This window comes from Streptomyces sp. NPDC012510 (assembly GCF_042955065.1).
Classification (GTDB): Bacteria; Actinomycetota; Actinomycetes; order Streptomycetales; family Streptomycetaceae; genus Streptomyces.
This window is the reverse complement of sequence record NZ_JBIBEN010000024.1, coordinates 113423-156423: the sequence shown is the minus strand read 5'-3', so window position 1 is coordinate 156423 and position 43001 is coordinate 113423. Positions and strand designations below refer to the sequence as shown.

The following is a 43001-nucleotide window of genomic DNA, read 5'->3' as shown; positions in this document are numbered from 1 at the left end:
ACTCGTTACGACAAGCTCGCCGTCCGCTTCGAAGCGACCGTGCTGGTCGCAGCCATTAACGAGTGGCTGTGACCAGCACTTCCGCAACAGACCCTAGTGCGTACCGAGTGGTCGAACCCCGGATCGACCAGCTCCAACCCCAGCAGGTACTTCCAGTCCAGCCGCCCTCGTACTGCGTCTGCGGCCTGCCGGTCCGAGAGTCCCTCGGAGAACTGCATAACCGACACCAGTGCCAGCCTGCCCGGCGACCACGCCGGCTTCCCCCTGCTCGGATACAGCCCGGCGAAGTCCGCGTCCGAGAACAGCCCGCCCAACTCGTCACGGATCCGCCTTGCCAAACTGCCCTTCGGGAACGCAGCCCGTGTCACCCGGACCGTCTCCGCTGGAACCCCGTCGATCCTCTTGGCGCGCAACGACACCGACGCCCTCCCCGAACACAACGTCGGCCTTCACGACCACAACGGGTCGTGAAGGCCGACGTTGTGTTGAGCCCCAGGATTCGCCAACCGTGTCAACTCGATGACGGGGGTCTCTCTGCGTGCGGTGGGGAGCGGGTCGTCAGGCGCTGAGTGCCTGCTTCACCTGAGCGAGGCTCGGGTTCGTCATCACGACTTCGGTGCCACCATTGGCGGGAACTACCTGAACCGTCGGAACCGTCTGGTTACCGCCGTTCGCCTTCTCCACGAACGCGGCGGACTCCGGGTCGAGTTCGATGTTGATCTCGTTGTACGCGATGCCCTCGCGATCCATCTGGCTCTTCAGCCGACGGCAGTAGCCGCACCACGTGGTGCTGTACATCGTCACAGTGCCCGGCATGTCTCTGGCGCTCCTTCACGGCGTTACGACTGGGGGTGCGTGCTCGCTGAGGAGGGAACGTACGCGACGGAGCAACCATTCCCCACCCCGGGGACGGAGCGCCTGCCGTATTAGTACGACTGCGGGTGCCTCCCTGTGGACAACCGGCTCAGCCGTCTCTGGCGACCTGGCAGCATGGCCGTGTGACAGCAGCAACGCACTCCACCCTCTTCCCGCAGGTCCCCGATTCGGCCGACGCGGTACTCGAAGGGCTCGACCCCGAGCAGCGCGCGGTGGCGACCGCTCTGCACGGTCCGGTGTGCGTGCTGGCGGGTGCCGGCACGGGCAAGACCAGGGCGATCACCCACCGCATCGCCTACGGAGTGCGCGCGGGCATTCTCCAGCCAGCCAGTGTGCTGGCCGTCACGTTCACCAACCGCGCCGCCGGCGAGATGCGCGGCCGTCTCCGCCAGCTCGGTGCGGCAGGGGTCCAGGCCCGGACGTTCCACTCGGCCGCGCTGCGCCAGCTCCAGTACTTCTGGCCGAAGGCCGTCGGCGGCGGCATGCCACGCATCGTCGACCGCAAGATCCCACTCGTCGCGGACGCGGCCGCCGCCTGCCGCATCCGTCTCGATCGCAACGAACTACGGGACACCGCCGCCGAGATCGAGTGGTCCAAGGTCACCCGGACCGTCCCCGCCGACTATGCCGCCGCAGCCGCCAAGCACGGCCGCGAGGCCCCCCGCGACCCGGCCGAGATCGCCCAGATCTACACGACCTACGAGGATCTCAAACGTGAGCGGGCCGTCATCGACTTCGAGGACGTCCTCCTGCTCACGGTCGGCATCCTCCAGGACCGCCACGACATCGCCGAGCAGGTCCGCTCCCAGTACCAGCACTTCGTGGTCGACGAGTACCAGGACGTCAGCCCCCTCCAGCAGTGCCTGCTGGAGCTGTGGCTCGGCGAGCGGGACGACCTGTGCGTCGTGGGCGACGCCAGCCAGACGATCTATTCGTTCACTGGCGCAACTCCCGACCATCTGCTCGACTTCCGTCACCGTCACCCCGGGGCCACCGTCGTCAAGCTCGTCCGCGACTACCGCTCCACCCCACAGGTCGTCCACCTCGCCAACGGCCTGCTCTCCCAGGCCCGAGGCCGCGCCGCCGACCACCGCCTGGAACTGATCTCCCAGCGCCCCCCCGGCCCCGAGCCCCGCTACACCGAGTACACCGACGAGCCCGCCGAGGCCGAGGGCGCCGCCCGCCGCATCCGCGACATGATCGGCTCCGGAGTCCCGGCGAGTGAGATCGCCATCCTGTTCCGCACGAACGCCCAGTCCGAGACCTACGAGCAGGCCCTGGCGGATGCCGGAGTGCCCTATCAGCTGCGCGGCGCGGAACGATTCTTCGACCGCCCGGAGGTCCGCAAGGCCGGGGCCGCGTTGCGCGCCGCCGCACGCTTCGGCGGCAACGACACCCTCCTGAAGGACACCGTCGACCTTCCCTCACAGGTGAGGGCCGTGCTGTCCGGCGAGGGCTGGACCGGCGAACCACCGGCGGGCTCCGGCGCGGTCAGGGAACGATGGGAGTCACTGGCGGCCCTGGTGAACCTCGCCCAGGACTTCGCCGCGGCCAAGCCCGACGCCACACTCGGCGACCTCGTGGCGGAACTCGACGAGCGGGCGAACGCCCAGCACGCCCCGACCGTCCAGGGCGTCACCCTCGCCTCCCTTCACTCCGCCAAGGGCCTGGAATGGGACGTCGTGTTCCTCGTCGGTGTCGCCGAGGGCATGATGCCGATCACCTACGCGAGGACGGACGAACAGATCGAGGAGGAGAGACGACTCCTCTACGTGGGTGTCACCCGCGCGCGGGAACAGCTCTCCGTCTCCTGGGCCGTGTCGCGAGCGCCCGGCAGCCGTCCCAACCGCCGCCCCAGTCGCTTCCTCAACGGGCTGCGCCCCGGATCCACCGCCACGACCGGCCGGACCGGTGCCGGTGGTTCCGGAGGCGTGGAACTCGGTTCGCCGGGCGGCCGCACCGACTTCGCGGGCGGCGGCACGGAGACCGTCCCGCGCCGCGCCGGCCGGACCCCGGCCCGCTGCCGGCTCTGCGGACGCACCCTGCGCGACGCCGGTGACATGAAGCTGATGCGCTGCGAGGACTGCCCCTCCGACATGGACGAGGGTCTCTACGAGCGACTGCGTGAGTGGCGCTCGGTCCAGGCGCGGCGCAGCGGTCAACCCGACTTCTGTGTCTTCACGGACCGGACCCTGATGGCGATCGCGGAAGCGGGGCCGAGCACTCCGGTTGAACTCGGTCGCATCCCCGGCGTCCGCGCCCGGAAGCTGCAGCGGTACGGCACCGATGTTCTCGACATCTGTGCAGGTCGGGAGCCTGAGGACCAGGGCGAGGGTGACTGATACGAACTCGTCGAAAAAATAGTTTGCGCATGCCCCAGCAATCCCCATAGGTTCTTAGGCACGAGAGCAGCGGCCTTCTCGAAGGCCCTGGTTTCGTGGTGTACTTCATATCCGTCGGATTGGTTCGCGCCGGTCCCCATAGACGCCGAGAGGAGGCGAGTCCAGTGATCAGCATCAACACCAGCTACATCAGCACGGTCAAAATGACCGATCGCCCGACCGTCTCCACGTGCATGCTCGGCGTCTCGAACCTGGGCACCGGTCTGTCCGCCATCAGTGGCGGCCGTCCGGCGTCCTCCGTGTCTCTGGCGGGCCTTCCCGTCCGTGAGCGCAATGAGCGACCGACCAAGGCACTGGAAGCAGCAGTAACGGCACAGGCCCAGGCCTATGCCTTTGCAGCGGCCGGTGCCGGATTCCGGAAGCAGCAGACGACGCAGCACCACCTGATGTGGGCCTTCCGTGGGCCTGAACCCTGGAGTGATCCAGCCTGATCGACGATCAGGCCGGCGCCTTCAGGGCCGCGGAACCCCACCCGGGATCCGCGGCCCTTCTGTTTGTCCCCGACCAGGGGATGCAGAGCGAAGGGGCCTCGGGACAAGAAAAGAACCCGGTACCAGCCGCCCCCGGCCAACAGGCCGGAACGACCAGACGAGGAAGACGAACCGTGCAACTCGAAGCGCACGCCCCGTCCGTACCGCCTTCCGAAACGATCCCCCCGCCCGGCCTCACGGAGGACTCCACCTTGACCCCGCTCACCGCGCTCACCGCGCTCGACGACGCCATCGAGAACCTCGGCGTACCCGTCCCCTGCCGTTCCTACGACCCGGAGGTCTTCTTCGCCGAGTCGCCGGCCGACGTCGAGTACGCCAAGTCGCTCTGCCGCACCTGCCCGCTGATGGAGGCCTGCCTCGCCGGCGCCAAGGAGCGGCGTGAGCCCTGGGGCGTCTGGGGTGGCGAGCTCTTCGTCCAGGGTGTCGTCGTTGCCCGCAAGCGGCCTCGCGGTCGCCCGCGCAAGAACCCGGTCACGGCATGAACATCACCGGAACGATCGATCGCCCCCTCACGCACGACCCCAAGAAGCAGGCCCCGATGAAGCCGTCCACGAGCGACCCCGCCGGCTCCGCGATTCCAGACTTCACCACCAGTGGCGCGAACGCCTCGCGTCAGAACAGGACCCGAGAAATGCATCTCATGCCAGAAGCCCTGGCTCGTGCGCATATGCACGAGCGCCTGCACCAGGCCGAGCAGGAGCGCCGGGCCATGCGCCTGGCGGTCGCCCGCCGGATGCAGCGCCGGGCCGAGCGCGCCTCGATGCGCGCCCGCCGTGCGCTGGCCATGGCGGTCATGCAGTAGCCGCCACGCGGCAACGAACATGAACCGACCTGGACAGGCGCGCCAGAAGAACCCGTAGCAGTGGCTCCCCCGCGGGGGTCGGTCCGAAGGGACCGGCCCCCGCCGTGCGTGGTGACTGCGGATCCACCGACTGCGGCGATATCGTCGCCGAGTGACGAGTCTTTCGGGGAGCAGTGCCAACAGCGGCCCCGCCGCGGAACTCCAGACCCTCGTGTGCGCCCGCTGCGGGACGATCACCGACGCCCCCCAGCCCCTGTGGATCTGTTCCATCGAGAACGGCGGACGGTTCTACTTCTGCGAGACCTGCGCCCGGGAGAACCTGCGAGCGATCGAGAGCAGGCTGGACTCGGCTTGGTGGTGAGCCGTCGGCGCATACTGCTGTTGTGCTGCTGACATGGATCGCCGAGATAGCTGACGAGCCGTTGCTGTTGGAGCCGACCCACCAAACCGCGGAGCAGCGGACCAATACCTGGTGCCTGAGCACCGACCCCGAGGACAGGTCCCGTTTGTCGGTGCCCGAGGTGGCGGCGGCCTTCGAGCGCACGGCCACAGCCATTCGGGCCCGCATCCACGACCTCGGATTCCCGGGACCCGCAACGTTCTACGTCTGGTACGACGCACAGGCCGGCCAGCTGCGGTGCTCCACCGGTTCGGTGGGGCCGGGCGAGCTGCCGTTCGCCGGCAGCCACCTGCCCGTGCACGACCTTCGCCCCATCGTCGAGGCCTTCCTCGACGGCGGGAACCCGGCCGCCTCCGCGACAGCGCCTTCGCCCTTTCCCGTGTGGGTCCGCGACGTGGGCTGAGCGCTCAGGCCTCCGCGGCGGACTCGCCCTCGTCCTCTTCCACCACGAACCCCGGCAACCATTCCTCCAGTTCGTCGCGCATACGGACCGTCGCGCCGAGCTGACACAGGACACCGATCGTGCTCAGGGTCACCCGGTGGATGAGGAGGTACGACGGGGGAAGGTTCAGCTGTTTGCCCAACTGGTGGGCGGGAGAGCGAGGGTCCGCTATCCGCGCGGCCTGGCTGCGCATCCAGCCCCGGGCGAAAGCGAACTCGTCCGCGCGGGCCGGCTCGATGATGGGGAGCAGATAGTCGAGCACCGCGTCCGGGTCCAGGTCTATCGACTGCTTCACAAAGCCTTCCGTGCGGAGCATCTCGTAGACCGCCTCGGCCTCGCCCTCGATGGTCAGCCGCAGTGCCGCACCGATGTGGGCCGGCAGACCGCCCGGTAGCCGGTCCACCGTGCCGAAGTCGAGGACGCCGAGGCGCCAGCCGCGCTTCTCGTCCGGCAGGAGGCGGAAGTTGCCCGGATGCGGGTCGGCGTGCAGGAGGCCCGTGCGGGCCGGCCCCGAGAAGAGGAAGCGGGTCAGTAGCTGGCCTGCCCGGTCGCGCTGCTCCTGGGAGCCGTCAGTGATCACCTCCGAGAGGGGGGTGCCGTCCATCCACTCCGTCACCAGCACCTGCTCGCACTGATGCACCACGGCCGGGACCACGACGTCCGGGTCGTCCGCGAACTCCTCCGCGTGCGCTTGCTGGGCCTGGGCCTCCAGACCGTAGTCGAGCTCTTCGGAGACGCGGTCCCGCAGCTCCGCGATCAGCGGCTTGATGTCCATCCCAGGGATCAGCGGGCCCAGGAGACGGGCGAACCTGCTGAGCTGACCGAGGTCGGACAGGAGAGCCTCGCCCGCACCCGGGTACTGCACCTTGACGGCGACGGCACGGCCGTCGTGCCACACGGCGCGGTGCACCTGGCCGATCGAGGCCGCGGCGGCCGGCTTGTCGTCGAACTCCAGGAACAGCTCCCGCCAGTCCGGGCCGATGCGCTCCTCCAACACGGAGTGCACCGTGCGGGTGGGCATCGGTGGCGCCGCGTCCTGGAGCTTGGTCAGCGCCGCGCGGTAGGGGCCCGCGACCTCCTCGGGGAGCGCCGACTCGAAGACGGACAGGGCCTGCCCGAACTTCATCGCGCCACCCTTCAGCTCGCCGAGGACCTTGAAAAGCTGCTCGGCCGTGCGCTGCTGGAGTTCGCGACCCACGAGGTCCGCCGACTCACCGACGATTCGCTTGCCGAGTCCCCAGGTGGCCCGGCCTGCGATGCCGAGCGGAAGCGCGGCGAGCTTGGCGGTCCGGGTGACCGCCTTCCGGGGAAGATCAGACATGCGCCCTCCAAGTCCCAGCAGGCCGTGCCGCGTGTGCCTTGCGGGACAACCTCGTTGACCGCTGATGCTCCGCCATTGTCGCGCGCGTCTCCGAGTCCTTTGCGGTGTGTTCCCCGTTACGTTTCCCGGCGCCCTTCTCAGCGGCCGCGCAGGAGCATGCAGGATGCGGCAACACGGGGCGGGAGTGCCAGTCGAACCCCGGCATGGAGACCTCCCAGCGGGCACCCGTGCTGGACGGCATCAGTCCGTCGAGGAAGGCGAGCGCATGCCCTGCGGCCAGTCCGGCCACGGTCGTGGCCAGGGTCACCTCGCAGGCCTCGACCTGGCGTGGTCGACCCGACCGCCACTGGGTGACCATCCGTGGCCAGGTCTCGTCGTGGTCGGTACGGCTCTGGTCGAGGCAGCCCGCACACCCCGTCTCACCGGGCAGGACCAGCGGGCCGACCACACCCGTGCCTTCCACGACACCGGTGTAGAGGTGGGGTGTGCCCGAGAGGATGAGTGGTTCGGCGGCGGCGGGTTTGGGGGTGTGGACATCGACACCGTCGCGCGGGGCGAGAACCACCAGCGAGAAGCCGGGCTCCTCGCGGAGGCGGCTCGTCGACATGGCCTCGGGCGTGCCCTCGGCCGGCCGGGGGCCGCGGCGCCGCCGGGGCGGGCGATCGGGCGCCGCGTGACGAGCCGCTCGACGTGCGGCCATGTCCCGGCGCTCGCCGATCGACTCGGCTGGCAGACCACCCGGAGTCACGTCCCAGGGCTCGACCCGGCCGACATCACGCACATCGACCTCGCCGACGCCGGCCCCCGACAGCAGGGAGGCCAGCACCGCCCCGACCCGTCCCGCGCCCCGTACCTGCACTCGCAGTGACCGGCGAGCGGCCAGACGTTTCATGGCGTCGCCCGGGTCGGGTGCGACCAACGAGAGCGCGGCGGCGTCGGGGCGTAACCGGTTCAGGACCTCGGGTCTGCCCCGGAGGTCGTCCGCGGCCGGGCCCCCGCCCGTCGCGTCGTCCAACAGGCCGGACCGGGCCAGCCGGTCCACCAGCCCGTCCACATGACCGTCCGGCAGCCCCATGCGCCGCCCCTCGTCACGCAGGAGCGGCAGACCGCGTGTGCCGTCGAGCAGCGCGAGGAAGCTGCCGGTCGCCGTGTCCATCGGGCCCAGCACCATGGCGTGCGCCGGCGCCAGGCCGAACTGCACGGTGTTGAGATCCCGCCATCCGCGCCGGAGCGCGGGCTTCACCATCGGATGCATGATCGGCCCCCGTAGCCAGAGATAGGTCCCCTGTGCCGACGGTGCGAGTGCCTGGTCCGCCGACGAGTGCCAGCATGCACGGATCGCGACGACGCCCGTCGAGAGTTATCCACAGGCGACGACATTCGTCGTACAAATCAGGCGCTCGGAGTGCGGATCGGAACCGAACCGTCCCGGAGGCGGGACTTCCCCCGTGTGCAGCGGGTAACGTCGGGGCGTGCCCGCCGACCCACTGCACCGCGCCGGAAAGCCACAGCGCAGCACGACAAGCCCGCCGCCGAGTGGCTCGGGGGCGGGCGCGATCGAGGTCCGCAGGAGCGCGCGACGGCGCAGAACGGTCTCCGCGTACCGCGAGGGTGATCGCACAGTCGTGCTCATCCCCGCCCGGATGTCCGAGGCGGAGGAGCAACGCTGGGTGACCGTCATGCTCGACAAGCTGGCCGCGCAGGAGAGCAAGCGGCTTCTCGGCGACACCGAACTGGCGGAGCGCGCCGCCCGGCTCTCGGACCAGTACTTCGGCGGTCGCGCCCAACCCGCCTCGGTCCGCTGGGTCACCAACCAGAACACCCGCTGGGGCTCGTGCACACCCGCCGAGGGCAGCATCCGCCTCTCGCACCGCCTGCAGGGCATGCCCGAGTACGTCGTCGACTACGTCCTCCTCCATGAACTCGCGCACCTGCTGGTACCGGGACACGGGCCCCGCTTCTGGCGACTGCTGGAGTCCTACCCGCGCACCGAGCGCGCTCGGGGCTACCTCGAAGGGGTGGTCGCGGCCGACCGGCTGCCGCGTCTGCCGGTCGACCACGACGAGTGAGGCCATCGCACGGCCGTCCCTCCGCGAGACAGGTCCAGACCCGCCGCCCGAGGGCGGGAAGCGGACCGGCACCTCACGCGCGCCTGAACGTCGACGGATTCCCACGCGCGCGTGCTCGTTTGCGGAACGGGTGACCGAAGTCGCGCTTTTGTACCGGCTCTGTACCGACCTCGTACGCCTCACGGCTTTGCGGTTAGCCTGGCGCGACGCACTCGAGCAGGCGCACTCACTTTCGGGATGGGGGACGGTCGTTACGCATGGCCAGGGAATTCCAACGCGGCCACAAGGCCAAGATCAGTGACCTCACCGCGGGTACGGATCTGTACGTGGGTGTACAGATCTCCGCCCCCGGGCTGACCTTCGACATCAGCTGCTTCGGTCTGGACGCCGACGAACGGCTCTCGGACGACCGCTATTTCGTCTTCTTCAACCAGCCGAAGACCCCCGAGGAGTCGATCCAGCTCCTGGGGGCCCAGTCGGGTGACACGGAGTCCTTCCGCGTCACGCTCGACAAGATCCCGCCGCAGATCCAGAAGCTGTCCTTCACGGCGACGATCGACGGCAACGGGCAGATGTCGCAGATCGCCCCTGGCTACCTCCGTATCGTCGCGGGCGGCGAGGAAGTGGCCCGGTACCCGTTCGACGGCTCGGAGTTCTCCACCGAGCGCGCCGTGATGCTGGGCGACTTCTACCTGAAGGACGTCTGGCGGTTCGCGGCCGTCGGACAGGGCTTCGACGGCGGGCTGGACGCGCTGCTCAAGAACTTCGGCGGCGAGGTCGCCGAGGAGGAGCCAGCCGCCGCGCCGCAGCAGCCGCAGGCCGTCGCCGCGCCCGGCTTCGCCCCGCCCGCCTTCGGCGCCCCCGCCGCCCCGGCGGCCCCGGTGCCCGCACCCGCTCCGGAGCCCGCGCCCGGGTTCACGCCCCCGGCGCCCTCTCCCTCCGTGCACGCCGCGCCGACCATCGCCGCGCCCCTGCACACGCCGCCCGGCGGCACCGTTCCGCCCCCGGCCGCCCCCGCTCCGCAGGGCGGTCCTTTCACTCCGCCGGGCGCCCCGCCGCAGGGTGGGCCCTTCACGCCCCCCGGCGCCGCACCCCAGGGCGGTCCGTTCACCCCGCCCGGCGCCCCAGCGGCCTTCCCGGGACAGGCCCAGCCCTTCGGCGGCGGTACGCAGCTCGCGCCCGTGCCCCAGGAGGCCGGCCTGCGCGTCGTTCTGACGAAGTACTCCGAGGCACCCGTCGGCGACCGCTGGACCGAGCAGAACCCGCAGATGGTGCGGACGACCCTCACCAAGGGCGCCAACATCCTCGCCAAGCAGGGCAGCATGGTCGCCTACCAGGGCGACATCGACTTCGCCCACAAGGGTTCCGGACTGCTCGGCAAGTTGACGGGCCAGCTCACCGGCCAGGGCATGGCCCTGATGCGCTGCTCCGGGGACGGCGAGGTGTTCCTCGCGGACGAGGGCAGCCGCCTGTTCGTCATCCGCCTGGAGAACGAACAGCTCTACACCAGCGCGCGCGGGGTGCTCGCCTTCGACGAGGCACTGGACACCGACATCCGCCGGATCGAGGGCGCGGGCCTGCCCGGCGGCGGTCTGTTCAGCATGCTCTTCTCCGGTACGGGAGCGGTCGTCGTCAAGACCCGCGGTGTTCCCGTCGTCCTGCCCGTCGGCCCGGCCACCTACGTCGACGGCAACGCCGTCATCGCCTGGTCCGCCGGCGCGCAGGCCGTCACCACGACCTCGCTCAGGCTGCGCCGCTCCGGGTACGCCCGGCAGACCCAGGAGGCCATCAACCTCCAGTTCCGCGGCGCCCCCGGCAACTTCGTCGTCGTCCAGCCCTTCGAGGTGTGAGGCAGAGCATGGACCTCCAGACACTCAACGCGCACCGCTCCGCTTCCACCGGCGTCCGCATGAGCGTGCACAGCTCCAAGACGCTCAAGGTCACCATGGTCACCGGCCAGGACCTCCTGGCCAAGGCCGGCTCGATGATCGCGTACGACGGTTACGTGCAGTTCGACGGCCCGCCCGCCACGCTGCGCCGCAGCGCGGAGGAGATGGTCACCGGCGAGGGCGGCAAGCTGATGCTCTGCCGGGGCGACGGGGACCTGTATCTCGCCGACTACGGTGGGGACGTCCTCATCCTCCACCTGAACAACGAGGCGCTGTCCGTCAACGGCCCCACCCTGCTGGCCTGCGACGCCTCCCTCCAGCTCTCGATCGAACCCGTCAAGGGGCTCGCCAAGCTCTCCGGCTCGGGTCTGACCAACCTCGTGATCCGGGGCACCGGATGGGTCGCCCTGGTCAGCCGGGGCGTGCCGATCTCCCTGGACTGCGCCGAACGGGAGACCTACGTCGACCCGGACGCGCTGATCGCCTGGACCGACGGCCTCGACATGAAGGCCCGCCGCACCATCAAGGCCGGCGCGCTGATCGGCCGGAGCAGCGGGGAGGCCTTCCAGATCGGCTTCAAGGGGCGAGGCTTCGTGGTCGTCCAGCCCAGCGAGGACACCGGCGACCGTTTCAAGATCCGTGGCTGACCGGGGCTGAGAGGAGAACAGCACACCATGCACAGCACACTCTTCGCGCACATCCCGGTGAACCACACCGAGCGCTACACACTGCAGAACCCGCAGTTGCTCAAGGCCGACGTCACCATCGGCAGCAGTCCCGTCCTGGCCCGCCAGGGTGCCATGGTCGCCTTCGAGGGGCAGGTCGAGTTCGACAGCCAGTACCGCAACCGCAGTTGGCGCAACGCCGAGCGGATGACGGGTGAGCGTCTCGAACTCATGCGCTGCAAGGGCAACGGGATCGTGTATCTCGCCAACTTCGCGCAGTACCTGCACATCATGGAGGTCGGCCGCGGCATCACCGTCGACTCCTCCGCCGTCCTCGCCTTCGACGGCTCCCTCAACGTCGGCATCGTCGCCGTGGACAGTGCCGTCGAGGTGGCCTCGGCGGGGGCGTACAACCTGGAGCTGTCCGGTGGCGGCAAGGTCGTCCTGATGACCTCCGGTGAGCCGCTCGCCCTCGAGGTGACACCAGAGAAGAACATCTGTGTGGACTCGGACGCCGTCATCGCCTGGTCCACGTCGCTGCGCACGCAGCTCCAGGCGCCGACCTCCACCTCCGCCGTATGGCGCCGCAGGGGCTCCACCGGTGAGGGCTGGGAGATGCACTTCTCCGGCCAGGGACACGTCCTGGTCCAGCCGAGTGAACTGCTGCCACCGCAGCACCTGCGTACGTCCGGGGTACTCGGCCAGTTCGGCATGGGCGCGGGCGGGCTGAGCGGAAACTCCCTCGGCGGCAGCCGCAACTGACCAGCGGGACACGGGTAAGGGGCGTCCGCCCTTGCGGACGCCCCTTACCCGTGTCTGCCCCCCGGCGGGGGCTTTCCCCCAGGCCGTCGGCTGCACACCGAACGACCGTCGGCCCTACACGAACGAGCGAGGTCAGGGCCGCTCCAACCGAGGTCAGGGCCGGACACGAGCGAGATCAGGGCCGCACCGGAGCGAGATCAGAGCCGGGCCCGGGTGGCCTCCAGCAGACGTACGACCGAGTCGTCGGCCACGGTCGCCACCTCGTCGTACGGGAACCAGCGGAGGTCCAGCGACTCGTCGCTGATGGCCTCGACCGCCCCGTCGGGAGCGAGGGCGGCGTACTGGACGTCCAGGTGCCAGGCACAGGGGGTGTGGTGGCGGTCGAGTCGGACGGGGCCGCCCGGGAGCAGCGTCAGGCCGGCGATGCCGGACTCCTCCGTCGCCTCGCGGAGGGCGGAGCCCGCCAGGGTGGTGTCCCCGGGCTCGCAGTGGCCGCCCATCTGGAGCCACATGCGCATCTTCTTGTGGAGGGTGAGCAGCACCCGGCCGTGCTCGGGGTCGATCACCATGCCGCTCGCCGTGATGTGTCCGGCCTCGCACGCCTTCCACATACCGTCGGGGTGGGCAGCCAGATGGTCGAGGTAGACCTGGCGCAGCTCCGCCTGGTCCTCGTAGCTCTTCAGTACGAGGACCGCGTCGTCGTACAGGCTCACTCGGTGTCGTCGTCCTTCTTCTTCAGGTCCGGCTTCTCGGGGGAACCGCCGGCCGCCTCACCGAGCATCTTGTCCAGCTCGGAGAAGTCCAACTGCTCACGGTGGACGAAGCCGTCCGGGTCGTCCAGGTCGGAAGCGGTGGGCAGCATGTCGGGGTGGGCCCACAGGGCGTCACGGCCGTCGACACCGCGCGCGTCCGTCAGGGACGCCCACAGGCGGGAGGCGTCCCGCAGACGGCGGGGACGCAGCTCCAGCCCGATGAGGGTGGCGAAGGTCTGCTCGGCCGGGCCGCCCGTGGCGCGGCGACGGCGCAGGGTCTCGCGCAGGGCGTCCGCGGACGACAGGCGCGGCTTCGCGGCGGCGTGCACCACCGCGTCCACCCAGCCCTCCACCAGCGCGAGAGCGGTCTCCAGGCGAGCCAGGGCGGCCTTCTGCTCAGGGGTGTCCTCCGGCTGGAACATGCCCTGCTGGAGCGCCTGCTGCAGCTCCTCGGGGTTCTGCGGATCGAACTGGCCGACGACGTCCTCCAGCTTGGCCGTGTCGACCTTGATCCCGCGCGCATAACCCTCGACCGCGCCGAACAGGTGCGAGCGAAGCCACGGGACATGGGCGAAGAGCCGCTGGTGGGCGGCTTCGCGCAGGGCCAGGTAGAGCCGCACCTCGTCCTTGGCGACGCCCAGGTCCTTGCCGAAGGCATCCACGTTGATAGGCAGCAGCGCGGCCTTGCCGGCCGGGCCGAGCGGCAGCCCGACATCGGTGGAGCCGACCACCTCGCCCGCGAGCACGCCCACGGCCTGCCCGATCTGCTGGCCGAACATGGCGCCGCCCATCGACTTCATCATGCCGATCAGCGGGCCCGCCATGGCCTGCATCTCCTCCGGCAGGATGTCGCCCATGGCGCCGCCGACACGCTCGGCCACCGGGTCCACGAGCTCCTTCCAGGCGGGCAGGGTGGCCTCCACCCACTCCGCGCGGGACCAGGCCACGGCGGAGCCCGAGCCGGACGGCAGGGACGTCGCGTCGTCCAGCCACAGATCGGCCAGGCGGACGGCCTCCTCGACCGCGGTGCGCTCGGCGGGGCCGACACTGGCGTCCTTCGTGCCGTCAGAGGTCCCCTGGGCGACCGTCTGGCGGGCGATCTGCTTGGCCATGTCCCAGTTCACCGGGCCGCCCTCGTACGAGAGCATCTGGCCCAGCTGCTGGAACGCGGCGCCCAGATCGGTGGGGTTCATGGAACCGAACATCGCGGCGAACGGATTGTCGGCCCCGGGGCCGCCGGCACCGGGGAACCCGAAGCCGAACGGGTTGGCCGGTCCCTGACCACCACCGCTCTGCTGGTCCTTCTTCTTGCCCTCGTCGCCGTCGTCCGGCTCCTCCGGCGGAAGGCCGAATCCGAATGGGGTGTCACTCACGGGATTCCTCGGCTGATAGGGCCGTCGGATCTACCGACGGCACGGTTGCCCGAACACCACCCAGCGTAGACACCGCGGCGCGTTCGGGCCTCGGTGCTCCGCCGACCGTAGGCCTGCGGCAGGATGGATGCCACCTGGTACGCACGCGTCACCCGCGTTCGTACTGAAGACAACCGCTGGAGACGCCCGGTGAGTTCCCCAGATCCACAGGTTCGCGCAGCGCGAAACCCATCAACCAGTCCCGTGGTGCGCGGGCCCGTCGTCGCGGTCACCGGTGCCGCGTCCGGCGTGGGCGCGCTGCTCACCGAGCGGCTCGCCGAGTCCGACGAGATCCGGCAGGTCGTCGCCATCGACGAGCGGCGCGGCGAGTGCGCGTCCGCCCAGTGGCACATCCTGGACGTGCGGGACCCGGCGATCGCGGAGAAGCTGCGCGGCGCGGACGTCGTGGTGCACCTCGCCGTCGACCTCGACCTGGGCACGGACTCGGCGGCCCGCAGCGCGTACAACGTGCGCGGCACCCAGACCGTGCTCACGGCGGCCGCCGCGGCCGGGGTGCACCGGGTGGTGCTCTGCACCTCGGCGATGGTCTACGGGGCGCTGCCCGACAACGAACTGCCGCTCTCGGAGGACGCCGAGCTGCGGGCGACCGCCGAGGCCACCGGGGTCGGCGATCTGCTGGAGATCGAGCGGCTCGCGCGCCGGGCGCCGCGCGCCCATCCGGGCCTCAATGTCACCGTCGTCCGCCCTGCGATTCTCGTCGGGGGCACGGACACGGCCCTGACCAGGTACTTCGAGTCGCCGCGGCTGCTCGTGGTCGCGGGGTCACGGCCCGCCTGGCAGTTCTGTCATGTCGAGGACCTGTGCGGGGCGCTGGAGTACGCCGTGCTGGAGAAGGTCGACGGGGAGCTTGCCGTCGGGTGCGAGGGGTGGCTGGAGCAGGAGGAGGTCGAGGAGCTCAGCGGGATCCGGCGCATGGAGCTGCCGTCCGCGGTCGCCCTGGGGGCCGCCGCCCGGCTGCACCGGATCGGGCTGACGCCGTCGCCGGCCGGCGACCTGGCCTACACGATGTATCCGTGGGTCGTGAGCGGGAGCCGGTTGCACGATGCCGGGTGGCGGCCGCTGTGGACGAACGAGGAAGTGCTGGCGGAGCTGCTCGAGGAGGTTGCCGGACGGCACACCCTGGCCGGGCGGCGGCTGGGCCGGAAGGACGCGACGGCGGCGGGTGCGGCCGGTGCGACGGTGGCGCTGCTGGGTACGGCGGCGTTGGTGCGGCGGGCGCGGAAGGCCCGCGGGCGGCGATGAGGGACTCGCGCCCGCTGATGCGGGCCGGGTGGGGCAGGATGGAGGCATGGCAGTGAATGACGATCATCCTGGTGAGCATGGGGCCGAGGAGCCCATCAAGCTGATCGGGATCCGCGAGACGGCTCTCTCCGTCGACGAGGTGTTCCGGGCGGTCGGGGACGACGCGGCCGGGGGGACCGCGCTGTTCGTGGGGACCGTACGGAACCACGACGGGGGAGCCGATGTCGATGAGCTCGGCTATTCGTGTCACCCGACGGCCGAGGCCGAGATGCGGCGGATCGCGGAGAAGGTGGTCGCCGAGTACCCGGTGCGGGCGCTCGCGGCCGTGCACCGGGTGGGCAACCTGGCGATCGGGGACCTCGCGGTGGTCGTCGCCGTTTCGTGTCCGCACCGGGGCGAGGCCTTCGAGGCGTGCCGGAAACTGATCGACGACTTGAAGCACGAAGTGCCCATCTGGAAGCATCAGAGATTTTCCGACGGCACCGATGAATGGGTCGGCGCGTAGCGTTGTCGTTGCGGGGCGGTGGTCGTGCGACGGGAGGGCGGATGTGGCCTGCTGAGGCCGTGACCGAATCGGGTCCGCACGCGTTCCGGTTGCGTAATCCGGCCCCTGGCGTAAGCGTTGACGGTGCGGACGGATAATCTGCTGATCAGTCAGTTGCGGTCGCTTGACAGGGGTTGGGAGGTCGGCATGGCGGCGCTCGCCTGGTTGCTGATTCCACTGGTGGCAGCGATCGGTGCCGGACTGTGGGGCGGCTGGGCCAGTCGGAACCGTAGAACCATCGAGGACGGCTCCGAGCTCGCCGGTTACTCACGGTTCCGTGAGGCCATGGAGCGGTCGCACACCGGCAGCTAGCGGCCTCCCTGCGTCGCGCCCCGGACGGACGGCCCCGACAGTGCGCTGACAGGGGTGTCCCGTACTGTCGTTCCATGCCACGCCGCACCGCGACGATGCTCGCCTCCACCCTGATGCTGATCGCGATCCTGTGCGCGGGAGTGCTCCTTCCCGTGCCCTACTCGGAGATGTCGCCGGGGCCGACGGTGAACACGCTCGGGAAGCACGGCGGCGAGCCGGTACTGCACATCTCGGGGCGCAAGACCTATCCGACGACCGGCCATCTGAACATGACCACCGTCCGGGTCACCAGCGCCGACTACCGGATGAATCTGGTGGAGGCCGTCTACGGATGGCTGGCGCACGACAACAAGGTCGTGCCCCACGACACCCTCTACCCGGACGGCAAGACCGAGGAACAGTCGTCCCAGGAGAACGCCGAGGAGTTCAGCCAGTCCCAGGAGAGCGCCAAGGTCGCGGCCCTGAAGCAACTGGACATCCCCGTGAAGTCCTGGGTGATCGTCTCCACCGTCCTCAAGGGCTCCCCGTCCGAGGGCAAACTGCACGCCGGTGACGTGATCAAATCCGTCGACGGTACGGCGATCAAGGCGCCCGAGGACGTGGCGAAGCTGGTCACCAGGCACAAGCCCGGGGAGGACGTCGACTTCGTCATCGTGCCGGCCAAGGCCCAGGCCGCCGCCGAGAAGGCGAACAGGACGGCGACCCAGACCGAGACGATCACGATCACCACGGCCAAGTCGGACGACTCCGGGAAGGAGCGGGCGATCGTCGGGATCTCCGCCGGGACGGACCACACCTTCCCGTTCACCATCGACATCAAGCTCGCCGACGTGGGCGGCCCGAGCGCCGGACTGATGTTCGCCCTCGGGATCTACGACAAGCTGACCCCCGGCAATCTGACGGGCGGCAAGTTCGTGGCGGGCACCGGCACGATCGACGACGCGGGCAAGGTCGGCCCCATCGGCGGCATCGAGATGAAGACGGTCGGCGCGCGGGACAAGGGCGCCGAGTTCTTCCTGACGCCCAAGGACAACTGCGCCGCGGCCGCCAAGGACACCCCCGAGGGACTCACCCTGGTGAAGGTCGACACCATCAAAGACGCCCTGGGCGCCCTGGAGGACATCCGCTCCGGCGACACCGCCGCCCTGCCGAAGTGCGCCACCAAGGGCTGACGGAAGCGCGGGACGGCGTACGCGTGCGAGGGTGCGCCCTCCGGGCCGGAGGGCGCACCCACCGTCGTGGATCCGATCGTCGTAGTTCCGAAGATCAGTCCACGAAGGTCGCGGACAGTGCCTCGGCCAGGCCCGGTACCAGCTCGGGACCGGTGAGGACCTCGGTCGGGGCGTCCTTCTCACGCAGGCGCAGGGCCGAGTCACGGGAGCCGTCGCGCAGGACGGCGACGGTCATCCGGACCTCCTGGCGGTCGGGGTGGGAGGCGACCCACTTGGTGAGACGGGCCCCGTCCAGGCCCTCCGGGACGGACGCCTCGGCGGACGGCGGCAGCATCAGCCGCTCCACGGTCAGCGCGCAGCCGACCACCGCGTCGGGCCAGGCGATGGTGCCGAGGAACTCGTCCAGCGCCTTGCCGGCGGGGATCTCGTCCTGCTCGATCGGGGTGAGACCGGTGGTCTCCGACTCGTCCTCCAGACCGAGCTGGGCCGCGAGCGCGGGCTCCTGGGCCTTGAGGCGCGCGGTGTCTACGAGGGCGAAGAGGCGAGCGGGCTGGTCCCAGCCGAGGCCCGAGGCGTACTCGTCGATCTCGAGCACGGCCCGGGTGAGGGGGTTCGCTGCCATGGGAGTGTTGGACATGGTCACAATCCTGCCTCGTTCGTTCCCGGAAGCGGGAACCGAGTAAAGCGTGAGTAAGTTGCATAGGTGAGGCCCCTACGATCACGGGGCCCGCTGGAGGGTCCGTAGACGCGGGCCTGATGGATCGACAGCGAACTTCGAGGTGCGCACCTTGGCTTTCCAGATGCCGGACCGCGGCGGAGGCCCGACGGGGCCGCGGATGAGAGTGGGCCGCCCGTCCCGGCGGGTCCGGACCCTGCTCATGACACTGGGCGTCCTTGCCGTGCTCGGCATGGCGTTCGTCATGTTCGCGGGGTTCTGGACGGACTGGCTCTGGTACCGGTCGGTGAAGTACTCGTCCGTCTTCACCACCACGCTGTGGACGAAGGTCGGGCTCTTCTTCGTCTTCGGTCTGCTGATGTCGGCCTCGGTCGGCTTCAACATCTGGCTGGCGCACCGGCTGCGACCGCCGCTGAGCGCCATGTCGATGGAGCAGCAGAGCCTCGACAGGTACCGCATGGGCATCGCGCCCTACAAGAAGTGGCTGCTCCTCGGGATCACCTCCCTGATCGGCCTCATCGCCGGCGCTTCCGCCTCCGGGCAGTGGCGCACCTGGTTGATGTGGGTCAACGGGGTGTCGTTCGGACAGAAGGACCCCCAGTTCAACCTGGACGTCGCCTTCTACGCCTTCGACCTGCCCTGGTACCGCTTCCTGCTCGGCTTCGGCTTCGCCGCCGCCGTGCTCTCGGTGATCGCCGCCGCGCTCACGCACTACCTGTACGGCGGCCTCAGGGTCACCTCCCCGGGCGCGCGTGCCACGGCTGCGGCCACCGGGCACCTGTCGGTGCTCCTCGGCATCTTCGTCGCGCTGAAGGCGGTGGCGTACTGGCTCGACCGGTACGGGCTCGCGGTGAAGTCCAGCGACTTCAAGGCGACCGGCAACTGGACGGGTCTGCGTTATGTCGACGCGAACGCGTACCTGCCGGCCAAGACGATCCTGTTCTGCATCGCGGTCATCTGCGCGCTGCTGTTCTTCGCCACCATCTGGCGGCGCACCTGGCAGCTGCCGGTCATCGGCTTCGGCCTGATGGTGCTCTCCGCGATCCTCATCGGCGGGCTGTACCCGGCGATCGTCCAGAAGTTCCAGGTCCAGCCGAACGAGCAGGCCAAGGAAGCGCCGTACGTCGAGAAGAACCTGGCGGCGACCCGGCAGGCCTACGGCATCGACGGGACCGACGTCGAGGAGTACTCGGGTGTGAGCGACACCACGGACAAGGCCAAGCTCCGCAAGGACGCCGACACCACGGCCAGCATCCGTATGCTCGACCCGAACATCGTCTCGCCGACGTTCCAGCAGCTCCAGCAGATGCGGAACTACTACGCGTTCCCCACGAACCTGGACGTCGACCGGTACAGCAACGAGGACGGCGCCGAGCAGGACACGGTCATCGGTCTGCGCGAGCTGAACCTCGCCGGCATCCCGAAGAACAACTGGATCAACGACCACTTCCGCTACACCCACGGCTACGGCGTGGTCGCCGCCAAGGGCACCGAGGCCACTTCCGGCGGCCGGCCGGTGTTCACCGAGTCCGACCTGCCCTCCAAGGGCGACCTGGGCGAGTACCAGCAGCGTGTCTACTACGGGGAGAAGACCACGCAGTACTCGATCGTCGGCGGTCCCCAGAAGGAGATCGACTACTCCGACGACAGCGGTGAGAAGACCACCAGCTACAAGGGCGGCAGTGGGGTCAACCTCTCCAGCCCGGTCAACCGGGCCGCGTACGCGGTGGCGTTCAACGAGCCGCAGATCCTCTACTCCGGTGCCATCGGAGAGGGTTCGCGGATCCTGTACAACCGCACGCCCAAGGAGCGCGTCGAGGCGGTCGCTCCCTGGCTGACCATCGACGGTGACGCCTATCCGGCCGTCGTCGACGGGAAGATCCAGTGGATCGTCGACGCGTACACCACCACCAACGGCTATCCGTACGCCTCCCGTACAACCCTGGGCGACACGACGGCCGACTCGCTGACCGCGGACAACAGCCAGCGCGCGGTGGTGGCCCAGCAGAACCAGGTCAACTACATCCGCAACTCGGTGAAGGCGACCGTCGACGCGTACACCGGCCAGGTCAAGCTCTACCAGTGGGACACCCAGGACCCGGTCCTGAAGACCTGGATGAAGGCGTTCCCGGACACGGTGGAGCCGAAGACGGCGATCTCCAAGTCGCTGGAGGCCCATCTGCGCTACCCGCAGGACCTGTTCAAGGTCCAGCGCGAACTGCTGACCCGCTACCACGTCAAGGACGCCGAGACGTTCCTGAGCGGCAGCGAGGTGTGGCAGGTCCCGGACGACCCGACCAACACCTCGGGCAACGCGGTCCCGCCGTACTACCTGAGCATGAAGCTGCCGGGCCAGTTGGAACAGGCGTTCTCGCTGACGACGACGCTCACGCCGAACGGCAGGGACAACCTCAGCGCCTTCGTGTCGGTCAACGCCGAGGCGGGCACAGCGGATTACGGCAAGATCAGAGTCCTGAAACTGCCGACCAGCGAACCGATCGACGGACCCAAGCAGGTCCAGAGCCAGTTCAACTCCGAACAGGACATCGCCGAGACCATCAGCCTTCTCAAGAGAGGTGACTCGCAGGTCGAGTACGGCAACCTCCTGACGGTCCCGCTCGACGGCGGACTGCTCTACGTCGAGCCGGTCTATGTGCGAGGCGGCGGCCTCAAGTACCCGCTGCTGCGCAAGGTCCTGGTCACCTACGGCGGCAACACGGCCTTCGAGGACACTCTCGACGAGGCGCTCAACAAGGTGTTCGAAACCGAGGGTCCGACCACCGAGCCACCGGTGGACGACGGCGACGAGGGCACCGACGAGCCGCCGACCTCCGGCGATCCCACGGTCCAACAGGCCCTCAAGGACGCCCAGAAGGCGTTCGACGAAGGCCAGCAGGCCCTCAAGGACGGCGACTGGGAGGCGTACGGCCGGGCCCAACAGGACCTGGAGGACGCGCTGAAGCGGGCCGAGGAGGCGCAGGCCAAGACCGACGGGGCCGGCGGCAACGGGAGTGAGGACGGCGACAAGAGCGGCGACGGAGGCTCTGGAAGCGGCTGATGCAGAGCTCCACCCCGCGCCGTGATACGGTTGCAACGCAACGGCGCGGGGTGGAGCAGCTCGGTAGCTCGCTGGGCTCATAACCCAGAGGTCGCAGGTTCAAATCCTGTCCCCGCTACTGAAGTTGAAGGCCCGGATCCTCCAAAGGATCCGGGCCTTCGACGTGTTGGCGGGGGAGGTTGGGAAATCTGTGTTTGACTTGTCGCTCTGTGGGCATGTCGACAAAACGCTGTAGTGACCTCAATGGCTGCGGTATACCAGGTGTACCCAGGTTGCAGGTGGTGCGACGATGGACGTTATGGGGGACAAGGCAACTCTGTTGGAGACAGGGCGGTTTGCGCAGCCTGCCGACTTTGGGCTGTCTGTCGACTTTGTGATGCCCGCCGAGTCCGAGTCGTCGTCGGCCGAGTCCGTACAGGCGGTGGAACAGGACGAGACGGGGGACGCCGTCGAGGAGGCGCGTCAGCGGCTCGCCGCCGAGGCCGGTGACACCGAGGCCATGAGCGTCCTCGGAGCCATGCTGCTGCGCCGTGGTGACCTCGACGGAGCCGAGCCCTATCTGCGGGGCGCCACCGCCGCCGGGGACCGTGCGGCTGCCAACAACCTGGGTGTCCTGCTGCACCAGCGCGGGTACGCCGACGAGGCCGCCAACTGGTGGCGGGTCGCCGCCGTCGCCGGTTCCGCCGCGGCCGCGCACGCGCTCGGCCGGCACCACCGCGAGCGGGGCGACGAACCCGCCGCCGAGTACTGGCTCCGTCAGTCCGCCGAGCAGGGGCACGCGCTCGGCGCGTACGCCCTCGCCGACCTGCTGGAGCACCGCAGTGACGCCGCCGCCGAGCGGTGGATGCGGGTCGCCGCCGAGCGGGGTCACCGGGAGGCCGCATACCGGCTCGCGAGGACGCTCGACCAGCGTGCGGAGCAGCAGGAGCGCGCGGCGGTGCGCGAGGGGCGCAGAATCGCCCGCGCTGCGCTGGAGATCGGGGGCGCGAGCCGCGAGGCCGTGCGTGACGGCCGGGAGACCGGGCGAGAGGGCCGTGCTCCCGTACGGGAGGGGCGTGCTCCCGTACGGGAGGGGCGTGTCGCCGTGCGGGACCACAGGTCCGGTGCCCGAGAGGCGGAGCCCGGCGGTGGCGAGGGTGGCTTGGCGTCCGCCGCCGAGGAGGCCGAGCAGTGGTACCGCCAGGCCGCCGCACGCGGGCACCGGCGGGCCGCCCTGCACCTGGGGGCGATCCTGGAGCGGCGCGGGGAGCTCAAGGAGGCCGGACGCTGGTACCTGACCTCCGCCAAGGACGGAGAGCCGCGCGCCGCGTGCGCGCTGGGGTTCCTGCTGCGGGACGCCGGTGACACCGAGAGCGCGGCCGTGTGGTGGCTGCGGGCCGCCCAGGACGGCGACGGCAACGCGGCGAACGCGCTGGGCGCGCTGCACGCCGAGCGCGGCGAGACCCAGACCGCCGAGCGGTGGTACCGGGCCGCGATGGACGCCGACGACGTCAACGGCGCCTACAACCTCGGGCTGCTCTGCGCCGAGCAGGGGCGGACCGCACAGGCCGAGCAGTGGTACCGGCGCGCCGCGTACGCCGGGCACCGGGAGGCGGCGAACGCGCTGGCCATCCTGCTGCTCCAGGTCGGCGACGCGTCCGGGGCCGAGCCGTGGTTCTCCAAGGCCGCGGAGGCCGGGAGCGTGGACGCCGCCTTCAACCTGGGCATTCTTTTCGCCGGGCGGGGCGACGACGCCACGGCACTCGTCTGGTACGAGCGGGCGGCCGCCGCCGGGCACACCGAGGCCGCGCTCCAGGTCGCCATCGCGCGGCTGCGGGACGGGGACGAGCGGGCCGCGGAGCGCCATCTGCGGTGTGCCGCCGGTGGGGGCAGCGCGGAGGCCGCTTACCGGCTGGCCGCCGTGCTCGACGCGCGTCGGCCGCCCGCGCCCGCGCATGAGCTGGGGGAGCCGGTGCGGGAGAAGAACGAGTGCGAGGAGTGGTACGAGAGGGCCGCATCGCAGGGGCATCGGCGGGCGCAGGTGCGGGTCGGCATGCTGGCCGCGGGGCGGGGGGACGTGGTCGAGGCGGCGCGGTGGTACCGGGCCGCAGCGGAGTCCGGGTCGCGGAACGGTGCGTTCAATCTGGGGTTGCTGCTCGCTCGGGAGGGGAGTGAGCCGGAGGCCGCGGTCTGGTGGGCTCGGGCCGCCGACGCGGGGCATGGGCGGGCGGCTCTGCGGCTTGCCCTCGTCTACGCGCGTCGGGGGGAGCTGGTGGAGGGGAAGCGCTGGGCCGACCGGGCGGTCACGCTCGGGCCGGCGGAGGTGGCTGAGCGGGCGGCACGGCTGCGGGACGCGTTGCGGGATGAGTTGTCGGCGTAGGTGACTGGGGCGGGGAGCCGCAGGGGCCGGGGCTTCATGGTGGCCCTCTGCCGGGGTTGGGCAGGAGCGGGGATCGCTCACCGGCGCTTGCCGGGTGCCGCCGCGCCCGCCCTCCCCCGCTCCCGGCTTCGCTCGAGCGGGGGGTGCCCCATCGCCCCAGCGACACGACTTCCCATGGGTGGGGCGGGCGGAGCGGGCGGAGGCGCTGGTCAGGGGGCGGTCTTAATGGATTTGCTCTGGTCGGGGAGGGTGACGTAGTGTTCAGTTCATCGACGCGGGGTGGAGCAGCTCGGTAGCTCGCTGGGCTCATAACCCAGAGGTCGCAGGTTCAAATCCTGTCCCCGCTACTGAAGGCCCAGGGCCCGGAACCGATCAGGTTCCGGGCCCTGGGTGTATTGCTCGACGGACAGTGGGCACGGAAAAGCCCCCGGCGGTTCCTTCGAACGCCGGGGGCTCTGTTGTCGTGTCGGAGGCGGGGCGGGCTAGGCCGCGCTGCAGTTCGGGCAGACGCCTCGGTAGGTGACCTCTACATCGGACACCGTGAAGCCGAAACGCTCGGTGGCCGGGAGGTCGGCGAGGGGGTTGCCGGTGGGGTGGACGTCGCGGATGGTGCCGCACTGGGCGCAGACCAGGTGGTGGTGCGGGCGGTGCGCGTTGGGGTCGTACCGCTTGGCCCGCTTGTCCGTGGCGACCTCCAGCACCTCACCGAGGGAGACCAGCTCGCCCAGGGTGTTGTAGACGGTCGCCCGGGAGATCTCGGGCAGCTTGGCGACAGCGCGTGCGTGCACCTCGTCGGCCGTCAGATGGACGTGTTCGCCGTCCAGGACCTCGGCGACGACACGCCGCTGCGCGGTCATACGCCATCCGCGTCCGCGCAGCCGCTCCAGAAGGTCACTCATACCGGCCAGCCTAACAGCCGGAAGAACAGATCCCGAACGGGTGTGGTTTTGGAGTCAACCTTGACTTGGATTTTGTCCAGTGTGGGATTGTGTTCACTTGATGGGGCTTCGGCAAGCGCCCGGAGGTCGCCGTCCAGGCCCTGCGCGACTGGCCGGGGTTGGACCGCTTGTCGTCGAGGACGGGCCGGGATCCTGTTACGAGATCCCGGCCCCTCCGTATGTCCGTGGTGTGCGTGTGTCCTTCGTGGGTCACGCCGTCGCGTGCTGTCGGGCCGGGGTCCAGCAACGGATGATGTCGCGGACCGAGACGATGCCTATGGGGGCGCCCTGGTCGAGGACGATCAGGTGACGGAAGCCGCCGTGGGTCATCGCGCGGGCCGCCTCCTCCAGGGTCCAGGACGGTGTGGCGAAGACGACGTCGGTGGTGGTGTGGGCATGGGCGCGTTCGTTGTCGGGGCTCTGGCCGAGGCCGACGGAGTTGAGGACGTCGCGTTCGGTCAGGATGCCGAGTCCGCCGGCGTCCGGGTCGAGAACCACGGCGGCGCCGATCCGGCGCGCCGACATCAGCGCGGCGGCCTGGCGGAGGGTGTGATCGGGGCCGATCGTGAGGACCACGGTGCTCATGGCGTCGCGGACGAGCATGGAGTTCAGCCACCTCCTAGGGAACCCCGGTGACAGACGGTTCAGGCTCGGCACCGGAGGCGCCTGTTGAGCACTGCACAAGTTCACAAGCCGGGGGACTCTCAATGTGGCAGGTAAAGCGGAGGTCAACAAGGGGGCGCGCGCGGTCAGTTCGGGGCGCCCCGGATCACTGGGGAGCGTCAGTAACGCTCGTTCAGGTATCCCAGCAGCTCGTCGTGGAGGAGGCCGTTGGAGGCCGCCGCGTTGCCGCTGTGCGGGCCGGGGCGGCCGTCGAGGCCGGTGAAGGTGCCGCCCGCCTCGGTCACGATGATCGCGTTGGCGGCCATGTCCCAGAGGGAGAGCTCGGGTTCGGCACAGAGGTCGACCGATCCCTCGGCCACCATCATGTAGGGCCAGAAGTCGCCGTACGCGCGCGTGCGCCACACCTCGCGGGTGAGGTCCAGGAAGCCGTTGAGTAGGCCGCGCTCCTCCCAGCCGCTGAGGGAGGAGTACGCGAAGGAGGCGTCCGGCAGTTCGGCGACGCGGGAGACGTGCAGCCGGGAAGCGGAGCTGAGGCTGCGGCCGGTGAATGCGCCGTGGCCCTTGGCGGCCCACCAGCGGCGACCGAGCGCGGGGGCGGAGACTACGCCGACGACCGGCTGGTAGCCGCCCTCGCCCGCCTCCATCAGGGAGATCAGGGTGGCCCAGACGGGGACGCCTCGGACGTAGTTCTTGGTGCCGTCGATCGGGTCGACGACCCAGCGGCGGGGGCCCGTGCCCTCGACGCCGTACTCCTCGCCGAGGATGGCGTCGCGGGGGCGGGCACGCTGGAGTTGACCGCGAATCAGTTCCTCGGCGGCCTTGTCGGCCTCGCTCACCGGGGTCATGTCCGGCTTCGTCTCGACCTTCAGGTCGAGGGCTTTGAAGCGGGCCATGGTGGTGGCGTCGGCGGCGTCCGCGAGGACGTGGGCGAAGCGGAGGTCGTCGAGGTAGTCGGCCATGTGGCGAACGGTATCTGCCGAGATCGGTGCGGGGCTACCGGGGGTCGGGGGTCGGTCGGGGGCGTGCGGGTCGGGCGGTGGTGATGGGGCGCCCGGGGTGGGGTGAACCGGGGGTGGGTGCGCAGCCCGGCGCTCACCCACCCTCCCCCGCTCTCGGCTTCGCTCGAGCGGCAGGTGCCCCATCGCCCTAGCGGCACGGCTGCCGCAGCGCGAACGGCGCGGTGCGATGGCGGCGGCACGGCTGCCCGCAGCGAGAGCGAGAGCGACAGCGGCGCGAAGGCGGTGGTGTGGTTGCCCGCAGCGCGTACGGCAGTGGTGTGGCTGGCTGCTGTGCGAGCGGTCGTGGCGGTTGTCTGTTGTGTGTGCCCGTGCTGACGAATGTCCGCCGGTGGGGTGGGCACACGCGTGGGGGGTGTGGGTGGGTGGGGTGTGGTTGTTCTGCGTTGAGGGCTGTGGTTGTGCGGTGGTGTCGCCTTGTCCGGGGTGGGCGCGTGAGGGGCCGGTGTGCGCCCCCTGGGACCGCCGCGAACTCTTGACAGTCACTTGATGCGCGTCAAATCTGAGGGCCAGAGCCGCCCGCTCGCTTTTAGGGAGGCGATGATGCCTGCAGCGCGGGAATCCTTGTTGGACGCCGCTTACACGGCACTGGTGCGCCGGCCGTGGTCCGCGGTGCGCATGGTGGATGTGGCGGCGGTGGCCGGAGTGTCACGCCAGACGCTGTACAACGAGTTCGGCAGCAAGGACGGGCTCGCCAGGGCCCTGGTCCGGAGGGAAGCGGACGGCTATCTGGCGGGCGTCGACCGGGCGCTGGCCACCCCTCTGGACACCCGGGACCGTTTGGCCGCGACCGCCGAGTGGACCGTGGCGGCCTCCCGGAACAACGCGCTGATTCGGGCCATGCTCACCGGCTGCTGGAGCGAGCGCCTGCCCTCGCCGACGCTCCGGGCGGTGCCCTCGTCCTCGGCGGTGCCCGCGCAGCGCCGCGCGGACGGCCCGTTGCCCGCGCCCGCCGACTTCGTGGCCCTGGTGCGCGAGCGGGCCGTCGCCGTGCTCACCGCGCCGGGCACCCCCAAGTCGGACACGGTGGAGCTGGCCCGTTCCTGCGAACTCGCCGTCCGGCTCGCCCTGTCCTGCGTGGCGGCGCCCCCGGGAGAGGGCGGTGTCAGCGACCTCGTGCGGACCGCGCTGCCCCGCCAGCTCAGCCGGACCCCCGGCCAGGCACGGTCATAGGGCGGGAAGAAAGGGCGATGTCACGAACAGCGGCCGGGCTCAGGGTCAAGGCCGGGCTCAGGGGCAAGGGTCAAGAGTCGACTAGTGTGCTGAGCCGGAGAGTTGGAGGCCCACGACGCCCACGATCACCAAGGTGATCGAGACGATCTTCAGAGTCGACACGATGTCGCCGAGGAAGATCATTCCGTAGATCGCGGTGCCGGCCGCGCCGATGCCCGTCCAGACGGCATAGGCGGGGCCGACGTCGAGCTTCTTCAGGGAGAGGGTCAGCAGGCCGAAGCTGCCGAGCGCGAAGACGCAGAAGGCGACCGTGGGCCAGAGTCTGGTGAAGCCGTGCGAGAGCTTCAGACAGACGGCGAACCCGGTCTCCAGAAGTCCCGCCACGACCACCAGCAGCCACGCCATGTCTCGTCCTCCCGTGTCCCCACGTTACGTGACCGCTTCGTCCGTTCCCGGCTGATCTTGACTGGTCTGGATTGGACTCGGTGCGATTATGCACTTACCGGGTGGACGGGGGCGCAAACAACGCGGAGGTCAGTCGCCTTCCCGTCGCTCGCGCGTCGCGAGGAGCCTGCGCAGTGAGTAGAGCCGGGCGGGGTCCGCGTGCCCGTCCGCCACCCACTGGTCCAGCGCGCAGTCCTGCTCGTCGTGACTGCACGCACGCGGACAGCCCTCCGTGCCCGGCACCAGGTCCGGGAAGGCGTTGATCACCCGGGACGGGTTGATGTGGGCCAGCCCGAACGACCGTACGCCCGGGGTATCCACCACCCACCCGCCGTCCGAGTCCGCCAGGGGGAGGGCCAGCGCCGAGGTCGTGGTGTGCCGGCCGCGGCCCGTCACCGCGTTGACATGGCCCGTCGTACGGCGGCGGTCCTCCGGGACGAGGGCGTTCACCAGGGTCGTCTTGCCGACGCCCGAGTGGCCGACGAACGCGGTCACCTTGCCGGCGAGGTGTTCGCGTACGCGGTCGGCGGCGCCGCCCGTCTCCAGTTCCTCGCGGCTCGTCACGACGTAGGGGATGTCCAGGTCGCCGTAGAGCTCCAGGAGCTTGTCGGCTGAGGCCAGGTCCGACTTGGTCAGGACGAGCAGGGGGCTGAGGCCGCCGTCGTAGGCCGCGACCAGGCAGCGGTCGATGAGGCGGGGGCGGGGTTCCGGGTCGGCGAGGGCGGTGACGACGGCGAGCTGGTCGGCGTTGGCGACGACGACGCGCTCGTAGGGGTCGTCGTCGTCGGCCGTGCGGCGCAGCACCGACGTACGGTCGGCGATGCGGACGATTCGGGCGAGGGTGTCCTTCTTGCCGGACAGATCGCCGACGAGGGCGACCGTGTCACCGACGACGGCGGCCTTGCGGCCCAGTTCCCGGGCCTTCATCGCGAAAACGACCCGGTCCTCGACCAGGCAGGTCAGCCGGCCCCGGTCGACGGTGAGGACCATGCCCTCGGCGGCGTCCTCGTGCTTCGGGCGGATGTTCGTACGGGGACGGTTGCCCTTGCGGTTCGGGCGGCTGCGGATGTCGTCCTCGTCGGTGTGCTTGCCGTAACGGCGCATGATCCCGGTCCGCCCGTCAGTTCTTCCCGAGCATCCCGGCCCACATGTCGGGGAAGTCCGGCAGGGTCTTGGCCGTCGTCGCCACGTTCTCGATGCGGACGCCCTCCACGGCCAGGCCGATGACCGCACCGGCGGTGGCCATGCGGTGGTCGTCGTACGTGTGGAAGACACCGCCGTGCAGTGGGCGCGGGCGGATGTGGAGGCCGTCGGCGGTCTCGGTGACGTCACCGCCGAGTTCGTTGATCTCCTTGGTGAGCGCGGCCAGGCGGTCGGTCTCGTGCAGGCGGAGGTGGGCGACGCCGCGCAGGGTCGAGGGGGAGTCGGCGAGGGCGGCGACCGCCGCGATGCCCGGGGTCAGTTCGCCGACCTCGCCGAGGTCCACGTCCACGCCGTGGATCGCACCCGAACCGGTGAACACCAGCCCGTACTCGGTGAGTTCGCAGCCGCCGCCCATCTCCGTGAAGATCTCGCGGAGCTGGTCGCCGGGCTGCGTGGTGCGCAGGGGCCAGTCGGGGATGACGATCTTGCCGCCGGTCACCAGGGCCGCCGCGAGGAAGGGCTGGGCGTTGGAGAGGTCCGGCTCGATCGTCAGGTCGCGGCCGAGCAGGGCGCCCGGCGTGACCCGCCAGACGTTGGGCTCGCCGCCCGACTCCGGGGTGTCCACCTGCGCGCCGACCGAGCGCAGCATGTCGACGGTCATCCGGATGTGGGGGAGGGAGGGGAGGGTCGCCCCGGTGTGACGGACCTCGACGCCCTGGTTGAAGCGCGGGGCGGACAGCAGGAGCGCCGAGACGAACTGCGAGGACGAGGACGCGTCGATCGCCACGGGGCCGCCGTCCAGCGCGCCGCTGCCGTGCACCGTCAGGGGGAGCGCGCCGCGGGCGTCGTCGTCGATCCGGGCGCCGAGGACGCGCAGGGCGTCGATGACGCCGTTCAGGGGACGCTCGTACGAGCGCGGGTCGCCGTCGAAGCGGACGGGGCCGTCGGCGAGTGCGGCCACCGGGGGGAGGAAGCGCATGACCGTGCCGGCGTTGCCGACGTCGACGGTGGCCGGGCCGTGCAGGCCGGTGGGCAGGACGCGCCAGGCCTCGCCGGAGCCGCCCGCGCCGGAGGAACTGGAGGAGACGGTCTCCTCGATGCCGACGCCCATCGCGCGCAGCGCCGCCGCCATCAGGAGGGTGTCGCGGGAGCGGAGGGGGCGGCGCAGCCAGCCGGGCTCGCTCGCGAGGGCGGCCAGTACGAGGGCGCGGTTGGTGACCGACTTGGACCCCGGGACGTGGACCGTCGCGTCGACGGCTCCGCTCGCGTGGGGGGCGGGCCAGAGGGCGGGCTGTGCGTTCAGGGCCATGGGCCCACTTTAGTGGGGGTCAGCTCCGCCGGGCTCAGCCGGTTCGCTCCGCCGCGGGTGGTCGGGGCGATCGGGTCGTCCGGTGGGTGCGGCGTTTGTCGTGGCTGGTCGCGCGGTTCCCACAGCCCTCTTTCGGGGCGCGTACCTCGGCCCCGGCTTGCGATCTCAGAGGTTCAGCAGCCACCTGCCGCCGCCCATCAGTGCGCACAGCGACACCACGTGGAACATCACCAGCCAGACCGTCGCCGGTACGTGGGTCAGGCGGGAGAGCTGGTCCGCGTCGGAGTCGCCGGCGCCTCCCCGGCGGCGCTTCGCCTGGAGCTCGAAGGCCGGGCGTACGCCGCCGAGGAGGAGGAACCAGACGACGGCGTAGGCGAAGGCCGCCTGGACCTGGGGGCCGGCCAGCCAGGAGACGACGACGAAGGTGCCGCCGGTGAGGACGACCGTGAGGGCGCCGTAGGCGTTGCGGATCATGACCAGCATGGCGACCAGCAGGATCGTGGCCAGCCAGAGCAGCAGGGTGATGCGGCCGGAGCCGAGGAGGGCTGCTCCGCCGAGGCCGAGGAGTGGGGGAGCGGTGTAGCCGGCGGCGGCGGTGAGGATCATGCCGAGGCCGGTGGGCTTGCCTCGGCTGACCGTGAGGCCGCTGGTGTCGGAGTGCAGCCGGATGCCGGTCAGGGTGCGGCCGGTGAGCAGCGCGATCAGACCGTGGCCGCCCTCGTGCGCGATGGTGATGGCGTTGCGCGAGAGCCGCCAGACGCCGTGCGGGACGATCACCGCGAGCGCAGCGACCGCGGTGGCTATGACAACCCAGAGGTCGGGGTCGGGCTGGGTGCCGAAGACCTCGTCCCACAGGGACGCCAGCGAGGTGGCTGCGGTGCTTTCCATGTTCTGCGGTGGCTCCTCGGGGTGGCGATCGACGGGGCCGGCGTGTGGCCCCGACTTCGGCGGGTGGTGGTGGGAACGGGTGGGCCTGGCAGTGTGGCACTTATGCGCGGACGTAATCTGAGACGCTGACGTGGCAGCGATCGTTCCTGGCAGCAAAAGCGCAGGTCAAAGCGTGAGAGCCCCGGATCACTCCGGGGCTCTCGCCGTACCCGTGCCGACTGTGCGCCGGTTGTGCGCCGGTTGTGCGTCGACTGTGCGCTGACCTGGAGACACCTGACGTGGTGTCGTTCCGAACGGAGCCGAGGGAGCCGAGGGAGCCGAGGGAGCCGAGGGACCAGCACCACCTGCGGTGCGGCGGTGGTTCGTGCCGGACCGGGGAGTCCGGCACAGGTCGTGATGATCAGTGTGCTTCGGCCGCGCTCACTCGACGAGCAGGTCTCGTGTCCGCACCGGGCGCCCCGACTCGAAGGACAGGTTCGCGGCGAGACCTGTGACAAGGGAACGTGCCCTGGTGGTGGCGTCCGCCGCCCGGCCCAGCGGATCGGGGAGGGGTTCGCTTCGCCGAAGAGATCGGCGAGCATCCGTACGTCGCCGCCTCCGTGTCCGCCCTCGCCGGTCTGGACCTTCAGTTCGCGCGGTGGTTCCCAGAACAGGCGCAGCATGAGCTCCGTGCGCCCCGCCGTGTCGCCCACCGCCTCGCCGTGCAGGACGGCGCTGTCACCTCGTACGTGCACGTCGGGCCGGGTCCAGGTGGACTCCTCGACCGAGGTCGGATGCGGTTTGGACGTGGTTTAGACGATCTCCCGAAGAAGATCTGATCTGCGTCACTGGTTTGCCACGACCGCGCTCAGCAACGGTCTGCCACTCTTGGATGTGTCCAGGTGGCTCGGACACAAGAGCATCAAGGAGACAGCGGACACGTAGGGGCACCTCACCCACGATTCCACGGGCCGGGCTGGCAGGGTGATGGACGTGGCGCTGACCCAGCACCGTGCTGACCTGGTGCTGACTGAGGTGCATGATCAAGAGTTTTCACAGGTCGGAGGGGCGGATTGAGATGTGCGGACGGTATGCGTCGAGTCGTGGGCCCGAGGATCTCGCAGGAGTCTTCGAGATCGAGAAGTGGGAGCCGGAGGAGACTCTGGAACCCGACTACAACGTGGCTCCCACCAAGGAGGTCTACGCGGTTCTCGACCGCCCTCTCAAGGACGTCGACGAGAAGAGACCGGTGCGCCAGCTGCGGAAGCTGAAGTGGGGTTTGGTCCCGTCCTGGTCCAAGAACCCCGAGGGCGCCGCCCGGATGATCAACGCGCGTGCGGAGACCGTGCACGAGAAGCCGTCGTACCGTCGTGCCTTCGCCACCCGGCGGTGCATCCTGCCCGCCGACGGCTACTTCGAGTGGGTCACCGGCCAGGGGGAGCGGGAACTGGAGGTCGAGGGGAAGAAGAAGCGGCCGCGCAAGCAGCCCTACTTCGTGCTCCCGGCCGACGGCTCCGTCTTCGCGATGGCCGGGCTCTACGAGTTCTGGCGGGACAGGACACTGCCGGACGACCATCCGCGGGCCTGGTGGGTCACCTGCTCGGTGATCACGACGGAGGCCGAGACGACCCCCCTGGCCGTGGCCCCGGAGAACGGCCCGCACAGTTTGGCCGAGATCCACCCCCGGATGCCGCTGATGCTGACGCCCGACCGCTGGGACAGCTGGCTCGACCCGGCCCGCACGGACCTGGACGATCTGCGCCGGCTGCTGGAGCCGCCGCCCGCCGGGCTGATGCGCGCCTACCCCGTCTCCACGGCCGTCAGCAACGTCCGCAACAACAGCCCGGAGCTGCTGAAGGAGCTGGAGGGGCCCGAGGAGGGCACACTCTTCTGACGTGACCGAGATCAAGACAGTGTCAGCAGGCGGGGCGTCGGTGGAAGAGGTCGCCACCGAGGCCGGTACGGCGCGTATCACCTGGTACGAGGCGCGGAAGGCGGCCCGATGGGTCCTCGCCGCCAGCCATGGCGCCGGTGGCGGGATCGAGGCGCGAGATCTGCAGGCCCTCGCCGCCGTCCTCCCGGCGCGCGGGGTGACCGTCGCCCTGGTGGAGCAGCCCTGGCGGGTGGCGGGCAAGAAGCTCGCGCCGGCGCCGAAGACGCTGGACACAGGTTGGCGGGGGCTGTGGCCCTCGCTGACGAAGCCGGGGCTGCCCGTGATCGCGGGCGGGCGCAGCGCGGGTGCCCGGGTGGCCTGTCGTACGGCGGCGGAGCTTGGCGCGGCGGCCGTACTCGCGCTGAGCTTTCCGCTGCATCCGCCGGGCAAGCCGGAGAAGTCCCGGGCCGACGAGCTGCTCGGGGCCGGGGTGCCCACCCTCGTCGTGCAGGGTGGGAACGACACCTTCGGGCGGCCGGAGGAGTTTCCCGGTGGGGCCGAGGCGGCGTACCGCCTGGTGGAGGTGGAGTACGGGGACCACGGGTTCGCCGTGCCGAAGCGGGCGCCGCTCGGGCAGGAGGAGGCGCTGGCAGTGATCACCGACGCGGTCGTGGAGTGGATCGCGTCACTCCCGTAGCGGAGTGGGATGTGTCACTCGGTAAGGAGTCGGTAGGAGAGCGGGAATGTTGCGTGACGGTCCTCTGTTGTCCGGATCAGACAGCGCGGATACGTGCTGAACCGTTCGTAGAGAGGAAGTCCGCCGCATGGGTTCGACCTTCTGCCCGAGCCGCAGCAGCCGCGCTGACCTGGACTGGACGGTGCTGCACGCGGCCAAGAGCGGCCCTATTCGGGCGGCGGCGGGCGTGGATCGTCGTCTATCCTCCGATTCTGGTGGTACCGGTTTCGGTACCGCACAGACGCTGGAGGAGGTGGGTCCGGTCACTGGGACCGACGCAGGGACCGAACGGGGCCAGGCGGAGCAGCCCGAGGGCACCGAGACCGCCGCGGAGCGCAGCGCCCGGTTCGAGCGGGATGCTCTGGAATTCCTCGACCAGATGTACTCGGCGGGGCTGCGCATGACGCGTAACCCGGCCGACGCCGAGGACCTGGTGCAGGAGACGTATGCGAAGGCGTACGCGTCCTTCCACCAGTTCCGTGAGGGCACCAACCTGAAGGCCTGGCTGTACCGCATCCTCACGAACACCTTCATCAACTCGTACCGCAAGAAGCAGCGCGAACCCCAGCGCTCCGCGGCCGAGGAGATCGAGGACTGGCAGCTGGCGCGTGCCGAGTCGCACATGTCGACCGGGCTGCGCTCCGCGGAGTCGCAGGCGCTGGACCACCTGCCGGACTCGGACGTGAAGGAAGCGCTTCAGGCGATCCCCGAGGAATTCCGCATCGCCGTCTATCTCGCCGATGTCGAGGGCTTTGCGTACAAGGAGATCGCCGACATCATGGGGACACCCATCGGTACGGTGATGTCCCGGCTGCACCGGGGCCGCCGTCAACTGCGCGGCATGCTCGAGGACTACGCCCGTGACCGTGGGCTGGTCCCGGCCGGCGTCGGGGAGTCGAACGAAGCGAAAGGCTCGGGCTCATGAGCTGCGGAGAGCCGCACGAGACGGATTGCAGCGAAATCCTCGATCATCTCTATGAGTTCCTCGACCGGGAGATGCCCGACGCCGACTGCACGAAGTTCGAGCACCACTTCGAGGAGTGTTCGCCCTGTCTGGAGAAGTACGGGCTCGAACAGGCCGTCAAGAAGCTGGTGAAGCGGTGCTGTGGGCAGGACGACGTGCCCACCGATCTGCGGGCCAAGGTGATGGGCCGGATCGATCTGATCCGGTCGGGACAGACCGTGCCCGAGCACGACGTGACGGCCTCACCGGTCACCCCGCAGGAGACCTGAGCGGAATTCTCTGCCCCCGAGCCCGTTGCGGGAGCGGCCGTCCGGCCGCTCCCGCAACGGGCTCGGGTCTTGTGCGGGGCGCGCGTGGCGCGTGGCGCGTGCAATACCGCGGGATGCGCGGGATGCGTGGGGCGCGCGGGACGTACGGGGACGTCAGACCTCCAGACCGTTCTCGATGCGCTTCAGGCCGTGCCGGGCCAGGGCCAGGTTGCCGCGGGAGCGGTCCAGGGCCAGATAGAGGAAGAGTGACCCCTTGCTGCTGCTCAGCGGGCGGATCAGGTGGTACTGGCGGCCCAGCGTGATCAGGATGTCCTCGATCACGTCGCTCATGTCCAGCGAGGCCAGCGTGCGCATCTTGGAGCGCACCACCTCGGTGTTCCCGGCCGCGGCCAGCTCCAGGTCGAGGTGCTGCCCGCCACCGAGGGCGCCGAGCGACATACCGCTCTCGTAGTCGACCAGCGCGACACCGATCGCACCGTCGAGAGTCATGGCTTCCTTGAGCGCGGTCTCGATGTTCATCTTGCTGCCCCAATTCCTCAGTGCTGCTGACCGGTCACTGTCCGGCCAACTACGATCGAACGCGAGTGACCCACCGGTCACAAACATCAACTTTGTTGTGTGTTACGGAAGTTGGCGTTCAAAGTACTGTGCGGCGCGTGTACGTGGAGGGCGAATGGGGGAACGGGCCACCGCGCTCCAGGCATCCCTGGACCGCCTTCTCGACTCTCCCGGCGTCACCGGCGTCGCGCTGGTCGACGCGGTCACCGGTCTCACCTACGCGACGGCGGGCGACGCCGGCCAGGCGGGAAGCGGGACCGAGTGCTCCGATCTGGCCACCCTCATCTCCGAGCGGCTCGGCGCCGCCGGGGCCGAGGGGGAGTTCGAGAGCGTGGTTATGACCAGCAGGCGACGCCATCAGGTGCTGCTCTCGGTGCACCGGGCGGCCGGCGACCCACTGCTGCTGGCGGCCGGCCTCGACCGGGACCGGGCCAACGTGGCCCTCGCCCTGCGCAGCCTCGGCGACCGGGCCCGCGAGGTGCTGACGTGAAGACTCCCTCGGCGCGCAACGTACCCGCGCTCCTGCGGGCGCTCCACCAGGAGGGTCACACCGGCACCGTCCGGGTCGCGGGCTCCCCTGGTGGCACGATTCACCTGCGTGACGGCCTGGTCGGCGCGATCGAGACACCGGGCGCGCCGACCGCGACGTCCGCGCTGCTCTCCTCGGGCCGCGTCGACGACGACGCATGGCTGGCGGCCTGCGCGGCGGAACCCGACGCCGACCGGCTCGGCCCGCACCTGGTGGCGGCCGGTCTGATCGGTGCCGCCGAGTTGGAGGTCGTCTGCACGGCGGCCGTCTACGACGGGGCCTTCGCGATGGCGCTCAGTCCGCCCGGCGACTGGGAGTTGGCCGAACGGCAGCCCACGCTCCTCCTCCGGCCCGGCGTCGAGCCACGGCCGCTGGCCGAGGAGACCACCCGGCGCATGGCGCTGCTGTCCCGGCTGTGGGGTCCCGTGGGCGAACTGGCCCGTGTCCGGCCCGAACCGGTGACCGGCCGAGGCACCCGGGAGACCGACGGGCGGCTGACGCGACGGCACCGGAACCTGGTGGAGAGCGTCAACGGACGCCGCACACCGCGCGACCTGGCCTTCACCCGGGGGCGCGGCCTCTACGCGGTGATGCTGGACCTCATCCGGCTGGAGGCACTGGAGGCCGTCCGATGGGAGACCGGTACCCCGCCCCGGGCTCGGCCCAGCACCGCGCCCCGTGTCCCGCAGGGGCAGCCGGCAGCCGACGAACCGTCACCGAGAGCCGGACCCCTGCCCAGACGCAGGCCCGGTGGAGGTCCTCCCACCGGAGACCTCGGAGCGAAGGGCGGGTAGTGAGCCCCCACAAAGACCCGGCCCGCAAGCGCCGCATACGCAGCAAGGCCGCTCGCCTGCGACGGCGTTCGGCCCCGCGAGAGGTCGCGGACGACCGCCCGGTCCCGCACACCGAAGTCCCCCCTCCCGCCGCCGCCCCCGTCCCCACGACCGCGGCTCCACCACAGCCCGGTACAGCGACCGAACAACTCCCGCCCGGCCGTACGTCCGCCGAACAGCCACCGTCCGTCACCGCCGCCACCACCACCGCCACCACCACCACCACCGCCACCACCACCGCCACCACCACCTCCGACGGCACGGCCCCGGACCGGCCGCCGTCCGTCGAGTCGGGTGAGGGGGGCGCGGAACGGCCGCCGTCCGCCGATCCGGACGGTGCGGTCGCGGAACGGCCGCCGTTACCCGTGCGGGGCGCGGCGCCGGCCCCCGGGGATGCCGGGGACGACGTGCCGGGGACCCCGACCGCGCCGACCCCGTTCCCGCCCCTGTCCCTGCTGTCGGCCGAGGACCTGCTCGCCGACCGACCCTCCGTCGAAGTGCTGCGGCGCGTCCGCCGCGGGCTGCGGGCTCTTCCCGAGTCCGACCGGCACCTGTCCGACTGAGCGCTCGGACCGCACACCCACCGCAGATGTCTGGACCAAGGAGCACGTGCCCATGACCCCACACGCGTCGATCGAATCGCTGACCGGCATCCTGACATCGCTGCGTGACCGGGTGATGGGTGTCTCGGAGAGCGTCCTGTCCACCGTGGACGGGCTCCTCGTCGTGGCCGACGTCGACAAGGTCCACCCCGAGTCCGTCGCCGCGCTCGCCGCCGCCACCCTCGGCGTCGGCCGTCGCATGGCCGACCAGTCCGGAGCCGGCGCGCTCCGCGAGGTCGTCGTCCGGTGCGGCGCCGGGCACGTCATCGTGGTCGCCGTCGGCGAACGCACTCTGCTGACCGTCATGGCCGACGACGGACTCGACATCGCCGCCTTCCAGCGCGAGTCCCCGGCGACCGTGGAGCAGCTCAACAAGGTGCTCGCGGCGGACGTGGCGCACTGAGACGACCCGTACGACCCGCACGACCCCGACCGCCCGTACGGCCCGTACGGCCCGTACGCCCCGTACGACCCGCACGACGACGGGAACGAGGGGACGACGGGGACGACGGGGACGACGGGGACGACGGGGACGACCGAGGGAAGGGACTTCACTCCAAGGAGTCAGTGGGCGGATCGTACGTGCCGTGGACGCATACGAGGAGAAGGCGCGGGCAGTAGGGCTCGGGGGCCCGTCGGCGCGCCAGCGGTACTACGGCGGGGGACGGGCACGGGACGATCACCGGAGGTGGTGGAACCGCTCGCGCGGGTCGGTCGAGAGACTGTCTGACCTTGCCCGCGGTGGGGTAACCCATGAGTAATGAGCGGCCCCGCATCCGTCCGTGGTTGGATGCGAGGGAGAGGGTGTACCGGGGGCGACGGCCAGCCCACTCCGATGGAACTGGCAGGCGGGAACCGTAACTGGCAGGCGGGAATCGTGAGGATCTTCGGCAAGGGACGGCATCGGCCCTCCGCCTCCTGGCGGCAGGCCACCGACCGTGCGTTCACGCTGATCGGAGACGGTCGGTACGAGGACGCGGGCGCGCTGTTGACACGTGCCGCGGACCTGGAGCCATGGCTGTCCGAGTCCTGGTTCAACCTCGCTCTGCTGCACAAGTTCCGGCACGACTGGGAGCAGGCGCGGGCGGCCGGGCTGAGAGCCGTCGCTCTGCTCGACCGGGAGACCGGGGCGCCCGACTGGTGGAACGTGGGCATCGCCGCGACGGCTCTCCAGGACTGGCCACTGGCCCGCCGGGCCTGGCAGGCGTACGGGCTGCGGGTGCCCGGGGGGGCTTCCCGGCCCAGGTCCGGAGCGGGCACCGGCGACACCGGGGAGCCCGTGGGCATGGACCTCGGCAGCGCCGCCGTACGGCTTTCCCCGGAAGGTGAGGCGGAGGTCGTGTGGGGGCGCCGGCTGGACCCCGCCCGTATCGAGGTGCTCTCCATCCCGCTGCCGTCCTCGGGGCGGCGCTGGGGCGAGGTCGTCCTGCACGACGGGGTCCCGCACGGCGAGCGGACCACCGCCGCCGGGCACGCGTTTCCGGTGTTCGACGAGATCGAGTTGTGGGCGCCGTCGCCGGTGCCGACCTGGGTGGTGCTGCTGGAGGCCGCGACCGAGGCGGACCGTGACGCGTTGGAGCGGCTCGCGGCCGACGCCGGGTTCGCCGCCGAGGACTGGTCCTCGTCGGTGCGGCTGCTGTGCCGGCTGTGCTCGGAGTCGCGGATGCCGTCGGACGAGGGCGACGGGGAGCACCTCGATCCCCACGATCACAGTGAGCCGGGACATCCCGGCCCGCTGGGGCACGTCACGGACGGGCAGTTGTGGGCGCCGGAGCGGGAATGCGGCATCGCCGCGCCGGCTTCGCTGGTGCGGGGGTTGCTGGACGGGTGGGTCGCGGACAGTCCGGACTCCCGGGACTGGCGGGATCTGGAAGAGGTTTGCTAGGGCGTCGTGAGGCCGTACGCCGCCCGTGGGCCGTGTGGGGCCGCTCGCGCCGTTCCCCGCGCCCCTGACAGGGCGCGATCCCCCGTACCCTGTACCAGGATGACAACCCTGTTTTTCTAGGAAGGCATACGTCGCTCATGGCGCAGCAGGACACCGATCAGAAGCACGCGGGCGTGCTCCCCGTGGACGACGAGGGTTTCGTCATCGACACCCAGGACTGCGAGGAGCGGGAAGCGGCCTACCGCGAGCGCGGCACCTCGCTGCCCATCACCGTCGTCGGGAACCCGGTGCTGCACAAGGAGTGCAAGGACGTCACCGAGTTCGGGGACGAGCTGGCGAAGCTGGTGGACGACATGTTCGCCAGCCAGCGGACGGCGGAGGGCGTGGGCCTGGCCGCGAACCAGGTCGGCGTGGACCTGAAGGTGTTCGTGTACGACTGCCCGGACGACGAGGGCAAGCGGCACGTCGGTGTGGTGTGCAATCCCAAGCTGGTCGAACTGCCCGCCGAGAAGCGTCGGTTGGACGACAGCAACGAGGGCTGTCTGTCGGTGCCGACCGCGTACATGCCGCTCGCCCGCCCCGACTACGCCGAGGTCACCGGGCAGGACGAGAAGGGCAACCCGATCAAGGTGCGCGGCACCGGATACTTCGCGCGGTGTCTGCAGCACGAGACCGACCACCTGTACGGCTACCTGTACATCGACCGGCTCTCCAAGCGCGACCGCAAGGACGCCCTGCGGCAGATGTCCGAGAACGAGCCCCGCTACCCCGTCGTCGCGAACGACTGAGAGGGAGAGGAACCCCACGGCGAGGCACACGCCTCACCCCACGGCGAGGCACACGCCTCGCCCTCGCCGCGTCCGCCCTCAGGCGGCCTCCGGGCCCCGGAAGGTGCGGCGGTAGGCCTGGGGCGTGGTGCCCAGGGACCGTACGAACTGATGGCGCAGTGCGGCGGCGGTGCCGAAGCCGGTGCGCCAGGCGATCGCGTCCACCGTCTCGTCCGTTCCCTCCAGCAACCGCTGGGCCAGCAGCACCCGTTGACGCAGGATCCAGCGGTACGGGGTTGTCCCGGTCTCCTGCTGGAAGCGGCGGGCGAACGTGCGCGGGGACATGTGCGCGCGGGCGGCGAGCTGCTCGACGGTGACCTCCTCGTCGAGGTGGCGTTCCATCCAGGCCAGCACCTCGCCGACCGTGTCGCACTGTGAGCGCGGCAGCGGCCGCTCGATGTACTGGGCCTGGCCGCCGTCGCGGTGCGGCGGCACCACCATCCGCCGGGCGATCTTGTTGGCCACATCCGGGCCCTGCTCCTTGCGGACGATGTGGAGACAGGCGTCGATACCGGCCGCCGTGCCCGCCGAGGTGATCACCGGGTCCGCGTCCACGTACAGCACGTCCGGCTCGACCACCGCCCGCGGATACTGCCGGGACAGCTCCTCGGCGTGCCGCCAGTGCACCGTGCAGGGCCGCCCGTCCAGCAGGCCCGCCGCGCCGAGCACGAACACCCCCGAGCACACGCTCAGCACCCGGGCGCCCCGGTCGGCCGCGCGGCGCAGCGCGTCCAGCAGCTCGGCCGGGTAGATCCGCCGCACATAACTGTCCCCGGCCGGTACGACGATGAGGTCGGCCTCGTCCAGCCGGTCCAGGCCGTACGGCGTGGAGATCGTGAACCCCGCGTGGGTCCGCAGGGTGGGGCCCTCCGCCGACGCGACCGCGAAGTCGTACACCGGCAGGCCCTCGTCGCTGCGGTCGAGGCCGAAGACCTCGCAGACGACGCCCAGTTCGAAAGGATGAACACCGTCCAGGAGGATGGCGGCCACGTTCTTCAGCATGCTGCCAGTGTGCCCCGGAAGTGGCAGGAATTCGAGGGGGTGCGGCAGTCCTGCCACTGTTTGTCAGGAGCGTGGGGCGCGACAGTGATGTCCATGGATACGACACAGCTCCAAGGACTCATCGGAATGTCAGCCGTGTTCGGACTGCTCGCCCTGGTCGTGCTGCCGGCGCTCGTCGGCGTCGTGCACGACCGGCGGATCGACCGGCAGATCAAGGAGGCACAGCGGGGCGCCGCCGCCGTCGACGGAGCACGCCCGGAGCGGCACGCCCCGGCCGACGCTCGCTGCGCCACCGCGCCCACCCACCGCGTCGCCCGTGCCGCCTGATCGCTCGTCCGCGGGGCAGCGGCCGACCCTCCGTGCGGCCGCACCTCGGCAGCCGGCGCCGACACTTCCCCGGCACGACGACGACCGTGAGGGTCACGTCGGCCGGGGACGCGGTCGCTCGGGTGACCTGGAAGGACCTAGAAGTCCTCGTCCAGGTCGACGGTGCCCTCCACCGCGACCTGATACGCGGACGGACGCCGCTCGAAGAAGTTCGTCAGCTCCTGCACACCCTGCAACTCCATGAAGGAGAAGGGGTTCTCCGAGCCGTAGACCGGCGCGAAGCCCAGGCGTGTCAGCCGCTGGTCGGCGACGCACTCCAGGTACTGCCGCATCGACTCGGTGTTCATGCCCGGCAGCCCGTCACCGCACAGGTCGCGCCCGAACTGCAGCTCGGCCTCCACGGCCTCCTTCAGCATGTCCGTGACCTGCTGCTGGAGCTGGTCGTCGAACAGTTCCGGCTCCTCCTTGCGCACAGTGTCGACCACGTCGAAGGCGAAGCTCATGTGCATCGTCTCGTCGCGGAACACCCAGTTGGTGCCCGTCGCCAGACCGTGCAGCAGGCCCCGGCTGCGGAACCAGTAGACGTAGGCGAAGGCGCCGTAGAAGAACAGGCCCTCGATGCACGCGGCGAAGCAGATCAGGTTGAGCAGGAAGCGGCGGCGGTCCGCCTTGGACTCCAGGCGGTCCAGCTTCTCCACCGAGTCCATCCACGTGAAGCAGAACTGCGCCTTCTCCCGGATGGAGGGGATGCTCTCCACCGCCGCGAAGGCCGCCGTACGGTCCTCCGGATCGGGAAGATAGGTGTCCAGGAGCGTCAGATAGAACTGGACGTGGACGGCCTCCTCGAAGAGCTGGCGGCTCAGGTAGAGCCGGGCCTCGGGGGAGTTGATGTGCTTGTAGAGGGTCAGCACCAGGTTGTTCGCCACGATCGAGTCGCCCGTCGCGAAGAAGGCGACCAGGCGGCCGATCAGGTGCTGCTCGGCGGGGGAGAGCTTGGCCAGGTCGGCGACGTCCGAGTGGAGGTCGACCTCCTCGACGGTCCAGGTGTTCTTGATCGCGTCCCGGTAGCGCTCGTAGAAATCCGGATAGCGCATGGGGCGGAGAGTCAGCTCGAAGCCGGGGTCGAGGAGATTCTGGTTGCTGGGCATCACTGACAGGCCTCGCAGGACTCGGGGTTCTCAAGGGAGCAGGCGACGGCAGCCGGGTCGGCCGACTGCTGCACGGGGACGGTGTTCTCGGGCCGGACCGGGGCCGGCGCCTGGCCCTGTGCCGCGCGGGCGATGCGGGTCGCCGGGCGGGAGCGCAGGTAGTACGTCGTCTTCAGGCCCGACTTCCAGGCGTACGCGTACATCGAGGAGAGCTTGCCGATGGTCGGCGTCTCCAGGAACAGGTTCAGCGACTGGGCCTGGTCCAGA

45 protein-coding genes, 2 tRNA genes and 1 pseudogene (1 of these 48 cut by a window edge) are annotated in these 43001 nt (G+C 70.3%); 30 read left to right on the top strand and 18 right to left on the bottom strand.

The genetic code is table 11. From position 1 onward, the window contains the following. Positions 1-101: 101 nt before the first annotated feature. Positions 102-413: pseudogene (locus ACFY9I_RS34655) on the bottom strand (transposase); the annotation flags it as partial. A gap of 145 nt (positions 414-558) precedes the next feature. Further along, positions 559-816, bottom strand: a complete 258-nt coding sequence (locus ACFY9I_RS34650) for a glutaredoxin domain-containing protein (RefSeq protein WP_391008929.1) — start codon at positions 814-816, stop codon at positions 559-561. Between the two features lie 77 nt (positions 817-893). On the opposite strand from ACFY9I_RS34650, the gene ACFY9I_RS34645 reads away from it, so the two are divergent. The 6 genes from ACFY9I_RS34645 (at position 894) to ACFY9I_RS34620 (ending at position 5374) form a co-directional block, all read left to right on the top strand. Beyond that, positions 894-3218: a UvrD-helicase domain-containing protein gene (locus tag ACFY9I_RS34645; RefSeq protein WP_391008957.1), complete on the top strand. Its 2325-nt coding sequence runs from the start codon at positions 894-896 to the stop codon at positions 3216-3218. Positions 3219-3382: 164 nt separating this feature from the next. Continuing rightward, on the top strand, positions 3383-3709 hold the full coding sequence (locus ACFY9I_RS34640; protein ID WP_391008926.1) for a hypothetical protein: 327 nt from the start codon (positions 3383-3385) through the stop codon (positions 3707-3709). A gap of 173 nt (positions 3710-3882) precedes the next feature. After that, entirely contained in the window at positions 3883-4251 is a 369-nt protein-coding gene (locus ACFY9I_RS34635; RefSeq protein ID WP_005480495.1) for a WhiB family transcriptional regulator, read from the top strand. Next, positions 4248-4571: a hypothetical protein gene (locus tag ACFY9I_RS34630; protein WP_391008923.1), complete on the top strand. Its 324-nt coding sequence runs from the start codon at positions 4248-4250 to the stop codon at positions 4569-4571. Before ACFY9I_RS34635 ends, ACFY9I_RS34630 begins: the two co-directional genes overlap by 4 nt. 151 nt (positions 4572-4722) lie before the next feature. Further along, entirely contained in the window at positions 4723-4932 is a 210-nt protein-coding gene (locus ACFY9I_RS34625; protein ID WP_391008920.1) for a hypothetical protein, read from the top strand. A 22-nt stretch (positions 4933-4954) separates the two neighbouring features. After that, positions 4955-5374 (top strand): hypothetical protein, encoded by a 420-nt coding sequence (locus ACFY9I_RS34620; RefSeq protein WP_391008917.1) that lies wholly within the window; start codon positions 4955-4957, stop codon positions 5372-5374. A 4-nt stretch (positions 5375-5378) separates the two neighbouring features. Here ACFY9I_RS34620 and ACFY9I_RS34615 read toward each other — a convergent pair whose 3' ends face one another. Both ACFY9I_RS34615 and ACFY9I_RS34610 read right to left on the bottom strand, forming a co-directional pair. Continuing rightward, positions 5379-6734: an AarF/UbiB family protein gene (locus tag ACFY9I_RS34615; RefSeq protein ID WP_391008914.1), complete on the bottom strand. Its 1356-nt coding sequence runs from the start codon at positions 6732-6734 to the stop codon at positions 5379-5381. Further along, positions 6727-7989 carry a TOMM precursor leader peptide-binding protein gene (locus ACFY9I_RS34610; RefSeq protein ID WP_391008911.1) on the bottom strand — a complete coding sequence of 421 codons (1263 nt, stop codon included), beginning with the start codon at positions 7987-7989 and terminating at the stop codon, positions 6727-6729. The genes ACFY9I_RS34615 and ACFY9I_RS34610 overlap by 8 nt, the downstream gene beginning before the upstream one ends. 217 nt (positions 7990-8206) lie before the next feature. Between ACFY9I_RS34610 and ACFY9I_RS34605 the strand changes: the two genes are divergently transcribed. From ACFY9I_RS34605 to ACFY9I_RS34590, 4 genes are all read left to right on the top strand, one after another. Beyond that, the gene (locus ACFY9I_RS34605) at positions 8207-8803 is read left to right on the top strand and encodes a SprT-like domain-containing protein (protein WP_391008908.1); all 597 of its coding nucleotides are present in this window, start codon (positions 8207-8209) and stop codon (positions 8801-8803) included. 257 nt (positions 8804-9060) lie between these two features. Further along, positions 9061-10653 carry a TerD family protein gene (locus ACFY9I_RS34600; RefSeq protein ID WP_391008905.1) on the top strand — a complete coding sequence of 531 codons (1593 nt, stop codon included), beginning with the start codon at positions 9061-9063 and terminating at the stop codon, positions 10651-10653. An 8-nt stretch (positions 10654-10661) separates the two neighbouring features. Further along, positions 10662-11339: an AIM24 family protein gene (locus ACFY9I_RS34595; RefSeq protein WP_391008902.1), complete on the top strand. Its 678-nt coding sequence runs from the start codon at positions 10662-10664 to the stop codon at positions 11337-11339. A 27-nt stretch (positions 11340-11366) separates the two neighbouring features. After that, on the top strand, positions 11367-12119 hold the full coding sequence (locus tag ACFY9I_RS34590) for an AIM24 family protein (protein WP_391008899.1): 753 nt from the start codon (positions 11367-11369) through the stop codon (positions 12117-12119). Positions 12120-12316: 197 nt separating this feature from the next. On the opposite strand, the gene ACFY9I_RS34585 is transcribed toward ACFY9I_RS34590, so the two are convergent. Beyond that, a complete protein-coding gene (locus ACFY9I_RS34585) occupies positions 12317-12832 on the bottom strand; it encodes an NUDIX domain-containing protein (RefSeq protein ID WP_391008896.1) in 516 nt (171 codons plus the stop codon). Then, entirely contained in the window at positions 12829-14244 is a 1416-nt protein-coding gene (locus tag ACFY9I_RS34580; RefSeq protein ID WP_391008893.1) for a zinc-dependent metalloprotease, read from the bottom strand. Before ACFY9I_RS34580 ends, ACFY9I_RS34585 begins: the two co-directional genes overlap by 4 nt. A gap of 189 nt (positions 14245-14433) precedes the next feature. On the opposite strand from ACFY9I_RS34580, the gene ACFY9I_RS34575 reads away from it, so the two are divergent. The 4 genes from ACFY9I_RS34575 to ACFY9I_RS34560 all read left to right on the top strand — a co-directional run bounded on the left by ACFY9I_RS34575 (position 14434) and on the right by ACFY9I_RS34560 (position 17574). Next, positions 14434-15546, top strand: a complete 1113-nt coding sequence (locus ACFY9I_RS34575; RefSeq protein WP_391008890.1) for an NAD-dependent epimerase/dehydratase family protein — start codon at positions 14434-14436, stop codon at positions 15544-15546. A 46-nt stretch (positions 15547-15592) separates the two neighbouring features. Further along, positions 15593-16051 (top strand): molybdenum cofactor biosynthesis protein MoaE, encoded by a 459-nt coding sequence (locus ACFY9I_RS34570; RefSeq protein ID WP_391008887.1) that lies wholly within the window; start codon positions 15593-15595, stop codon positions 16049-16051. A 186-nt stretch (positions 16052-16237) separates the two neighbouring features. Beyond that, positions 16238-16402, top strand: coding sequence for a hypothetical protein (locus tag ACFY9I_RS34565; RefSeq protein WP_391008884.1), 165 nt, complete (start codon positions 16238-16240; stop codon positions 16400-16402). 74 nt (positions 16403-16476) lie between these two features. Next, a complete protein-coding gene (locus ACFY9I_RS34560; protein WP_391008881.1) occupies positions 16477-17574 on the top strand; it encodes a PDZ domain-containing protein in 1098 nt (365 codons plus the stop codon). A 94-nt stretch (positions 17575-17668) separates the two neighbouring features. Here the strand turns inward: ACFY9I_RS34560 and ACFY9I_RS34555 are convergent, their stop codons facing one another. After that, complete coding sequence (locus tag ACFY9I_RS34555; RefSeq protein ID WP_391008878.1) at positions 17669-18211, bottom strand: PPA1309 family protein; 543 nt, start codon at positions 18209-18211, stop codon at positions 17669-17671. A 163-nt stretch (positions 18212-18374) separates the two neighbouring features. Here ACFY9I_RS34555 and ACFY9I_RS34550 point away from each other — a divergent pair, with 163 nt between their 5' ends. From ACFY9I_RS34550 to ACFY9I_RS34535, 4 genes are all read left to right on the top strand, one after another. Then, the gene (locus ACFY9I_RS34550) at positions 18375-21308 is read left to right on the top strand and encodes a UPF0182 family protein (protein ID WP_391008954.1); all 2934 of its coding nucleotides are present in this window, start codon (positions 18375-18377) and stop codon (positions 21306-21308) included. 44 nt (positions 21309-21352) lie between these two features. Continuing rightward, a tRNA-Met gene (locus tag ACFY9I_RS34545) sits at positions 21353-21426 on the top strand. 171 nt (positions 21427-21597) lie between these two features. Then, a complete protein-coding gene (locus ACFY9I_RS34540) occupies positions 21598-23667 on the top strand; it encodes a sel1 repeat family protein (RefSeq protein ID WP_391008875.1) in 2070 nt (689 codons plus the stop codon). A gap of 273 nt (positions 23668-23940) precedes the next feature. Then, a tRNA-Met gene (locus tag ACFY9I_RS34535) sits at positions 23941-24014 on the top strand. Between the two features lie 135 nt (positions 24015-24149). On the opposite strand, the gene ACFY9I_RS34530 is transcribed toward ACFY9I_RS34535, so the two are convergent. The 3 genes from ACFY9I_RS34530 to hisN form a co-directional block, all read right to left on the bottom strand. After that, positions 24150-24566 carry a transcriptional repressor gene (locus tag ACFY9I_RS34530; protein ID WP_391008872.1) on the bottom strand — a complete coding sequence of 139 codons (417 nt, stop codon included), beginning with the start codon at positions 24564-24566 and terminating at the stop codon, positions 24150-24152. 249 nt (positions 24567-24815) lie between these two features. After that, complete coding sequence (locus ACFY9I_RS34525; RefSeq protein ID WP_391008869.1) at positions 24816-25208, bottom strand: CBS domain-containing protein; 393 nt, start codon at positions 25206-25208, stop codon at positions 24816-24818. Positions 25209-25387: 179 nt separating this feature from the next. Next, on the bottom strand, positions 25388-26188 hold the full coding sequence (hisN, locus tag ACFY9I_RS34520) for a histidinol-phosphatase (protein ID WP_391008866.1): 801 nt from the start codon (positions 26186-26188) through the stop codon (positions 25388-25390). Between the two features lie 600 nt (positions 26189-26788). Between hisN and ACFY9I_RS34515 the strand changes: the two genes are divergently transcribed. Next, entirely contained in the window at positions 26789-27418 is a 630-nt protein-coding gene (locus ACFY9I_RS34515) for a TetR family transcriptional regulator (protein WP_391008951.1), read from the top strand. Positions 27419-27499: 81 nt separating this feature from the next. Here the strand turns inward: ACFY9I_RS34515 and ACFY9I_RS34510 are convergent, their stop codons facing one another. From ACFY9I_RS34510 to ACFY9I_RS34495, 4 genes are all read right to left on the bottom strand, one after another. After that, positions 27500-27823, bottom strand: coding sequence for a multidrug efflux SMR transporter (locus ACFY9I_RS34510; protein ID WP_239757131.1), 324 nt, complete (start codon positions 27821-27823; stop codon positions 27500-27502). Between the two features lie 129 nt (positions 27824-27952). Then, complete coding sequence (rsgA, locus tag ACFY9I_RS34505) at positions 27953-28966, bottom strand: ribosome small subunit-dependent GTPase A (protein ID WP_391008863.1); 1014 nt, start codon at positions 28964-28966, stop codon at positions 27953-27955. A gap of 16 nt (positions 28967-28982) precedes the next feature. Further along, complete coding sequence (aroA, locus tag ACFY9I_RS34500) at positions 28983-30314, bottom strand: 3-phosphoshikimate 1-carboxyvinyltransferase (protein WP_391008860.1); 1332 nt, start codon at positions 30312-30314, stop codon at positions 28983-28985. Between the two features lie 165 nt (positions 30315-30479). Beyond that, complete coding sequence (locus ACFY9I_RS34495; protein ID WP_391008857.1) at positions 30480-31202, bottom strand: M50 family metallopeptidase; 723 nt, start codon at positions 31200-31202, stop codon at positions 30480-30482. Positions 31203-32259: 1057 nt separating this feature from the next. On the opposite strand from ACFY9I_RS34495, the gene ACFY9I_RS34490 reads away from it, so the two are divergent. The 4 genes from ACFY9I_RS34490 (at position 32260) to rsrA (ending at position 35023) form a co-directional block, all read left to right on the top strand. Further along, complete coding sequence (locus ACFY9I_RS34490; protein ID WP_391008854.1) at positions 32260-33075, top strand: SOS response-associated peptidase family protein; 816 nt, start codon at positions 32260-32262, stop codon at positions 33073-33075. A 1-nt stretch (position 33076) separates the two neighbouring features. Further along, on the top strand, positions 33077-33751 hold the full coding sequence (locus ACFY9I_RS34485; RefSeq protein ID WP_391008851.1) for an alpha/beta family hydrolase: 675 nt from the start codon (positions 33077-33079) through the stop codon (positions 33749-33751). Positions 33752-34043: 292 nt separating this feature from the next. Beyond that, entirely contained in the window at positions 34044-34715 is a 672-nt protein-coding gene (gene sigR / locus ACFY9I_RS34480; RefSeq protein ID WP_391008948.1) for an RNA polymerase sigma factor SigR, read from the top strand. Then, positions 34712-35023, top strand: coding sequence for a mycothiol system anti-sigma-R factor (rsrA, locus tag ACFY9I_RS34475; protein ID WP_383989160.1), 312 nt, complete (start codon positions 34712-34714; stop codon positions 35021-35023). The genes sigR and rsrA overlap by 4 nt, the downstream gene beginning before the upstream one ends. A 153-nt stretch (positions 35024-35176) precedes the next feature. Here rsrA and ACFY9I_RS34470 read toward each other — a convergent pair whose 3' ends face one another. Beyond that, positions 35177-35542, bottom strand: coding sequence for a hypothetical protein (locus ACFY9I_RS34470; protein WP_391008848.1), 366 nt, complete (start codon positions 35540-35542; stop codon positions 35177-35179). 187 nt (positions 35543-35729) lie between these two features. On the opposite strand from ACFY9I_RS34470, the gene ACFY9I_RS34465 reads away from it, so the two are divergent. The 6 genes from ACFY9I_RS34465 (at position 35730) to def (ending at position 40218) form a co-directional block, all read left to right on the top strand. Further along, positions 35730-36071 (top strand): hypothetical protein, encoded by a 342-nt coding sequence (locus tag ACFY9I_RS34465; RefSeq protein WP_391008945.1) that lies wholly within the window; start codon positions 35730-35732, stop codon positions 36069-36071. Beyond that, positions 36068-36904, top strand: a complete 837-nt coding sequence (locus ACFY9I_RS34460) for a DUF4388 domain-containing protein (RefSeq protein ID WP_391008845.1) — start codon at positions 36068-36070, stop codon at positions 36902-36904. The genes ACFY9I_RS34465 and ACFY9I_RS34460 overlap by 4 nt, the downstream gene beginning before the upstream one ends. Next, positions 36904-37506: a hypothetical protein gene (locus ACFY9I_RS34455; protein WP_391008842.1), complete on the top strand. Its 603-nt coding sequence runs from the start codon at positions 36904-36906 to the stop codon at positions 37504-37506. The genes ACFY9I_RS34460 and ACFY9I_RS34455 overlap by 1 nt, the downstream gene beginning before the upstream one ends. A 52-nt stretch (positions 37507-37558) precedes the next feature. Further along, positions 37559-37948, top strand: coding sequence for a roadblock/LC7 domain-containing protein (locus ACFY9I_RS34450; RefSeq protein ID WP_391008839.1), 390 nt, complete (start codon positions 37559-37561; stop codon positions 37946-37948). Positions 37949-38380: 432 nt separating this feature from the next. Then, positions 38381-39430 carry a tetratricopeptide repeat protein gene (locus ACFY9I_RS34445; protein ID WP_391008836.1) on the top strand — a complete coding sequence of 350 codons (1050 nt, stop codon included), beginning with the start codon at positions 38381-38383 and terminating at the stop codon, positions 39428-39430. 137 nt (positions 39431-39567) lie between these two features. Continuing rightward, complete coding sequence (gene def, locus ACFY9I_RS34440) at positions 39568-40218, top strand: peptide deformylase (RefSeq protein WP_391008833.1); 651 nt, start codon at positions 39568-39570, stop codon at positions 40216-40218. Positions 40219-40296: 78 nt separating this feature from the next. Here the strand turns inward: def and ACFY9I_RS34435 are convergent, their stop codons facing one another. Continuing rightward, positions 40297-41259, bottom strand: coding sequence for a helix-turn-helix domain-containing protein (locus ACFY9I_RS34435; protein ID WP_391008830.1), 963 nt, complete (start codon positions 41257-41259; stop codon positions 40297-40299). Between the two features lie 126 nt (positions 41260-41385). Here ACFY9I_RS34435 and ACFY9I_RS34430 point away from each other — a divergent pair, with 126 nt between their 5' ends. Continuing rightward, on the top strand, positions 41386-41586 hold the full coding sequence (locus ACFY9I_RS34430) for a hypothetical protein (RefSeq protein ID WP_391008827.1): 201 nt from the start codon (positions 41386-41388) through the stop codon (positions 41584-41586). Between the two features lie 137 nt (positions 41587-41723). Here the strand turns inward: ACFY9I_RS34430 and ACFY9I_RS34425 are convergent, their stop codons facing one another. Both ACFY9I_RS34425 and ACFY9I_RS34420 read right to left on the bottom strand, forming a co-directional pair. Next, on the bottom strand, positions 41724-42734 hold the full coding sequence (locus ACFY9I_RS34425) for a ribonucleotide-diphosphate reductase subunit beta (protein ID WP_391008825.1): 1011 nt from the start codon (positions 42732-42734) through the stop codon (positions 41724-41726). After that, positions 42734-43001: the 3' portion of a ribonucleoside-diphosphate reductase subunit alpha gene (locus ACFY9I_RS34420; protein WP_391008822.1), read on the bottom strand. Its footprint extends 2135 nt past the window's final position; 268 of the gene's 2403 nt are visible here — the last part of the coding sequence; its start codon lies beyond the right edge, outside the window; it ends in the stop codon at positions 42734-42736. Before ACFY9I_RS34420 ends, ACFY9I_RS34425 begins: the two co-directional genes overlap by 1 nt.

Coding starts and splice junctions, on each gene's coding strand:
- ACFY9I_RS34650 (WP_391008929.1), bottom strand. CDS start 816: ATGCCGGGCACTGTGACGATGTACAGCACCACGTGGTGCGGCTACTGC.
- ACFY9I_RS34630 (WP_391008923.1), top strand. CDS start 4,248: ATGAACATCACCGGAACGATCGATCGCCCCCTCACGCACGACCCCAAG.
- ACFY9I_RS34615 (WP_391008914.1), bottom strand. CDS start 6,734: ATGTCTGATCTTCCCCGGAAGGCGGTCACCCGGACCGCCAAGCTCGCC.
- ACFY9I_RS34610 (WP_391008911.1), bottom strand. CDS start 7,989: ATGCATCCGATGGTGAAGCCCGCGCTCCGGCGCGGATGGCGGGATCTC.
- ACFY9I_RS34600 (WP_391008905.1), top strand. CDS start 9,061: ATGGCCAGGGAATTCCAACGCGGCCACAAGGCCAAGATCAGTGACCTC.
- ACFY9I_RS34595 (WP_391008902.1), top strand. CDS start 10,662: ATGGACCTCCAGACACTCAACGCGCACCGCTCCGCTTCCACCGGCGTC.
- ACFY9I_RS34590 (WP_391008899.1), top strand. CDS start 11,367: ATGCACAGCACACTCTTCGCGCACATCCCGGTGAACCACACCGAGCGC.
- ACFY9I_RS34570 (WP_391008887.1), top strand. CDS start 15,593: ATGGCAGTGAATGACGATCATCCTGGTGAGCATGGGGCCGAGGAGCCC.
- ACFY9I_RS34565 (WP_391008884.1), top strand. CDS start 16,238: ATGGCGGCGCTCGCCTGGTTGCTGATTCCACTGGTGGCAGCGATCGGT.
- ACFY9I_RS34560 (WP_391008881.1), top strand. CDS start 16,477: ATGCCACGCCGCACCGCGACGATGCTCGCCTCCACCCTGATGCTGATC.
- ACFY9I_RS34555 (WP_391008878.1), bottom strand. CDS start 18,211: ATGTCCAACACTCCCATGGCAGCGAACCCCCTCACCCGGGCCGTGCTC.
- ACFY9I_RS34550 (WP_391008954.1), top strand. CDS start 18,375: ATGCCGGACCGCGGCGGAGGCCCGACGGGGCCGCGGATGAGAGTGGGC.
- ACFY9I_RS34540 (WP_391008875.1), top strand. CDS start 21,598: ATGGACGTTATGGGGGACAAGGCAACTCTGTTGGAGACAGGGCGGTTT.
- ACFY9I_RS34530 (WP_391008872.1), bottom strand. CDS start 24,566: ATGAGTGACCTTCTGGAGCGGCTGCGCGGACGCGGATGGCGTATGACC.
- ACFY9I_RS34525 (WP_391008869.1), bottom strand. CDS start 25,208: ATGCTCGTCCGCGACGCCATGAGCACCGTGGTCCTCACGATCGGCCCC.
- hisN (WP_391008866.1), bottom strand. CDS start 26,188: ATGGCCGACTACCTCGACGACCTCCGCTTCGCCCACGTCCTCGCGGAC.
- ACFY9I_RS34515 (WP_391008951.1), top strand. CDS start 26,789: ATGCCTGCAGCGCGGGAATCCTTGTTGGACGCCGCTTACACGGCACTG.
- ACFY9I_RS34510 (WP_239757131.1), bottom strand. CDS start 27,823: ATGGCGTGGCTGCTGGTGGTCGTGGCGGGACTTCTGGAGACCGGGTTC.
- rsgA (WP_391008863.1), bottom strand. CDS start 28,966: ATGCGCCGTTACGGCAAGCACACCGACGAGGACGACATCCGCAGCCGC.
- aroA (WP_391008860.1), bottom strand. CDS start 30,314: ATGGCCCTGAACGCACAGCCCGCCCTCTGGCCCGCCCCCCACGCGAGC.
- ACFY9I_RS34495 (WP_391008857.1), bottom strand. CDS start 31,202: ATGGAAAGCACCGCAGCCACCTCGCTGGCGTCCCTGTGGGACGAGGTC.
- ACFY9I_RS34490 (WP_391008854.1), top strand. CDS start 32,260: ATGTGCGGACGGTATGCGTCGAGTCGTGGGCCCGAGGATCTCGCAGGA.
- rsrA (WP_383989160.1), top strand. CDS start 34,712: ATGAGCTGCGGAGAGCCGCACGAGACGGATTGCAGCGAAATCCTCGAT.
- ACFY9I_RS34470 (WP_391008848.1), bottom strand. CDS start 35,542: ATGAACATCGAGACCGCGCTCAAGGAAGCCATGACTCTCGACGGTGCG.
- ACFY9I_RS34450 (WP_391008839.1), top strand. CDS start 37,559: ATGACCCCACACGCGTCGATCGAATCGCTGACCGGCATCCTGACATCG.
- ACFY9I_RS34445 (WP_391008836.1), top strand. CDS start 38,381: ATGGAACTGGCAGGCGGGAACCGTAACTGGCAGGCGGGAATCGTGAGG.
- def (WP_391008833.1), top strand. CDS start 39,568: ATGGCGCAGCAGGACACCGATCAGAAGCACGCGGGCGTGCTCCCCGTG.
- ACFY9I_RS34435 (WP_391008830.1), bottom strand. CDS start 41,259: ATGCTGAAGAACGTGGCCGCCATCCTCCTGGACGGTGTTCATCCTTTC.
- ACFY9I_RS34430 (WP_391008827.1), top strand. CDS start 41,386: ATGTCAGCCGTGTTCGGACTGCTCGCCCTGGTCGTGCTGCCGGCGCTC.
- ACFY9I_RS34425 (WP_391008825.1), bottom strand. CDS start 42,734: ATGCCCAGCAACCAGAATCTCCTCGACCCCGGCTTCGAGCTGACTCTC.